Origin of the sequence: Kitasatospora sp. NPDC097605, assembly GCF_040302725.1 — a bacterium.
Classification (GTDB): Bacteria; Actinomycetota; Actinomycetes; order Streptomycetales; family Streptomycetaceae; genus Kitasatospora.
This window is the reverse complement of sequence record NZ_JBEOSF010000030.1, coordinates 1-57671: the sequence shown is the minus strand read 5'-3', so window position 1 is coordinate 57671 and position 57671 is coordinate 1. Positions and strand designations below refer to the sequence as shown.

Below are 57671 nucleotides of genomic sequence, written 5' to 3'. Positions count from 1 at the left end.
CTCCCGGGCCCTCGACCGGGCCGGCTTCAAGATCGTGGCGAGCGGCATGCGCCAGTGCATGGCGGGCGCCGACGCCGACGCGCCGCCGATGACCGAGGCCGAGCTGGAGAAGCTCTTCCTGGCCTTGGCCTGACCTCCGCGCCGGCCCTGGCCTGACCTCCGCGACACCCCCGGCGGGGGCGCGCACCATCGTGGTGCGCGCCCCCGCCGTTCGCGCGCCACACCCCGTGCCACCCGCGTCCCTGCCAGGCTGGTCCTCCCATGACTCTCGCCATCGCCCTGCTCACCCAGGACCTCCGCCTGCACGACAACCCCGCGCTGCACGCGGCCTGCGCCGCGGCGGACCAGGTCGTCCCGCTCTTCGTGCCGGACCCCGACATCGCGGCCGCCGGTTTCGCCGCGCCCAATCGCGCCGCCTTCCTCGCCGACTGCCTCACCGACCTGGACGCCGCCCTGCGCCCCCTCGGCGGCCGGCTGGTGCTGCGCCGCGGACCCGCCGCAACCGCCACGGCCCGGCTGGCCGCCGAGCTGGACGCCGCCTCGGTGCACGTCGCCGCCGGCGTGAGCGCCTTCGCCCAGCGCCGCGAACAGGCGCTGCGCGCCGCCCTCGGCGACCGCCTGCACGTCCACGACGGCTCGCTCACCGTCCTCGTCCCCGGCGCGGTGACCCCTGCGGGCAAGGACCACTACGCCGTCTTCACCCCGTACTTCCGCGCCTGGTCGCAGGCACCCCGCCGGACCGTCCACCGCCCGCCGAAGGCGCTGCGCACACCGGAGGACATCGCGAGCGAGCCCGTCCCCACCGCGCGGCCGGAGTCGCCCGCCCTCCCGCCGGGCGGCGAACGGGCCGGCCGGCGGCTCTGGCGCCGCTACGAGCTGGACCGCTACGCCGAGCTGCACGACGACCTCGCGGCCGACGGCACCTCGCGCCTCTCGCCGTACCTGCACTTCGGCTGCCTCTCAGCCGCCGAACTCGCGGCCGAGGCGCTCCGGCACGGCGGCGACGGCGCCGAAGCGTTCGTCCGGCAGCTGGTCTGGCGCGACTTCCACCACCAGGTGCTCGCCGCCCGCCCGTCGGCCGCGCACCACGCCTACCGCGACCGGGGCGACCACTGGCTGCCGGAGGACGACGAGGAGTGCGCGGCCTGGCGCGCCGGGCGCACCGGGTTCCCGCTGGTCGACGCGGGCATGCGCCAACTCGCCCACGAGGGCTGGATGCACAACCGGGCCCGGCTGGTCACCGCCTCCTTCCTCGCCAAGACCCTCTACCGGGACTGGCGGATCGGCGCGCGCCACTTCCTGCGGCTGCTGGTGGACGGGGACCTCGCGAACAACCAGCTCAACTGGCAGTGGGTGGCGGGCACCGGCACGGACACCCGGCCCAACCGGGTGCTCAACCCGCTGGCGCAGGCCGACCGGCTGGACCCGGACGGCGCCTACGTCCGGCGCTGGGTCCCGGAGCTGGCGCACGTCCCCGGGCGGGCGGTGCACCGCCCGTGGCTGCTGGCCGAACGCCCCGCCGGCTACCCCGACCCGCTCGTCGACCCGGCCGCCCTCTCCGACCGCCTGCGCACCGCCCGCGGCCTGGACTGATCCCCGCAACATCCGGCAAACTCCCGCAGATCCCCGCGAATCCCCTCCGATCCGCTCCGGTCCGACAGTTCCCGAACCGCCCGACGTTGCGTCACGTTGCGTTCACGCGCCGGTCGCCGTCCTTCGGATGAATGGGCCCGGCCCCGCAGTTGTACAGCCAACTGCTGATGGGGCCGCCCTTCCCAGCCTCCGTCAGCAGCCGTGGACGGCCCCGGTCCGGTACCCCCCGACGGCCCGGCGCCCGAGCGGCGGACAGGACATCCGTGGCCACCGGCAGCACCCTGACCCCCAGCGCGTCCCACGCCCCCTTCGAGGGCGACCGGCTCACCTTCCACTGGACCACCGACGCCCCCGACCCGAAGAACTGGGTCGGCGTCTACGACGGCGACCGGCAGCCCGGCAACGGCGGCTCGCTGCTCTGGAAGTACACGCCGGGCACGGCGGGCGACGTCCAGCTCGACACCTCCGCGCTCACCGGCGGCCCCTACACGGCGTACCTGCTGGCCAAGGACGGCTACGGCATCCTCGCCAGGACCGAGCCCTTCACCTTCCGCCCCAAGCCCGCCGTGGTCCGCCCGCACGCCGCCGTGGACGCCTTCACCGCCACCCCGGTCGCCCCCGGCGAGGCCGTCACCGTCAAGCTCGGCGGCCTCTGGTCCCGCCCGGAGGGGAACCCGGCCGGCAGCGCCGCCTTCCGCAAGGTCTCCGGCCCGGCCTGGCTCGCGGTCGCCGCCGACGGCACCGTCACCGGCACCGCGCCGGCCGGCAAGGCGCCGCGCACCCCGGAGGTGCTGGTCGTCGGGGTCAAGGACAGCGCCGGCGCCACCGACACCGTCACCGTGCTGCTCCCGGTCGCCGACCCGGCCGCCGCGCCGCGCCTCAAGGTGGCGAGCTGGAACCTCGCCGACGCGGGCGCCGCCTTCACCGACGCCCTGGAGAAGCAGTTGCGCGTCGTCCTGGCCCAGGGCCTGGACGTGCTGGCGCTCCAGGAGACGGCCGGCAAGGCGGCCCGGAACCTGGCCGACGCGCTGGGCTGGTACGCCCACCAGAGCGCCGGCAGCGTCGGCATCCTCAGCCGGTACCCGCTGACCGCCGTCACCGCGCCGACCGCCGCCCTGCCCGCCGCCGCGGCGACCGTCCAGCTGCCCGGCGGTCGCGCCGTCCGCGTCTGGAGCGCGCACCTGGACGAGGCGGACTACGGCCCCTACGCCGCCCAGGACGGGCGGAGCGCCGCGCAGATCACGGCGGCGGAGGCCGCCTCCACCCGCTTCCAGCAGGCCAAGGCGCTGGCCGCCGCGGTCCAGGCCGAGCCCGTCGGCGTCCCGGTGGTGCTCGCCGGCGCGCTGTCCTCGCCGTCCCACCTGGACTGGACGGCCGCCACCGCCACCGCGCACGGCGGCGTCGGAGCGCTCGCCTGGCCCGTCACCACCGCGCTCCAGGCCGCCGGTCTCACCGACACCTTCCGCGAGGAGAACCGGGACCCGGTCAAGGCTCCGGGCATCACCTGGTCGCCGACCCGCAAGCAGCGCGCCACCGGCAAGGCCGAACCGCAGGACCGGATCGACTACGTGCTGTACCGCGGCCGGCTGAAGCTGGTCGAGGCGCACACCCTGGTCGCCGACTGGCCGGCCACCGGCGCCGACCCGGCCGCCCTCGCCGCCAACCAGTGGCCGTCCGACACCGCCGCCGCGGTCGCCACCTTCCAGCTCTGAAAGGCCAGTTCGCGATGTCCGACCTCTCCCGCCGCACCTTCGTCGGCGCCACCGCGGCCGCCGGCGCCGCCGCCCTGACCGGCCTGCCCGGCTCCCCGGCGCAGGCCGCCCCCGCACCGGGCCGGCTCACCGGCACCATCAAGGACGTCAAGCACGTCGTGGTGCTGATGCAGGAGAACCGCAGCTTCGACCACTACTTCGGCACCCTCAACGGCGTGCGCGGCTTCGGCGACAAGCAGGCGCTGCAATTCCCGGACGGCACCGACGTGTTCCGCCAGCCCGACCCGCGCCGCAGCGACGGCGACGTCATGCTGCCCTACCGGATGGACACCTCGAAGTACAACGCCCAGAACGCCGGCGGCCTGCCGCACGACTGGGCGACCGGTCACCAGGCCATCAACAACGGCGCGATGAACAAGTGGATCGCCGCCAAGGGCGAGCGCACCATGGGCTACTTCACCCGTGAGGACATCCCCTACCAGTACGCGCTCGCGGACGCGTTCACCCTCTGCGACGCCTACTTCACCTCGCTGGCCGGCCCGACCGACCCCAACCGGCTCTACCTGTGGACCGGCACCGCCGGCCCCGGCCGGGACGGCACCACCGGCCCGTGGATCGACAACACCCCGGTGACGGACAACCCGGTCGCCGACTGGACGACGTACGCCGAGCGCCTCCAGCAGGCCGGGGTGAGCTGGCGGGTCTACCACAACCCCAGCAAGGACGACCGCACCGGCGACTACGACGACAACGCGCTCTCCTACTTCAAGCAGTTCCACAACTTCCCCAAGGACGACCCGCGTTACATCAACGCGATGACCAAGTTCGACCCGGCGGCCTTCGACGCGCACTGCAAGGACGGCACCCTGCCGACCGTCTCCTGGCTGGTCGCCCCCTACCTGTTCTCCGAGCACCCGGAGGCCGGCCCGGCGTACGGCGCGCACTGGGTGAACCAGGCCCTGCAGTCGCTGATGTCCAACCCGGACGTGTGGCGGCACACCGTCTTCCTGGTGATGTACGACGAGAACGACGGCTACTTCGACCACCTGATCCCGCCGACCCCCGAGCCGGGCACACCGGAGGAGTTCACCCAGGGCCGCGCCATCGGCCTCGGCAACCGCGTCCCGCTCTGGGTCATCTCGCCCTGGTCGCGTGGCGGCTGGGTCAACTCCCAGGTCTTCGACCACACCTCCGTGCTGCGCTTCATGGAGCAGGTCACCGGTGTCGCCGAGCCCAACATCTCCGCCTGGCGCCGCGCCGTCTGCGGCGACCTCACCAGCTGCTTCGACTTCGCGGCGCCGGACCACTCGATCCCGCGACTCCCGGACACCACCGCCCTGATGGCCGAGGCCGACGCCGGGACCAAGCTGCCCGGCGTGCAACTGCCCGCCGTCGGCGCCCAGTCGATGCCGGTCCAGGAGCGCGGCGACCGCCCGCACCGCCAACTGCCCTACCAGCCCTGGGCGGAGGCCGAGGTGGACCGGCGCACCGGCCGGGTCACCTGCACGCTGAGCAACGACGGCGGCGTCTCCTTCCCGTACACCGTCTACCCCAACATCGCGCAGCCGTTCGCCGGCACGCCGTTCACGGTGGCTCCGGGCGCCACGGCGACGTACGTCTGGGAGGCCGCGGCGACCAACGGCCGCTACGACTTCACCGTGCACGGCCCGGACGGCTTCGTCCGCCGCTTCGCCGGCACCGTGGTCCGCGAGGGCGCCGGCGGCGCCGACGTCCCGGCGGGGCAGGACGACATCGGCATCCCGATCGTCACCGCCGACCTCTCCAAGTCCGGCCGGCTCACCCTCCAGCTGGTCAACGACGGCATGACCGACGTCTGCTTCTCGGTCGCGCCGAACGACTTCGCGGGCACCGCGCAGACCGTCTGGGTGCGGCCCGGCAAGCAGACCAACCTCGCCTGGCCGCTGGACAAGCAGGGCCGCTACGACGTGGTGGTCACCGCCGCCACCGGCCAGCGCTTCACCCGGCGCTACGCGGGCTGGGTGCACTGACCCGGGAGCCGCGGCGGCCGCGGCCGGGGGCGCCGAACCGGTGACCCCCGGCCGTGGCGCGGCCGCCCGGCCGGGGCCCGCCGCTACCGTCGGCTCCATGCAGCAGATCACCCCATGCCTCTGGTACGACGACCAGGCCGAGGAGGCCGCCCGCTACTACACCTCGGTGTTCCCGAACTCGCGGATCACCGAGGTCACCCACTACACCGAGGCGGGCCCCGGCACGCCCGGCGCCGTGCTGACCGTCGCCTTCGAACTCGACGGCCGCCCGTTCGTCGCCCTCAACGGCGGCCCGATCTTCCCGTTCACCGAGGCCGTCTCGCTCCAGGTGCAGTGCGACGACCAGGCGGAGGTGGACCGGCTCTGGGCGGCGCTGCTGGAGGGCGGCGGCCAGGAGAGCCAGTGCGGCTGGCTCAAGGACCGCTGGGGCCTGTCCTGGCAGGTCACCCCCCGGATCCTGATCGACCTGGTCTCCGGCCCGGACCGTGACAAGGCCGCCCGGGTGACCCGGGCCATGCTGTCCATGCGCAGGATCGACGTCCAACAGCTGCTCGACGCGGCCGAGGGGTGAGCGCATGGCCGTCCCCGCCTACCGCCACATCTCCTACCTGCACGCCGCCCCGCAGCGGGTCTGGCACGCGCTGACCAACCCCGACGAGTCCGGCCTCTACTGGGGCCACCGCAATGTGTCCACCTGGCAGCCGGGCGCCCGCTGGGAGCACCAGCGCGCGGACGGCTCCGGCGTCGCCGACGCGTTCGGCACGGTGGAGACGGCCGAGCGGCCGAACCTCCTGGTCACCACCTGGTCCGGCCCCGGCGAGCAGCGCCCCGCCGGTCCGTCCCGGGTGACCTTCGAGCTGCACTCCCACCGCGACCTCACCCGGCTGACCGTGACCCACGACAACCTGGCCGACGAGGCCGAGCGGGCGGACGCCGAGGCGGGCTGGTCGGCCGTGCTGTCCAATCTGAAGACCTACCTGGAGACCGGCCACCCGCTGCCGCAGGACCCCTGGACGATGCCCTGAGCCCGTGGCCCCGCCGGGTCCGGGTCAGCGCCGCCCGGCGCGCCTGCGCCGGCGGCGCACCCGGGCGAACCCCGGACGGTCGCCGCGCACCCACCGGCGCACCCGGCCGAGCCGGGAGAACCGCTCCCGGCTCGCCACCGACGCCCGGTCCAGCTCCTCCATCAGCCGCCGGGAGCGGTGCTCCAGGTCCAGCTCGTCGAGGATCCGGTCGACCTCGGTCAGCAGCGAGCCGAGCAGGTGCCAGGCCTCCGGGTCCGCCCGCACCTGCTCCAGCAGCAGCCGGGCGACGTTCTCGCGGCTCGCCCAGGCGGCCGCCAGTTCGGCGTTCAGCCGCTCCTCGGCCTCCTCGGCGTTCAGGCTGACCTGGGTGGTCACCAGCACGGCGAAGCTCACCAGCGCGCCGCCGACGTGCGCCAGCAGCTCCTCCATCGCCACCGCCAGGGCCGGGGCGACCAGCGGCTCGCCGGGCCGGCGCCGTTTGGCGAGGTCGGTCAGCGAGCGCGAGATGACCCGGATCACCACCACGCAGATCTCCAGGGTGTCCAGCCCGGTGCGCAGCACAAGCCGGGAGAGCAGCCCCTCGCTGATCCGCGGATTGAAGCGCAGGCTGTCCTCGGCCTGGCGCAGTGCGGCGTCGACGTCGGCGATCGCCTGGTCGAGCCGGCGGGCCTCGTGCAGGCGCTCGGCGGCGTCCGCGACCGGGGTGGGCCGGCCGAGCTGGTCGGAGAGGTCGACGAGCAGGTGCCGGGCCCGGCGGGCGAGGTCCTCGATGGACTGGCCCGCGGTGTCCACCCAGACGGGTGGCGCGAACACCAGGTTGAACAGCAGGCCGACGGTCGCGCCGATCAGCGTCTCCAGCACCCGGTCCCAGGCCCGGGAGGTCACCTGGGTGACGCCGAGGATCAGCATCGCGCTGATCGCGACCTCCTGGACGAACTCGTCCACCCGGACGAACCGGCCGATCACCAGCGAGGCCAGGATGATCAGTCCGAGGCTCCACCAGGAGAGCCCGACCACCGTGCTGAAGCCGATCGCGATCAGCACGCCGACCACCACCGAGTTCACCCGGCGGATGCTGGTGGTGAGCGTCGAGTAGACGGTGACCTGGACGACCAGCAGCGCGGTGAGCGGCGCGGTCAGCGGGGCGGGCTCGCTGCTGAGCCAGGTCGCCACCACGTAGGAGAGCGTGGCGGCGACGGTCGCCCGGGCGGTCTGCACGGCGAAGGGTTCACGGGCGGCGCGCCGCACCAGTGCGGCGGCCCGCTCGGGCGCCAGGGCCACGCGGGACCTCCTTCGCTACGGCTTCTCGCGGCGCCCCTCGCGCAGCAGCTTCCACGGCGCGAGCGCCGATTCCACCTGCACGCCGAGGCTCATCTTCGACGCGCCCTCGACCCGCTCCTCGAAGCGGATCGGCACCTCCTTGACGGTGAGCCCGCGCCGCACCACCCGGTGGTTCAGCTCGACCTGGAAGGAGTACCCGTTGCTGTGCACCGACGGCAGGTCGATCGCCCGCAGGGTCTCCGCGCGCCAGGCCTTGTAGCCGGCGGTGGCGTCCCGCACGCCCAGGCCGAGGATGGTGTTCACATAGAGGTTGGCCCAGGCGGAGAGCGCCTTGCGGTGCCACGGCCACTCCTCGGCGGTCGACCCGCCCGGCACGTACCGGGAGCCGATCACCACCGCCGTGTCGTCGGCCAGCAGCGTCGTCACCATCAGCGGCAGGACGGAGGCCGGGTGGGACAGGTCGGCGTCCATCTGCACGACCACGTCCGCGCCGTCCTCCAGCGCCCGGGTCATCCCGGCGACGTACGCCCGGCCGAGGCCGTCCTTCTCGGTGCGGTGCAGCACCCGGATCCGGTCGTCGGACTCCACGGCCAGCTTGTCGGCGATCTCGCCGGTGCCGTCGGGGGAGTTGTCGTCGACCACCAGCAGGTGCAGGTTCGGCAGATCGAGGCCGGCCAGCAGTCCGGCGAGGACCGGAAGGTTCTCCCGCTCGTTGTAGGTGGGCACGACCACAACGACCTTGGGGGAGGCCTCGACCATCTTCTGTTCCCTCGCGAGTTCGGCGCCCGTGGGCCGGCGCGGTCATCGGCGGCCGCGGCGGGTCGGACGGTCGTCCAGTGCTCCGGCCGTCGTCGGTACCACGGCCGGTCCGCCGGTCCGTGGGACGGCACGTACGGCCGTGCGAGTCTAGCCGCGCCGTCGCGGACGCCGCCGCGCCCGACCGTCATCTGGTCCGTCGGGAGCTCCAGGCGGGGGCGACGACGGCGACCAGGGCGATGGCGAAGCCGAGCTGGAGCAGATGGCGGATCCAGTCGATCCCGGAGGTGTTCCGGACGCCGATCCAGCCGGAGACCGCGTTGCCCAGCCAGGCCCCGGCCGCGCCGAGCAGCATGGTCAGCCACCAGGGGATCGACTGCGGGCCGCGCAGGACCAGCTTGGCGATCACGCCGAGCACGAAACCGATGAGCAGAATCCACAGGAGCTGGAACATCGCATTCCACCTTTCGAGGCGCGTTCCCCCATGATCGCCCGAACCGCCCGGTACGGCACGTCCAGCGGGGGAGCGGGGGTCGTACGCGCCCCCGCCTGCCCGTTTCCCCGGATCCCAACCCTCGTCCGCTAGCTCCCGCCGCTGAGCGCCGCCCCGGTGGCCGGGTCGAAGACGTGCAACCGCTCGGTGTCGATCCACAGGTCCAGCGGCGCGCCCTCGGCCGCCCGGGTGGCGGTGCCGATCCGGGCCACCACCTCCCGGCCGGGCGCCCCTGCGCCCGCCTCCTGCTGCCGCGCGCCCAGCTCCTCCAGACCGCCGCCGGAGACCGCGTCGCCCTCCACGGTGAAGTGCGCGAACACGTCGGAGCCCACCGACTCGAGCACCTCGACCCCGACCGTCACCGTCGCGCCGCCGCTCGGGTGCTCCAGCAGCGCGGCGTCCTCGAAATGCTCGGGGCGGATGCCGACCACCACCTCGCGCGGCGCGTCCGCCGCCGTGAGCCGCCGGTGCAGCCGGTCGCCCAGCGGCAGGTCGCCGAGCGCGGTGCGCAGGGCCCCCTCCTCCAGCCGGCCGTGCAGCAGGTTCATCCCGGGCGAGCCGATGAACCCGGCGACGAACAGGTTGGCCGGCTCGTCGTAGAGCCGCTGCGGCGGTCCGACCTGCTGGACCAGGCCCGCGCGGAGCACCACCACCCGGTCGCCCAGCGTCATCGCCTCGACCTGGTCGTGGGTGACGTAGACGGTGGTGGTGCCCAGACGCCGCTGCAGCCGGGAGATCTGGGTGCGCATCTGCACCCGCAGCTTGGCGTCCAGGTTGGACAGCGGCTCGTCCATCAGGAACGCCTTGGGGTCGCGGACGATCGCCCGGCCCATCGCGACCCGCTGGCGCTGCCCGCCGGAGAGGTTGGCGGGGCGGCGGTCGAGGTGCTCGGTGAGGTCGAGGATCCGGGCGGCCTCCTCCACCTTGGCGGCGATCACCGCCTTGTCGGCCTTGGCCAGCCGCAGGGCGAAGCCCATGTTCTGACGTACAGTCATATGCGGGTAGAGCGCGTAGCTCTGGAACACCATCGCGATGTCCCGGTCCTTGGGCGCCCGGTCGTTGACCACCTGCCCGCCGATCCTCAGGGTGCCGCCGGTGATGTCCTCCAGGCCCGCGATCATGTTCAGGGTGGTGGACTTCCCGCAGCCCGAGGGGCCGACCAGGATCACGAACTCGCCGTCGGCGACGGTCAGATCGAGGTCGTGGACGGCCACCGAGCCGTCGGGGTAGCGCTTGCTGATGCCGTCGAGGACGATCTCCGCCATCGGTCCGCGTCATCCCTTCACTGCGCCGGCGGTCAGGCCGGCCACGATGCGGCGTTGGAAGAACAGCACGAACAGCACGATCGGCACCGTGATCACCACCGCCGCGGCGGCGATCGAGCCGGTCGGCTGCTGGAACTGGGAGCTGCCGGTGAAGAACGCGATCGCGGCCGGCACGGTGCGCGCGGCGTCCGTGGAGGTCAGCGAGATCGCGAACAGGAAGTCGTTCCAGCAGAAGATGAAGACCAGGATGGCGGTGGTGAACACGCCCGGGGCCGCCAGCGGGGCGATCACCAGCCGGAACGCCTGCGCGGGGGTGGCGCCGTCCACCTTGGCGGCCTTCTCCAGCTCCCACGGGATCTCCCGGAAGAACGCCGACAGGGTGTAGATCGCCAGCGGCAGCGAGAAGGTCATGTAGGGGATGATCAGCCCCGCCCAGGTGTCGAAGATCCCCAGCGCCCGCTCGATCTCGAACAGCGGCGAGACCAGCGAGATCGGCGGGAACATCGCGATCAGCAGCGACATCCCGATCAGCAGCCGCTTGCCGGGGAAGCGCAGCCGGGCCACCGCGTACGCCGCCATGGTGGCGAGCACCACCGCGATGGTGGTGGCGATCACCGCGATGCCGATCGAGTTGACCAGCGCCCGGGTGAACTCCGTGGTGCGGAAGATGCCGCGGTAGTTCTCCAGCGTCCAGCTGCGCGGCACGAAGTCGCCGTCGGTCAGGGTGGCCGGGTCCTTGAAGGAGAGCGCGGCGATCCACCAGACCGGGAACAGCGCGTACAGCACCACCACCAGGTTGACCACGCCCCAGCCCGCCCCGGAGCGGGCCTGCCGGGCGGTCACCGCTGCTCCGCCGAACCGCCGGGCGTGGCCGCGCCGAAGACCTTCACGAAGACCACCGCGATCGCCGCCACGCAGAGGAACACCAGCACCGAGATCGCCGAGCCGATGCCCAGGTTGAGCGCGGTGAACAGGTTGTCGTAGCCGAGGATCGACACCGAGCCGGTGTCATTGGCGCCGCCGGTCAGCACATAGATGTTGTCGAAGATCCGGAACGCGTCGAGGGTCCGGAACAGCAGCGCCACCAGGATGGCCGGCTTCATCAGCGGCAGGATCACCAGCCGCAGCCGCTGTCCGAACCCGGCGCCGTCGACCATCGCGGCCCGCACCGTCTCGGCCGGGACCAGCGCCAGGCCGGCCAGCAGGAGCAGCGCCATGAACGGCGTGGTCTTCCACACCTCGGCCAGCACGATCAGGGCGATCGCCGGCCAGTGCTCGGTGAGCGGCGCGCTGCCCTCCGGCAGCAGCGCCGCCAGGTACCCGGTACCGGGCGTCCAGGCGTACTGCCAGGAGTAGGCCGCCACCACGGTGACGATGCCGTACGGCACCAGCACCGCCGTGCGCACCAGGCCCCGGCCGATCACCGCCCGGTGCATCACCAGCGCCAGCGCCAGGCCCAGCACCAGCTCCACCGTCACCGAGACGACGGTGATCAGCACCGTCACCCAGAGCGCCTGCCACCAGTACGAGGAGGACAGCACGGCGCCGTAGTTGGCGAGGCCGACGAACGCCGAGCGGTCCGGGAAGCGCAGGTCGTAGCGCTGGAAGGAGAGGTAGACGGCGTAGCCGACCGGATAGGCCGTCACCAGGAGCATCACCAGCACGGCGGGGGCGCACAGCAGCCAGGCGAGCCGGCGTTCCTGCCGGGAGCCCTCGGAGAGCCGGCCGGAGGCTCCGGTTCTCATTCTGGTCGCGGTCACGGAATCAACCCCTTCGAGCCGAGCGCGTCCCTGATCTGCCCGGCGAGGTCGGCCACCGTGCGCTCCGGGTCCACCTCCGAGGGCGGGGAGAGGGCGTGCGCGACGGCGATCGAGACGTTCTGGTACGCGGGTGTCTGCGGCCGCACCGAGGCGGAGTCGAGGGCCTTCAGCACGTCCGCCGCGAACGGGTAGCTCGCGGTCAGCTCGGCGGCGGCGTACAGGCCGCGCAGCGACGGCGGCAGGCCGCCCTTGAGCGCGTTGGTCAGCTGGTTCTCGCGGTTGCGCAGGCACAGGACGGCCTCCTGGGCCGCCTCCGGGTGCCGGGAGTAGGCGCCGACGGCGAGGTCGATGCCGCCGATGGTCACCGTCGCGGGCCGCCCGGGGACCACCGAGGGGTAGGGCGCCCAGCGGAAGTGGGGGAACAGCTCGGGCTTGTTCTCCTTCATCGACGGATAGACGAAGGGGTAGTTGAGCTCGAAGGCGGCGGTGCCGGACTCCATCGCGAGCCGGTTCTCGTCCTCCATCTGGTTGGAGAGCGACGGGTCGGCGGCGGGGGAGCGGGCGAGGTCGCGGATCACCCGGGCGGCGGTCACGGCCGGCTCGCCCAGCGAGGGCGCCGTCGCGTCGGGCGTGAGGATCGAGCCGCCCGCGCTGGTGACCAGGGTGTTGAACCAGACCGTCAGGCCTTCGTACTGCGCGCCCTGCACCTCGATGAAGTGCGGCTTGTCCTGCTCGGCGAGGCGCCGCGCCATGTCCAGCATCTCGTCCCAGGTGGCGGGCGCGGTGGGCACCAGGTCGTCGCGGTACCAGAGCAGCTGGGTGTTGGAGTTGTACGGGACGGCGTACAGCCGGTCCTTCCAGGTGGCCGTCCGCAGCGCCGCCGTCAGGGTGTCCTCGCTCGCCCGCTCGCGCAGCGCGCCGGTCCACTCGCGCACCCAGCCGGCCTCGGCGAACTCCGGCGTCCAGGTGACGTCCAGCCCCATGATGTCCACGCCGGTGTCGTGCGCCGCCAACCGGCGCACCAGTTGCTGGCGCTGGCCGTCGGCGGTGCGCGGCAGCTTGTTGTAGCGGATGGAGTAGCGACCGCCGGAGTCGCGCCCGCAGTTGTCCGCGGCCTGCTGGAGCGCGCCCGAGTCGTCCGGGAAGTTGTACCAGTCGAGGACCACTGCCCCGCCGTCCCCGGAACCCCCGCCACCGCCGCACCCCGCCACCGTCCAGGCGAGCAGCAGCACCAGGGCGGCGGCGACCCGCTGCTTCGGTCTGGGCATCGCGGCTCCCTCCGGTCGACCGGCCCGCGGCTGGCCCACGGTAGGCCGCCCGCCCGGCTCCCGCTCCCGACCCGGCGGCCCGACACCCCGGGGACCGCCCGGGCGGCCTAAGGAGGCATCAGGGCACCGGGGGAGCGGCGGGGCATCAGGGCATCAGGTCCGCGACCGCCCGGGCGCAGTCCGTCCCCCGGAGTCGCGGACGGCGGCGCCGGCGGAACCCGCCTGTCGGAGTGATCACCTACGCTGTAGCGCCATGGGACTCTCGATATCGGTGGGAATGCTCCACGACCAGGCACGCAACGACCCGGAGGGCCTCGAGTACCACCGGCGCGCCTTCGACCGGCTCGGCGCGGCGCTCGCGGCGGAGGGGATCGACTGGCACGAGCCGCCGCTCGACGTGGCGGCTGTGCGGGACCCCGCCTTCTCCGGCGGCTTCCCGTACGGCTACCTGACCCGGCTGCGCCGCGTGCTGGCGCTCACCGGCTGCGGCGAGCCGGTCACGCCCGCCGAGGAGGACGGGGCCGGCTGGGAGCGCGACTGCGACCTGATCCGGGACGAGGCGTCGAGGTTCGCCTCGCACCTGATCTGCCACGCCGACAACGCCGGCTACTACGTCCCGGTGGACTTCGCCGACCCGCTGTTCCTGCCCGCCGACGCGGGCGTCGCGGGCGCCGGGATGGTCGGCTCGACCCAGCGCCTGCTGCACGAACTCACCACCATCGCCCCGGCCCTGGGCATCACCCCGGCCGAGCCCGCGCCCGCTCCCGACGGGCCGTTCGAACCCGAGCAGTACGCCTGGCGCCAGCTCCACCGCGCCTGCCTGGCCAGTCTTGCCGACGGCCACGCGATCGTCTTCCACTGACCGCGCACCGCGCGGAGCGTTTCGACGCGCTGAAGGCTGCTGTCCGTCACGGGAAATTCACAGGCTCGGGTCTACCCGCATAGACAACGGTGGGTCATGCTGATGCGGTGCCGGCGCTCCGGGCCCCTCCCTCGTTCCCTGGGGCCCGCGGGCGGCGGCGCCGGACGGACCGTCCGGCCCTCGTGCCGGAGCACTGCCGTGTCACAGCACTGCGTACGACCCCCGCGCCCGGGCCGGTTCGGCAGGCCCGGCGCCGGACTTGCCGCCCTCCCGCCTTCCCGTCGAGGCGGGGCGGGAGCAGGGGTCGAGTCGGAAGCACACCGTTCTCACCGGGAGATGCAGATGAAGCCACGCACCGCAGCCACCGTCGTCGCCCTGGCCTTGGCCGGCCTCGCCCTCTCGGCGCCCACCGCGGGCGCCAGTGGCACCAAGCTGTCCCAGGCGACGGCAGCGAGCCAGTTCCGCAACGCCGGCATCACCTGGAGCTCCAGCGGGGGCTGCACCACCAGGTCCAACTCCACCTGTACCTCGTTCGAGCAGATCAACTCGGGCACCGTGAGCACCATCATCACCCTCAAGCAGTCCAGCGGCTGCGCCATCAACATCACCGGCGGGACCGAGGTGGGCCACGCCTCCGGCACCTACAGCCACTACAACGGCTACAAGGTCGACATCTCCCGCAACTCCTGCATCGACGGCTACATCCAGAACAGCTTCACCTACATCGGCCTCCGGGGCGACGGCTACCCGCAGTGGAAGGCCGCGTCGGGCAACCTGTACTGCAACGAGGGCAGCCACTGGGACATCCTCGTCTACTGACGCCGGCCCCCGGGTGCCGGCTCGCCACGGGGCACCGGCACCCGGGACGTCTCTTGCCGATCAGGAGCCGGCCTCCACGGGGAAGAGGGCGTCGAGCCGGGGTGTCCCGGCCCTCACCGCGGCCTCGACGGTGTCGGTCTCTCCCTCGGGTTCCGCCCATGCCTCCTGGACGGCGTCCAGCGATTCGTGGAACTCCTCCTCGCTGTCGTCCCCGTCGTCCCCCTGGCCCGTCAGCTCGGCGAAAGCCTCCTGGGCCACGTAGTCGAGCTCCTCCCATTCCGGCCACTCGTCGTCGTGCCACTCCCGCAGGTGCCGTCCCGACAGGGCTCGTACCTCGGCGACGTCGGCGAGGGCGTCCGGGTCGGAGAGCACCGCCTGGTAGGTCCGCCGTCCCTGGGCCACCAGCCAGAGCGCGAAGTAGTCGAAGCCGTCGTCGGAGCACAGGCCGCCCTCGATCCGGCGCACCGCCCGCCACAGGGGGTCCGTGGCAACCGCGGCGCACGCGGCCTCCAGACGTGCCTGGAACTCCACCGCCTCCGCGGCCGTCCCGTCCCGCAGCTTCCCGCGCAGCCACTCCAGCCGTTCGTGCCGGCCACCGGGGCGACTGCTCAGCTCATCCATGAGCGCCCAGAAGTTCTCGTCGTCCATGCCCACAGGATCGCAACCGGCACTGACACACCGGGGAGTCCCGGCGAGAAGCGGTCATTCGGGGTGCGAGTCCGGTTCTTTTCGCCCTCTCCGGCAGTGGAGCCGCAGGTCATCGGCCTGCGGCTCCACCGGTCCCGCCGACCCGGTCAGGGGTGCGACCGGAGGATCACCTGCTGGAGTTCGGCGGTGCACATCATGTAGCCGTCCGGGGTCGGCAGGCGGTCCAGGTAGTGGGTGAAGTCCGCGCCCAGCGAGAACACCCGTACCGGGGTGCCCGCCGTGCGCGCGGACTCCACGACCGTCCGCACGCCGTCGATGACGGCCGGGTGCCGGGTCTGGTAGGAGTCGGCCACCAGGTGGTTGGTCCGGTCCGCAGCGAGGTAGAACTGCACGAGGTCCTTCGTGCCGACGAACAGTTCGCTGGCGCCCGCGGCGCAGATCGCCGGAGTGGCGTGCACCGCCGCGGGCGTCTCGATGAACGCGGCCACCGGCACGTCGGCCGGGAGCTCCAGATGCGCTCGGAGCTGGGTGTACTCCTTCGCGTCGTTGAGGAACGGAATCGAGAGGTGCACGCGGCCCGCGTCGTCACCGAGCCGCTCGCGCAGGGATCCGAGCACGGCGTGCAGGGCGTCCCGGTAGGCGGCCGAACCGAGCAGCCAGCGTGCGCCGTGCAGGCCCAGCTCGGGGTTCGGTTCGACCGCGACCGGGGCCAGTTCGGTGACGCCGGCGGCGTGGTCGGAGCGGAGGTCGAGCAGCCTCAGGACCAGCCGCTGGTCGGGCAGGAGCGCCTCGACGAAGGTGCACAGCCGGTCCGCGACGGCCTTCCCGTAGTCCGCGATGTCGGCCGGGCCGCCGTGCAGGGCGTCGAGCGGGCGCAGGCCCGCCGCCAGGCAGAGGAACTCCTCCCGGATGAAGAAGGACTCGACCCGCTTCGCGTCCGGCCCGCACGCGTTGATCGTCCGGATGTCCTGCAGGTCCGCGATCACCGCGCACGCCGAGCCGAGTTCGTCCAGCAACGAACTCTCGCCCCCCGGCCCCTGGGCCCCGGAGCCCGTGTCGGCCCCGAGGACGACGGTCTGGCTCGCCAGGTGCAACGTCACCTCGCCGACCAGGTCGTCGAGATCCTCCTGATCGACGCGGAGCACGGGAATGCCCCTGCCGCGGCAGAGGGACTGCATGTGGCCGGTCGCTCCGCCCGTCCCGCAAATGACCGCACGCGCCGCCACGATCGCTTCGTAGAGACCCGCGTCGAGGGAAGGGGCGACGAGAATGGATCCGTCGAGTGGACCTCTGGTGCGGTTACAGGTGCCTCGCAAAACACTCTGTGTGCCACCGGTCAGTAGGAATCCCTGAATCCGTCGCCCGTTCAACTAGCCCTCCAGAATCTCGGCGTCCGCTATCCCCAGTTGTCGACGCAACTGCCGCGGCGTCACGGTGACGTCGGTGAGTCGTTCAACGGCTGCCCGGTTGACGAGCGTCCTCATCAGGCGCTCTGGCCGGGAAGCAGCGATGGGGAGGGGTGGAAGTCCGCCCATGGACCGGATGCGGTCGTCCAACCGGGAATCGAGCAGTTCCCGCTCGCTCCGAGCCCGTGTGGCCAACCTCCTCACCTCCAGGACTACAGCGTCCTCGAATCCGCCCGGGGTCGCTTCCTCTGAATTGCTGATGTCGTGAGCCGGATCGGCGGCCAATCCGCCTTCCCGCAGTTCCAGTTGCTCGATCGCCCGGGCGGCGACCGTGATGGAATGGTTCTTGATGGCGGCGAGATTGAAGGCGAACGCACCGGTCCGGCCGCGCCGCACGATCTCGTCGCCCTCGCGCAGCACGCCGACCGCGGAGAACGGGCCGGCCGGCTCCCCGCCGGGGCTCAGCAGCGTTCCGTGCTCGTCGACCTCCAGGCCGCGCCCGGTGCGTTCATGGGGCACCGCGATCCCCCTGCGCAGGAGATTGCGCCAGAGCGGCTGGCCGACCCTGCGGTAGTCCGGCTCCTTGCCGAAGTTGGACACCACCAGGTCGGCCTCGATGGTGTGCTCCCCGTCCGGGGCCGCGACCGAGACGACCAGCCGCCCCGACTCCGCCGGCGTGATCCCCCGCACGTTGCCGACGACCAGCCGCACCGCCCCGTCCACCGGGTGCATCGCGCGCTCGATGACGGCCATCGTGTAGTCCACGGCGCCGACGCGGAGTGCGGCGATCGCGGTGCCGAACTCATCCAGCAGGCCACGCAGTTCCGTGGAGGGGATCCGCTCGATGGCCTCCGGAAGATGCGGCTCCCACGCCTTGGCCACCCGCTCCGCGATCACCGCCGGGTCGACCTCGGGGTGCTCCCGGAGGACCGTCGAGCACGCCGTCTCCCACTCGGCCCGAACCCGGGCGAGGAACTCCTCGCGGTCCCGGTACGGCTCCAGCAGGGTCTTCGGGCAGGGGAGTCGTAACACCCCGTGCTCGTGACCGCCGGGGTACGTGCGGAACACCGTGCCGGTCTTGGAGATCAGATGGATCCTCCCGGTGTGCCCCTGGCGCAGCAGCAGGCCCGCCGAGTCGTATGCGCTCAGCACGGACCCGACGATCGCGACGGTCGCCTCGGGCGGGAGCGTCACGAGCTTGTGGACGCCGGCCGCGGAGAACGGGTTCCGCACGAAGCACGGGTGCCCGAGGACGTCGGCGGCGAAGGGCGGATCCCTGAGTTCGAGGCCGGTCGCGAGCACGATGTGGTCGGCGAACAGCGCGGTCGTCTCCGCGCCGCCCGGCCCGGCTTCGCGGCCGTCCACGGCGAGGTGTCGTACGGTCACCTCCACCCCGGTGGCGCGCACTTCCATGTCGACCGCCTCGCCGTCCGCCTCGACGAGCACGACGCCGGGACAGGCTTCCCGCCGGGCCTCGGCCAGCCGGTCGGTCAGGTAGTCCTGGAAGATCCGCCGGGGCGCCGGTCCCTGCTCGACGAACTCGAACTCGTCCCACGGCGCGGGCCAGTTCCGCCGGTCCGCCTCGACGTTGGCCCAGCGGACGAAGTCGAGGACGTCCTCCCGGAACACCGACATCCGGCCCGCCTGGATGTTGAACACATGATCCCAGGGGTTACCGTCCCGGTGGTAGGCGACCCCGGCGGACCGGTAGTCGGAGCGCCGTTCGAGCAGGACGACTTCGAGCGGCTCGCGCGCGAAGCGGAGCAGCCGGATCGCCGTGGCGGTGCCGGCCAGGCCCGCCCCGACGACGAGGACGCGTGGACATCTGTCTGTTCGGCTCACGGTGAAGCCTTCCCTTCGAGCGACGGGGACCCGGCTCTGCTGTCTCGCACCGGGCGCGGATGCGGGGGCTGCTGAGGGCGTGTGACGTCATGCTCCGGCCGGTTGTCCTGAGCAGACCGTGTCGGGGATCGGTTCATGAGCCCAGAATGGCGTGAGAACAGTTCGCCTGTCGGGCTTTTGGCGGCGCCTCCCGGCTCTGGTGCTCGCCGACGGCCGGCTATGCGGGGCGCTGCGGGTCTCCTCTACGCTGCACCACATGATCGCCAAGCCCGCCGCCTGTTCATGCTGTGGATCCCCGGTGCCCGACGCGCAGCGGATCGATGCCCGGCTCACGCTGCCCGACGCCGCGCTGGACCTCCCGGAGGTGGCCCGGCACGAGGTCGGGGTCGGCGCCCTGCTGCGGGTCGACGGCGCGGGAAGCTTCATCCGCTGCCTGCTGCCGGTCCGGCTCACCGGCGGGACCGAGCTCGTCTTCGGCACCTGGCTGCGGATCGGCGACGACGACCTGGAGCGCGCCCACCGGGTCTGGGAAGCCCCGGAGTACCGTGACCTCGAACTCCGGGGCACCATGGCCAACGCCATCAAGCCCTGGGGCGCGGCCCTCCTCGGCGCCCCGGCCACCGTCGTCGTGCGCGACCCCGACGAGATCCCCTACGTCGACGACGGCGACGACGAGGTGCTGCGCCGGATCCTCGGCGCGACGTGGGACCGTGACGACGTCCTCCGCCGGCTGGCGCACCCGCTGCCGGTTCCCGTCCGCACCCCGCTGGACGAGCGCTGGTCCGTCGAGCGTGGCAGCGGGTTCTCCGCCGGTGTCGCCGGTGGCGCGCACCGCTTCCTGGCGCCCGGCCGCACTGTGCACGCCGACCTGTTCGCCGATCCGCTCCGCCGCAGCCCCGCCGAGTTCCTCGCGGCCCTGGTGAACGGCGCACCGGCCGTACCGCCGGAGCAGCAGGTCACCGAGGACATCGCGGGGGAGGGCGTCCGGCACGCCTTCTGGACCGTCGCCGCGCCGGACGGCCGTACCCGGTACGAACTGTACGGCTTCACCGTTGACCGCGACGGCACCGCGGTCGGGACCGTGTGCATGTGGGACGAGCCGGACGACCTCGCCTGGGCACTGCACGTCTGGCGGTCGGTCCGCAGGGACGACTCGGCGGCCGGCGCGGCATCACGGCCCGGTTGACCTGCGGACGGACCGGGCTAGCGGGTGACCCACAGCGCCAGGCCGCCGAACACGACGAGCGACACGAGGAGTTGCGCGAGCATGGCGGGCGGAGCCGCCTCGTCCTCCGGCTCGCCCTTCTCGTTCGCCTCCGTCAACCGCCGCGCCAGCTCCCTGCGGTGGCCGATCATGCCCGCCGGGAAGGACACCACCGCGAACGAGTACATGGCGAGTACCGTGGCCGCTTCCATGTGCTTCGCGTAGTAGCTGCCAACCCCGAAGAGCGCCATGGCGAGCGGCGTCAGGGCGGCGCTGATCCGGTGCGTGCGGGTGGGCATTCCCGGCACGAGGAGCACCCAGAACGTCGCGGTCACCAGGATCGCGAGCCACCACCACGACACCACACCGAGCCCGAGCGGATACACCCCACACCTCCATGTCCCCGCTGTGGGGCCCGCGTCGGACTCGGGCCCCACAGCGCGGTTCCGTCACGGCCGATCGATCACGGTCGATCGTTCACAGCCTAACGGCGACCCGCTGTCCGGCCGGGCGCCGGGAGCGGATCGGGCGTCGCTCAGACCACCGCCCCGTTGTGGTCGCGTGTCCGCGCCGCGGCGGCCACCGCGTGCGGCGCCCGGGGCTCACGGGGCTCACGGGGCCGGTCCGGGGACCGGTCCTGGAGCAGGACGACCACCGGCATCGCGGTGAACACCGTCGACGCCGTGCCCACCAGGACACCGGCCAGCAGGGCCACCGAGAAGTCGGCGAGCGAGTCGCCGCCGAGGACCGCCAGGGCGATCAGGACGAACAGCGCCCCCATGCCGGTGTTCACCGTCCGGGGGAGGGTCTGCGCCACGGCGCGGTCCGCGAGGTCCGCCCAGCTCGCCTTCGTCCCGGTCCGGCGCAGCTCGCGCAGCCGGTCCAGGACCACCACCGTGTCGTTGACCGAGTACCCGACGATGGTGAGCAGCGCGGCGAGGAAGACGCTGTCCACCGGCTTGCCCAGCCAGGCGAAGAGGCCGAGGACGAGCAGCAGGTCCTGTGCCATCGCGATCACCGCGGCGGTCGCGAAGGTCCACCGGAAGCGGATGGTGAGGTAGAGCAGCTGGGCGGCGACCGCGAGCCCGAGCGCGGCCAGCGCGTAGCCGCGCAGCTCGCTGCCGAGGCTCGGCCCGATCAGCTCGTCGCGCTCCACGGACAGCTCGCCGGTGACGCCGGTGAGCGCCTCCCGGATGCGCTGCTGCTGGTCGTCGCCGGTCTCCTTGGTACGGACGGACACGCCGGTGTCGCCGGTGGTCTGCACCACGGCCTGCGGGAAGCCGGCGCCGACCACCGCCGCGCGGGCGGCGTCCGCGTCGACCCGCTGCGCGGCGGTGTACTGCGCCACCCGGCCGCCGGTGAACTCGACGCCGAAGTCCAGCCCGCGCCCGCCGATCCCGGCGAGGGCGAGCAGCAGCAGGCCGGCGCAGGCGCCCAGCCAGCGGCGCCGGTGGCGCATCAGCCGGGGCGGCCGCCGGTTCAGCCGGGTCCGGAGCCGGCCGACGGTGGCCATGCCGGTCAGGTGGGGCCGCCGGGCGACGGCCGGCCGTCGCACCGCCCACTCGGCGAGCAGACGGGTGATCAGCATGGCCGAGAGCATCGAGGCCAGCACACCGATCGAGAGCGTCACCCCGAAGCCCTTGACCGGGCCGGTGGCGAACACGAAGAGCAGCCCGGCGGCGAGCAGCGTCGTCACGTTGGAGTCGGCCACCGCGCTCCACGCCTTCGCGAACCCGGCGCGCAGCGGGCGCCGCAGGTCGCGTTCCTTGCCCCGGCCGGCCGCCCGGGGCGCGGTGTACTCCTCCCTGGCCCGTTCGAAGACCAGCACGTTGGCGTCCACCGCCATGCCGATGGCGAGCACGAAGCCGGCCAGCCCGGGCAGGGTGAGCGTCGCGCCGAGCGCGACCACGGCGGCGTACGAGATCAGTCCGTAGAGGGTGAGCGCGACGGTCGCCAGCACCCCGAGCAGGCGGTACACCGCGATGATGAACGCGCCGGTGCAGAGCAGGCCGATGACCGCGGCCAGGGCGCTGGCCCGGATGGCCTCGGCGCCGAGGGTGGGGCCGACGGTGCTCTGCTCGATCACCGTCACCGGGACGGGCAGCGCGCCGCCCTTCACCAGGGCCGCGAGGTCGCGGGCCTCGTCGGCCGAGAACCCGCCGGTGATCTGCGTCGAACCGCCGGTGATCCCCCGTCCGCAGGGCACGCTGTCCTGCACTCCGGGGGCGGACAGGACGCGGTCGTCGAGCACGATGGCGACCCGCCGGGCGGGGTCGCCCGGCGCGGCGCACGCCGCCTCCCCGGTCAGCCGGGCCCAGGCGTCGCCGGCCGAGCCGCGGAAGGAGAGGTCGATGCTCCAGCCGAGGCCCGTCCGGGTGTCGAGGACGGCCGAGGCGTCCTTGACGCCGTCACCGGTCAGCGCCGGCGGGCCCAGCCGCAGGTGGGCGCCGGGGAGGCCGGGGTCGGCGAGGACCCGGGAGCCGTCCGCCGCGGGGGGTCCGGCCGGGCCGTCGGCGATCGCGGTGACGGGGTGGAAGGTGAGCTGGGCGGTGCGGCCGATGACCCCGGCGGCCTCGCGGGGGTCCTGGACGCCGGGGAGTTCGACGACGATGCGTCGCTCCCCGACGCGGGCCAGCGAGGGTTCGGCGACGCCGAGGCCGTCGACCCGCCGGCGCAGCACCTCCAGCGCCCGGTCGGTGGCGCCCGCGTCGGCGCGGACGGTGGGCGAGTCCTGGGTCTCCAGGACGATCCGGGTGCCGCCGCGCAGGTCGAGGCCGAGGCGGGGCGGGGTGGTCAGGGCGACGTAGAGCGAGACACCGACGACGGCGAGCGCGACGAGCGCGCGCCAGAACGTGGCACGGCGAGTAGGCATGGGTACTCCACGGGCGGTCCGCGGGAGCCGGGCGTCCACGGGGGACGCCGCACCCGGGACGGGCGGACGCGAGGGGACGCGCGCCGCCGGAACGCTCCGGGCCGCGGGCAGGCCGCGGCACCCGGGTCGGCGGGCGCGGTGGAACGTCAGCTGGACCGGGTGGAGGGGGGACCGCGGGTGTGGCGGGGGTCGTAGTGGTCGGACGGCGGCGCGCGCTCCTGGCGCGGCCCCGCGGCGTACAGCCCGGGGCGGGGCCCGGGGGCGTCCGTCCGGGCGGCCGGGAGCGCGGCCGGCGGGAACGCGGGCAGCCGGACACCGGGCTCGGCGGCGGCCGCCCGCCGCTGGACGACGTCGGAGCCGGGGCGGTGGTCCGCGGTGCGCCGCACCTCCGCGCCCGCCGGGCCGAGCCGTACGGCGGCGGGAGCCGCGGGGGCGGCCGGGGCGGCGACGGCGGGCGGCGCGCCGAGCGCCGGCTGCGCCGCGCCCGTCGCCGTGCCGAGCAGGACCTGGCAGACGGCCCAGGCCACGAGGAACGCGCAGGACAGCGCGGCCGCCGCGGCCCGACGTACGCGTCGCTCCACTCCGGCCCCCTCCCCGCTCGTGCCGTCACCGGTCCCGTCCACAAGAAGCTCTCACTCTAGGCGACGGCGCCCCCACCCGGGGAGCCCGGCCGGCGGAGCGGCCCGGCCGGCCCGGGGCCACGGTCCTGCGCAGGTCGAGCTCGTGGCCCGGGAAGTGGGGCCGCAGTACGGGCGAGTCCGTATGGCAGGATGCGGCCGTGATCAAGGTGGAACGTCACGGGGCCTTCAACGTCAACTCTGTCGGGATGGAGCGTCTGCCGTTCCCGATGAGTTTCAGCGTCCGTGAGGCTGACGGCTCGTGGATGATCGGCGGGGCGGCCGCCCAGGCCGGGGAGCTGATCGACGTGCTCACCCGCACGGCGAACGACACGGTCGTCGTCGTGAACCTGGAGACGAACAGTTTCCTGCACGAGGACGACCAGCAGTGGCGGCCGTCCCTGATCGCAGCGGAGCAAGGGGTTCACTGCACCGTCCACCCGGTCGGGGCATTGGCGTCCGACTCCATCGAGATCGGCGAGGAGTTCCTGCTGATGGATCGGGACAGCCTGCCCCGATTCCTGAGCGGCTTGGCGCCCTACGATCTGTCGCTGGTCGACGTGCCGGCGGGAGTGCCCCCGAGCAGCTCGATGAGCTTGCTCAGGTCATCGGCACGGCCGCCGGTGACGAGCCGGTCCTTCCTCGCCTCGACGGCTCGCGTTTCCGGTTCTCCGGACACGACGACTGCTACCTGGCTGTGGAATCGACGGATCCGGCCATGCCGGCGTCGCTCCTCGGCCGGTTGCTGGCCCTGCTGGCCGGGTCCGCGCTGATCAATGCCGGTGGAGTCTCGTCCGTGGAAGTCCCGGAACCGGACGGCGCGTTGCCGGAGCAGCTGATTGCCGAGAGCCGCCACTGGACCGGAGTCGTCGGGGCCGCTTCCGGGACCATGGTGACCCTCAAGTTGTCGGCTCTGCCGCAGCGGTGGCGCCTCGGCCAGACACTGCCGGAGCGGGCCGACTACGCGGCGACGCTCGACCTCGCCCACGGCGTGTGGCACCTCGCATCCGCCGGGGCATAGGGACGGCCTTCGGCCTCGCCGGTGTTGAGAGAGCGGACGGGGATCGGTCCGTCCGGGTTGTCGACCGCCGTGGCCTGCGCCGGCCGGACGGCCTGAGGCTCGTCCCGAGGAGATCGGGTTCGACGCCGGCCGTGACCCCGGTGGGGCGTAGGCTCTCCATCGACCTCCGCGCACCTGCCCTACGACGCCTTCAGGGGATCCGATGCCCACCGTCAACGTCCATGAGATCGCCTTGGGCGTCGAGTCGTTCGGCGGCGACGACGCCCCGCTCGTCCTGCTGGTGGGCGGGACGACGATGCTCTCCTGGCCCGACGCGCTGTGCGAGCGCCTCGCCGCCGGCGGGCGGCGGGTGGTGCGCTACGACCTCCGCGACAGCGGGGAGTCGACGGTGACGGACCCGGAGGCGCCCGCCTACACCCTGCGCGACCTCGCCGCCGACGCCGCGGCCCTCGCCGAAGTGCTCGGCGGGGGACCGGCGCACCTCGCGGGGATCGGCGTCGGCGGGATGGTCGCCCAGGTCGCCGCGCTCGACCACCCGGGCGCGTTCTCGGCGCTCACCCTGGTCGGCACCCGCGCGGTCGCCCCCGGGCCGGCCGACGCCGACCTGCCCGAGCACGACCCGGCGACCATGGGCCGGCTGTTCGCCCGTCCGATGCCCGACTGGGCCGACCGCGAGGCGGTGGCGGAGTTCGCCGCCGCCGGCGCGGAGATCCTCGGCGACGACCCCGCCGCCGCGCGCGCCCTCGCCGCACGCATCTGGGACCGCACGCCCGGCACCGCCCCCGCGGTCCAGTTGGCCAACCAGCTGGGCACGGTGTTCTCCAGGCTCGACTGCGCACCCCGCTGGCGCGAGCGCCTGCCCGAGATCTCGCTCCCCACGCTCGTCGTCCACGGCGGCAGGAACCGGTTCTTTCCCGTCGGCAACGGCGAGGCACTCGCGCGAGCGATCCCCGGGGCGCGGCTGCTCGTCCTTGAGGACGCGGCCACCGCGATCCCGGCCGCGGCGGTCGGCGAGGTCGCCGAGGCGATGCTCACCCTCGGCCAGGTGCGGTGACCGGGCGGGTTCACCGTGATCGGAAGGCGTCTCGGGGGATGAGCGCACGCGAAGCGGCTGGTATGACTGAGGCATGCAGGAAGAGACCGCACGTTCCGCGATCGACACGTTCATCTCCGCCTTCAACGCCTCGGACGACAGCTATGTGACCGCCCTGCTCCCGCAGGCCCTGACCTCGGACGTGGTCTTCTGGGGGCCGTTGGGTCGCAGCGAGGGAATCGGGGCGGTCGAGCGGTTCGTGCTGGACCTCCGACGCCACCCGGCGGGAACCGGCACGATGGTGCGCTGCTCGGCGGTGGACATGCCTGACGAATGGGCCCGGTACCAGTGGGTGTTCACCACGCCTGACGGCGGCCCCCGCCTGGCGGGAACGGATGTCGTCCATCTGCGACGGAACCTCATCGACCAGATCATCGTCTTCGCGGGTGAGATCGAGCCGTTCGCCTCCTGAGTGCGTCAGAACACCAGCGGCGGCCGTCCCCCGGGCCGGCCGCGCTCGGCACGGGACCTGCCGGGTGCGGGTCGCGGACCGCGCGGCTGTCGGGCAATGGTGCGGGCCTCGAACCGCTACCGCCGGGCGCTGCGGCGGTGCATCGGCGCGGACGGCTCTGGCGGGGGGCGGCGCCGAGCCGCTACGGTCTGGACCAGCCACTCCGTCCTGGCCTCTTCCGGGAGTCGACATCAGCACCCGAACCACCGTCAGCGCCGTTCCCGCCAGCGCCGTTTCGGCGCCCGACGCCGCGCAGGCGCTCACTCTGCCCGATCTGCTCGACGACCGGGCGCAGCGGCATCCCGACCGGCCCGCGCTGTTCGTCCCCGGGCGTCCCGCGCTCGACTACCGGACCTGGCGCGAGCGGGCGGTGCGCGCCGCCCACGGGCTCGTCCGGGCGGGGGTGCGGCCGGGGGAGCGGGTGCTGCTGCTCTTTCCCAACCGGGCCTGGGACGCGTACGCGGTGGCCTTCCTGGCCGCGCACTATGCGGGCGCGGTGGGCGTCGTGGTCCGCGAGGACCTGAGCGTCGAGGACACCGCGCGGCTGGCGGGCGACAGCGGGGCGGCCCTCGCCGTCGCCTGGTCGGCCGAGGACGAGGACGGGGCCGAGGACGAGCGTGCGTCCGCCGCCGGCCTGCGCACCCTGCGGCTCGCCGGGCTGGAGGCGGACGGCACCGAGGGCGGCGACGAACCGCCGCACCGCCCCGGCCCCGGCGACCTCGCCCAGGTCATCGGCACCTCCGGCACCACCGGCGCGCCCAAGGGCGTGCACGCCGCCCACGCCAGCCTCACCGCCGGCCAGCGGCTCAACCCGCGCCCGCGCCCCTACGCCCACTCCGCGTACGCGCTGCACGCCTTCCCGATCGGCACCAACGCCGCCCAGGTGGTCCTGGTCAACGCGCTGGTCGCCGCGCCCGCCACGATCTGCCTGCCGCGCTTCGACGCCGAGGAGTTCGGCCGGACCGTCGCCGAGCACCGCGTCGGCACCGTCTTCCTGGTGCCGTCGATGGCCGTCGAACTGCTCAACTCCGGCGCCGCGACACGGCACGACCTCAGCAGCGTCCTGCTGATCAGCTGCTCCGCCGCCGCCCTGCCCGCCCCCGTCGCCACCGCGCTGCGCGAGGCCCTGCCGACCGCGACCCTGGTCAACACCTACACCTCCGCCGAGGCGTCGCCCGCCCAGATATCCGCCGTCGTCGACGCCCGCCGCCCCGGCTCCGTCGGCCGCCCCGCCAACCCCGCCGACCTGCGGCTGCTCGGCGAGGACGGCCGGCCCGTCGAACCGGGCGACGTCGGCGAGGTCTGGCTGCGCCAGCCCGGCCCGCCGCGCGGCTACACCGCCGGCGCCGACGCCTCGGCCGCCGTCTTCCGCGACGGCTGGGTGCGGATGGGCGACCTCGGCCGGCTCGACGCCGACGGCTACCTGCACCTGGTCGACCGGGAGAGCGACGTCATCAAGTCCGGTGCCCTCAAGGTCTCCACGCTGCGCATCGAGGACGTCCTGCACGCCCACCCGCGGGTCGCCGACGCGGCCGCGCTCGGCCTGCCGCACCCCGTCATGGGCGCCGTCCCGGTGGCCGCCGTCGTCCCCGCCGCCGACGGGCTGGACCTCGACGAACTGCGGCTCTTCCTCGCCGAACGGCTCGGACGGGCCGAACTGCCGGTCCGCATCCTGGTCACCGACCGGCTGCCCCGCAACCCCAGCGGCAAGGTCGTCAAGCACGAACTGCGCGCCCGCTTCGACGCCCCCTCCGCCGGCACCGCGGCCGGAACCCCGCCCGCCACCGAGCACGAACACGCGCTCGCCGCCCTGTGGCGCAGGATCCTCGGCCGGCCCGTCGCCGCCGTCGAGGACGAGTTCTTCGCCCTCGGCGGTGACTCCTTCCGCGCCGTCCAGCTCGCCGCCGCCGTCTCCGCCGAGTTCGGCGTCACCGCCGGCACCGCCCTGGTCTTCGAACGCCCCTCGCTGCGCGCCCAGGCCGCCTGGCTCGCCGCCGCCCCGAAGGCGGCCGACGGCCTCGGCGCCCTGGCCGACTCCGAGCTGTCCCCCTTCCTCCGTGACCTGCGCGCCCAGCCGCACGACATCCCGCTCACCTCCCAGCAGGAGAACTTCCTGCGCTGGATGGCCGAGGCCGAGGGCCGCAACGTCGGCTCGGTCGCCGTCATGTTCCGCGTCACCGAGGCGCTCCGCCCCGACCTGCTGACCGAGGCCCTGTACGAGGCGGTGCGCCGCCACCCGGCGCTGCGCACCCGCTTCGTGCCGGTGCCCGGCGCCGTACCGGGGATCCGGCGCGCCGTGGTCGATCCCGAGCCGGAGGTCGAGGCCATCCTGGTCGACGCGCCGGGCGAGAGCGACGACGAGGTGTCGGCCCGGCTGATCGCCGTCCGCGACCGGCTCACCGACGTCGGCCAGGGCCCGATGACCGGCCTCGCCGTGGTCAGCCGGGGCGCCGAGGACCACGCCGTGCTGCTCGCCGTCCACCACATCGTCGGTGACGGCTGGTCGGTGGGCGTGCTGCTGCGCGACCTCGGCGTCATCTACTCGGCGCTGCGCCGCGGCCGGCCCGCGCCGCCGCCCCGGCCGATGCCGACGCTCGGCGAGCTGGTCGCCCGGGCCAACGCCCACTGGCCGGTCTCCCGCGCCCACTTCGCCCGCACCCTGGCCGGCGCGCCCGAGGCCGTGCATCCCTTCCCCGGCCGCGCCGACACCGAGACGGTCCTCAGCGCCGCCCACCGCCTCACCGTCCCGGCCGCCCGGGCCGCCGCCCTGCGCGAACGGGCCGCCGAGGCCGGCGCGACCCCCTTCCAGGCCCTCGCCACCGTCTGGCTCGGCCTGCTGGCGGAGCGCAGCGGCCAGGACGACCTCGTCCTGATGACGCCCGTCCCCGGCCGTACGAGCCCCGAGGCCGAACAGGCCGTCGGCTGCTTCGTGCAGTCCCTGCTGCTGCGGGTCGACGCCTCCGGCGCGCCGGGCTTCGCCGAGCTCCTCGCCCGCGTCCGCGACACCGCCACCGCGGCGCTGGACCACCAGCTCTACCCCTTCGCCGAGTTCAGCCCGCTGGTGCCGTTCGCCGCCTGGCTGCGCTACGAGAGCTGGAACGCCCCCGCCCAACTCCCCGGCCTCACCTGCACGGCCTGGGAGGTCCCGCGCAGCGCCACCGTCCCCTACCCCCTGCCCGGCGGCGACCGCCACGTCCCCGAACTCGCCGCCACCGAACAGCCGGACGGCTCCCTGGTCTGCTGGCTCCGCTACAACGAGCACGCCTTCACCCCGGCCGCCGTCGAGTCCCTGGCCGCCGCCCTGGAGGCCCGCGTCGCGGCGGCCGCCGGGGGCTGACGGCCCGACTGTCAGTGGCCGGTGCGAGGATCCCCGTGAACGAATCGAGCTAGGAGATCACTGTGGGTACCTGGGACATCGGCCACTTCGACAACGACACCGCCGCGGACTTCTCCGGCACGCTGGACGAGACGCCCGCGGCCGAGCGGGAGGCCCTGGTCCGCCGCGTCCTGGCGCTCGCGGCCGACACCGGGGCCGAGGACTACCTGGACTGCTACGAGGCCGCGCAGGCCGTGGCCGCCGCCGCCCTCGTCGCCTCCCAGTGCCCCGACGGCGAGCCCGTCACCACCAGCTACGGCCCCGACGAGCCCCTCCCCGCCTTCCCCGCCGACCTCCGCCCGCTCGCCGCCGCGGCCCTCGACCGCATAGTCGCCGACGAGTCCGAACTCGCCGAACTCTGGGACGAGACCGAGGAGAGCGCGGACTGGCGCCGCACCGTCAAGACCCTCCGCGCCGTCCTGGCACCCGAGCCGGCGCCGGCCGAGGAGCCGCTGTTCGACGTGTAGACCACGGTGGCCGAGGCCGACGCGGCGAGGAGACTGCCGTCCACCTGCGAGCGGGCTCACGAGGTGGACGGCCGCACCCCGCTACGACAAGCGCGGCCCGGTCCACCTCGGCATCATCACCGTTGCCGCAGCCGCCAGGACCGATCAAGCTGCGGCCAGCCAGTTCTCTTCGAGGCCGTCGAGCACGAATCCGTTCTCGAAGCGCACCTTGTACCTGGTCGGCGTGCCGATGCCGGTGGCGAACGCTCCCCGTTGGATGAACTGCTGACGGAGGTCGTCGACCAGGGCGGCCGAGAAGCCCGGGAGGTGGCTGTCGCGGATCTGCTGGTCGAAGCTCGCCAGCATGTCCTCGGCCGTGCCGCCGCCGCCCTTCGTGACGCCCGTGACGACGCCCGCCAACCCCTCGGCCAGGTACAGCGCCCCGGGGAAGCCGCCGGTGGTCACCGCGCCGACCGCGGTGACCGGCACGTCCCTGGTCAACTTCACCCTTGCGCCGGTGTCGTACGGCACGGTCGTACCCCCTCGTTCGATTCCGCCCCTGATCATGGCGAGCGTAGCCGAGATGTCCCGGCAGGATGGGCTGTCCGCCGGATCGGGACGAGTGGCTACTCGGTGCCGAGCGCCTTGCCGTAGACGGCGGAGCTGCGGCGGACCGTCATGCCCACCCGCTGGTAGAGGGAGAGCGCGCCGGTCTCCGAGTGGGTCCACAGCGTGCACGTGCGGCGGCCTTGGCGGTAGAAGGCCCGGAACGACGTCCGCAGCAGCAGGCGGGCGATCCCCCGGTTGCGGTGGTCCTTCCGGACGGCGACCCGCTCGACGTATCCCTCGCCGGTGTCCGGGACGTTCAGCGACAGCACCGCGCCGACCATCAGGTCACCGGCGAACGCCACCGATGAGAGCGCCGGGGCGAACGTGTCGCGCTCGACGGTGTGCCGGGCCCACTCCTCGTAGGGCTTCCGCCGCTTCTGCCACTCGTCGAAGGCGTCCTCGGTGAGCTGGTAGGCGGCCTGCTCGTCACCGGGTTGGAAGCAACGCACGGTGATGCCGGGCGGCGGGCCGGGCACCACCGGTTCGGCGGGCATCTCGATCTCCAGCTGCCACTGGGTGACGAACGGCTCGTACCCCCGTGATCGCACCAGCTCCACCGCCGCCCGATCGCTGTCCCAGACCGTCTGGCTGAGCCGTTCACCACCCGCCTGCCGTGCCCGCGCCTCGGCCCAGTCGAGCAGCGCGCCGCCCAACCCTCGTCCCCGGTGCCCGGGGTGGACGTCGACCGCACTGCGCCGACCGCCGTGCACCCAGGCCCACCCCGCGAGACACCCGGCCGCGTCGTGTACGAGGAGCGTGTCGACAGCCGGGTCGAGACCGGGCAGCGTGAGGTCCGCGGCGATGCGGTCGGGCTCGGTGTCGGGACGGCCCAGGAGTTCGCGCTCGCAGGCGGAGACCAACGCGTACACCGCGCGGGCATCGCCGACGGTCGCCGCGCGCCGCTGGTAGGAAGCCGGGAACGACGAGGAGGAGAGATCAGCCATGACGTGACTCTGTGCCAACCGGTCCCGTCCTGTCTCCCGAGTTACCCAACCGCTACAGCCTCCGTGGCCATCAGGTGGCGCGGGTGCCCGGTCGGACGGACGGTGCGGGGCCGGGCGGTCAGGGGAGCAGGGCGGTGAGTTCGGCTTCGAAGAGGGTTTCGGGGGCGAACCGCATGCCGGTGAAGTGGCCGGCGAGTTCGAGGGAGAGGACGCCGTGGAGGCGGGTCCAGAGGGTGAGGAAGAGGGCGAGGGCCTCGGGTGGGGCGGGGTGGGTGGCGGCCCAGGTGCGGTGGGCGGCGAGGTGGGTGCTGAGGGGGGTGGCGGGGGTGTTCGGGGGGAGGGCGGCGGCGCAGGCGTCGAGGAGGGTGCCGGCGATCTCCCGGGAGATGGCGGTGGTGTCCTCGGGGGCCCGGTAGCCGGGGATCGGGGTGCCGTAGACCAGCAGGTAGCGCTGGGGGTCGGCGAGGGCCCAGGTGCGCAGGGTGCGGGCGAGGGCGGCCAGGCCGGCACCGTCGGCGGCGGCCGCGGCGAGGGTGTCGGCGAGACTGCGGTAGGCCTCGCGGACGAGTTCGGTGATCAGCTCGTCGCGGTTGGCGAAGTAGCGGTAGAGGGCGGGGCCGCTCATGCCCATCTGCTTGGCGATCGCGTTGAGGGAGAGCGCGGAGGCACCGGCGGTGGCGATCTGCTCCCAGGCGCGTTCCATGACCTCGGCGCGGACCTGGGTGCGGTAGCGCTCGCGGGGGGTGGTGGGGTCGCTCTTCGCCATGGTTAGAACCTATCACGGAAGCTATTGACTATTGAGGCGATGGAGTTAGAGCATATAACGAACGTGATGAGCGCTAGGGAAGGGAATGCCATGTGGGGTATTCGAGTCGCCGTCGTTCCGCTGGTGGTCGGCATCCTCGGCGGGGCCGCCGCGCCCGCCGGGGCGGCGCCGGTCGCGCCGGTCGGGGGGCTGACCTGCCGGGGCGCGGGCGTCGACCCCGGGGCGCAGGTCCGGTACCGGACGGAGGCGGTGATCGACGCGCCGCTGGACGTGATCTGGAAGCTGCAGACGGAGGTGGACCGCTGGCCGTCCTGGCAGGGGCCGGTGACGAGCGCGGAGCGGCTGGACCACGGGCGTTTCCGCGCCGGGTCGGCGTTCCACTGGACGACGCCGGTGCCGCCCGGGACCGGGATCCCGGCGACCAGCCTGGACATCACCTCGACCGTCCGGCAGGTCCGGGACGGCTCCTGCATCCGCTGGACCGGCCCGGCCGTCGGCGAGGGGGCGCACATCGACGGGGTGCACGTCTGGAACTTCGCCAGGGTCAAGGGTGGGGTGAAGGTGAGCACCGAGGAGACCCACACCGGGCCGCAGGTCGACGCCGACGTGCCGAGGGCGACCGCGATCCTCGGGGCGGGCCTGGAGGGCTGGCTGACCGACCTGAAGGCCGCCGCCGAGGCGCGGGCGCGATGAGAGACGGGGGCAGGCGCGCAGCCTGCCCCCGTCACGGTCAGCCGGTCATCCGGTCAGTCGGAAAGGCGATCGGCGGCCTCGTCCTCACTCAGGGCCTCGATCTCCGCGATGAGCAGTTCCTCCACGCGCGCCGCGAGGGCGGCCGCCGTGGAGAGCTCGAAGGCGTCGCGGATCGGCACGTCCAGGCCCACACCCGCGCGGATCCGGGCGACCACCCGGGTGACCAGCAGCGAGTCCCCCCCGAGGTCGAAGAAGTCGTCGAGGACGCCGACCCGGTCGAGCCCGAGGACCTCCTGCCAGAGCTGGGTGACCAGCTGCTCGGCGTCGGTGCGCGGGGCCACGTACCGGCCGGTGGCGGCCGGGGCCGGTTCGGGGAGGGCGGCGGTGTCGAGCTTGCCGTTGAGGGTCAGCGGCAGGGTGTCGAGGAGGACGACCGTGTCGGGGACCAGGTAGGCGGGAAGCCGGACGGCCAGGTGCTCACGCAGCGCGGCGGGCGCGGGCGCGGGCTCGGCACCGGGCGCCGGGACGGCGTAGGCGACCAGGCGCCGGCCGCCGAGCACGACGGCGGCGGCGCGCAGGACGTCCGGGTGCCCGGTCAGGGCCGCCTCGATCTCGGCCGGTTCGATCCGGTAGCCGCGCAGCTTGATCTGCTCGTCGGTGCGCCCGAGGTAGTCGAGGGACCCGTCGGTGCGCCAGCGGGCGCGGTCGCCGGTGCGGTACATCCGCCCGCCCGCGAACGGGTCCTCGACGAACGCGGCGGCGGTCAGGTCGGGACGGCCCAGGTAGCCGCGGGCCAGGCCGGTGCCGCCGATGGACAGCTCGCCCTCCGAGCCGCGCGGCAGCAGGGCGCCGCGCTCGTCGAGCACGTACAGCCGTACGCCGGGCAGCGGGCGGCCGAGCGGTGGGCGGCGGCCGGCGTCCGGGGCGCGGAGGTCGGCGGCGGTGACGATGACGGTGGCCTCGGTCGGGCCGTAGGTGTTGACCAGCCGGACGGTGTCGCCGTGCCGCTCCCGCCAGCGGGCGACGGCGTCGGCGCGGGCCTCGGAGCCGCCGAGCACCACCAGCCGCAGGGCGGCCGGCCAGGGGGTGCGGTCGTCGTGCGAGACCAGCTCCTCCCAGTAGGCGGTCGGCAGGTCGAGCACGGTGACCGCCGGGCCGTGCGGGCCGCGCAGCAGCTCGGGCAGGGTCCGGCCGCCGCCGGGGAGCAGCACGACGCACGCGCCGGTGGCCAGGGCGGGCCACAGCTCCTCGGCGTGGGTGTCGAAGCCGATCGAGGCGAACTGGACGATCCGGTCCCCGGGCGTGAGGCGGTAGCCGTCGGGGCCGGCCATCCAGTCGACCCGGGCGGCCAGCGCGGCGTGGTCGACGGCGACGGCCTTGGGGGTGCCGGTGGAGCCGGAGGTGTAGAGGACGTAGGCGAGGTCCGCCCGCTCCCCGGACCCGGCCGGATCGCCGCCGGGCAGGACGCGCAGGCCCGCGCCGCCCTCGTCGGTCAGCAGCCGGACGGCGCCGGACTCGCGCACCATCAGCCGGCGCCGCTCCTCCGGGTGGGCCGGGTCGAGCGGCAGATAGCCGGCGCCGGCCTTCCAGATCGCCAGCAGGGCGGTGACCAGCTCGAAGGAGGGGGCCAGCCGGACGGCCACCAGCTGTCCGGCGACCGGGCCGAGCCGTTCGGCCAGTTCGCCGGCGCGGCGGTCGAGTTCGGCATAGGTCAGGACGCGGCCGTCGCACTCCAGGGCGGGGGCGTCCGGGGCGGCGGCGACCCGTTCGGCGAAGCGGGCGAGCACGGGGCGGGCGTCGGACGGGGCCACCGGGCCCGCGCCGAGGGCGAGCAGCTCGGCGCGCTCCTGCGCCCCGATCAGCCAGTCGCCGTGCAGCGGCACCGTGGCGTCCTCGACGGCGGCGGCCAGCAGCGACCGGCAACGGGTGCCGAGCGCGGCCACCGTCGCCGGGTCGAGGACCTCCCGGTCGAAGCAGAAGGAGAGCGTCAGACCGCCGTCCGGGGTGCGCCAGCTGTCCAGCAGCAGGTCGGTCTTGGCGCGCTCGAAGCCGGAGTCCATGGAGGCCGTGCGCACCCCGGCGGGCAGCGGGACGCCGCCGTCCTCGCCGGCCAGGTCGTACTGGCTCTGGTGGACGAACACCGCCTGGTAGAGCGGCGCCGCGCCGGCCTCGGCGGGCAGGTCCAGGTGGGCGGCGAGCCGTTCCAGCGGGACGTCCTGGTGGCTGAGCGCGCCCAGGGTGGCCGTGCGGACGCGGTGCAGCACGGCGCGGAAGTCGGGCTCGCCGGTGAGGTCGGCGCGCAGCACGCCGGTGCGGGCGAAATAGCCGACCAGCGCCTCCTGGGCCGCCTCGGTGCGGCCGGCGAGCGGGGTGCCGACCACGAAGTCGGTGCTGCCGGTCCAGCGGGCCAGCACGCACTGGTAGGCGGCCAGCAGCACCATGAACGGGGTGCAGCGCTCGCGCCGGGCGAGCGCGTCCAGGGCCGCCGTCAACTCCGGGTCCAGCGCGACCGCGGCGAAGCCCGCCGGGTGCTGCGGCTCGGCCGGGCGGGGGTGGTCCAGCGGCAGCCGCAGCCGGCCGGTGCCGGCCAGCTTCTCCGCCCAGTAGCGGAACGCCGCCTCGGCGCCGCCGGCCGCCGCGCGCTCCTGCTCGGCGCGCGCGACGTCGCCGTACCGCAGGGCGAGCGGCGCGAGGTCGGCCGCGGCCTCGCCGAGCGCCTCCCGGTACAGCGCGAGCAGTTCGCGCCAGAGGATCTTGAACGACCAGCCGTCCGAGACGATGTGGTGGACGACCAGCATCAGCGCGTGCTCGCCCGGGCCGGAGGAGACCAGGACGGCGCGCAGCGGCGGGCGTGCGGCGAGGTCGAAGGGCGTGTTGACGGTGGGCCGGCAGGCCTCGGTGAAGTCCTGTTCGCCCGCGCCGGGGGCGAGCGCGACCAGGTCGAGCGGGACGGGCGCGGGCGCCTCGACCAGCTGGACGGGCGCCTCGCCGTCCAGGGCGAAGCGGGTGCGCAGCGGCTCGTGCCGGGCTGTCACCCGGTCGAGCGCGGTGCGCAGCGCGGCGACGTCCAGCGGGCCGCTCCAGCGGCGGCTCAGGTACATGTTGAAGCCGGGGTCGGCGGGGTGGAGCTGCTGCAGGAACCAGAGCCGGCGCTGTTCCTCGGTGAGCGGGTGGACGGCCTCGGTGGTGCCGAGGGCCCGGTCGGTGGTGGTCATCGGACGGCGGCCTCGGTTCCGGTACGGCGCGCGGGTGCGGCGGAGGGATCGGCGGAGGGTGCGGCGGGGAGGGGGTCGGACGGGGCCGCGGCCTCGGCGCGGGCCGAGAGGGTGGCCAGGCCGACCAGGTCGTCGGGCTCGGCGTCGGGGACGTCGCGGTCGAAGTGGCGCAGCGCCGGGACCGCCAGGCAGACGGCCACCAGCAGCGCCATGGCGAGGCCGAACAGCAGGTAGAGCAGGCCGATGCCGCGGCCCTCGCCGGTGCCGATCAGCCGGCCGACGGTGTCGGCCAGCGCGCCGTTCTCGTCGACCCACGGCTGGACCAGGCGCGGCCCGAGCGGGGCGACGACGGCGAAACCGATCGGGAGGGTGGACCAGGCCACCATGGTGTTGACGGCGATCACCCGGCCGTGGAAGCGCAGCGGCACCTTGGTCTGCACGATCGTCGCGTAGACGCCGTTGACCAGACCCAGCGCGTACGCCATGCCGAACGCGCCGAGCGCCACCGGCCAGACGCTCGGGCGCAGGCCGGTCACCAGGCAGGCGGCGGCCAGGCCGAGGGTCGAGAACAGGACGCCGCGCAGCCGCAGCCGGCGCGGCCCGCCCCAGACCAGCAGGGTCAGGCCGCCGAGCACGGCGCCGAGCCCGGCCGCGACCGAGACCCAGCCGGCGGACGCGAGCGGGGCGAAGGAGAGCACCAGCGGGGTGGTGAGCAGGAACAGTGGGGACAGGAAGATGTTGAGCACCGCGAAGAACAGCAGCATGGCGCGGAAGTGCCGGCTGCCGAGCGCGCGCCGGAACCCGGCCCGGATCTCGGCGGTGACGCTCTCGCGGCGCCGCGCGGCCATCACGTCGGGGAAGCGCACGGCCAGGGTGACGCCGGTGGCGACCACGTAGCTGGCGACGTCCATCACGAGGATGCCGCCGAGGCCGAGCGCCGACAGCAGACCGACGGCGAACAGCGGGACCAGGAACTGGGCGAGGCCGAAGGCCATTTGCACGACGCCGTTGGCGCGGCCGAGGAAGCGCTTCGGGACGAGCTGGGGCACGGCCGAGTTCCAGGCCAGCCGTTGGAAGGTGAGCGCCGTCGACAGCAGCGCGATCAGCACGTACGCGTGCCAGACCTGGAGGGAGTCGGTGAGGTACAGCAGCAGCATCACCGCCTGGGTCAGGCCCGCCGCGACATCGCCGTACAGCATGATCCGGCGCCGGTCGCCGCGGTCCACCAGGGCGCCGGCGAGCGGCGCGGTGAGGATGCCGGGGACGAGGCCGCAGGCGGCCAGCAGGCCGAACTGGGCGAGCGAGCCGGTGGTGAGGTAGATCCACACCGGCAGGGCGAACTCGGTGAGCGCCGAGCCGATCATCGAGATCTGCTGGCCGGCGGCGACGCCGAGGAAGCGGCGCATGGTCGGGCGGACCGCGGTGGACGCGGCGGCGGGGGCCTGTGCGGCGTCGCGGGACAGCCCGGCCAGCCACCAGGTGGCGCCCTCGGTGCGCCGGTGCCGGTCCTCCTCGCCGTCGGCCACCGAGCGGTGCACGGTGGTGACGATCTCGGCGAGTTCGGCGGCCCGGTACTTGAGGTAGAAGTGGCCCGCCTCGTCGAGCACCACCACGCCGGTGGTGTCACTGAGCCGGTGCCATTCGCGGTACCGCTCCTCGTAGAACTCGGTGGCCGGGTCCCGGTCGCCGCAGACCGCGTAGACCGGGGCGTTGATCCGGCCGTCCTCGCTCTCGAACAGCCGGGTGAAGTACTGCTCGGCCTCCCGGGTGCCGGTGCGCCGGTTGGCCACCATCAGGCGCAGCTGCTCGGTGCCGACCTCGTCGGTCTCCAGGCCGGCCGCCGCCAGCGCGTTGATCATGCCCTGGTCGCTGCGCAGCCGGTCGGCGGTGCGGGCCCACCACTCGCCGACGGCGGCGCCGCGGCCGCGCGGGCGGGCGAACGGGAAGATGCCGCCGAGGTGGACGGCGTCGATCTCGCGGCCCGCCGCCTCCACCCGCCGGGCGATCTCCACGGCCAGCCGGACGCCGACGCCGCAGTGGCCGTACAGGACGATGCGGCCCTCGACGTTGTCCAGGATCTCCTGGGCGCAGCCGGCTGCGACCTCGTCGACGTCCATCGCCTCCTCGCCCAGCTCGTGGCCGGGGACGGCGAGCGAGTGCAGGGCCCAGTCGGCGGGCAGGGCGTCGGCGAGCGGCTTGTAGATGAGCGCGCTGCCGCCGCCGTACGGCGCGCAGACCAGGCTGGCGGTGGTCCTGCGGCCGGCCGGGGTGAGCAGGTGCAGCAGGCTGCGCGGACCGCGGTCGGCGTGCGGGTCGCTGACCAGGGCGGCCAGCCGGCGCACGGTGGGGTACTTGAAGAGGTCCATCACCCCGACGGGGGTGGGCAGTTCGGGGTAGGCGCGGCGCAGCTTGGCGACCACCTGGGTGGCCAGCAGGGAGTGCCCGCCGAGTTCGAAGAAGTCGTCCAGCGCGCCGACCCGGGGCACGCCCAGCAGCTCCGCCCACATGCCGGCGATGAACTCCTCGGCCTCGCCCTCGGGTTCGACGAACTCGCCGCTCGCGGCGGGCTCCTCGGGCTCGGGCAGGTTGCGCCGGTCGACCTTGCCGTGGGACAGCAGCGGCAGCCGCTCCAGCACCACGAAGCGGGCCGGGACCATGTAGTCGGGCAGCACCTCGGCGAGGGTGTCGCGCAGGTCGGCGGCCACCGGGGCGGGGCCGTCGCCCGGGTGCTCCAGATAGGCGACCAGCATCTGCCGCAGCCCCTCGCCGCGGGCCAGCACGACGGCCTGGGTGATGCCGGGCAGCGCGGTGAGGGCGGCCTCGACCTCGCCGGGCTCGACCCGGTAGCCGCGCACCTTGATCTGGTCGTCGGCCCGGCCCAGGTAGTCGAGCGTGCCGTCGGCGCGCCAGCGCGCCAGGTCGCCGGTGCGGTAGAGGCGGTCGCCGGGGGCGCCGAACGGGTCGTCGACGAAGCGCTCGGCGGTCAGGTCCGGGCGGCCCAGGTAGCCGCGGGCGAGCCGGTCGCCGCCCAGGTGGAGCTCGCCGGTGACGCCCGGCGGCAGCGGCTGCATCGCCTCGTCCAGGACGTGGCAGCGGGCGCCGGCCAGCGGGGTGCCGATCGGGGTGCTGCCGGGTCCGGCGGCCTCCGCGGTGACCTCGTGGACGGTCACGCCGACGGTGGCCTCGGTCGGGCCGTAGTGGTTGAAGACCGCGCACCGGCCGAGGGCGGCGAGTTCGGCGGCCCACGGCCAGGCCGAGGCCTCGCCGCCGAGTACCAGCGCCCGGCGCGGCAGCAGTCGCTCCATCGGGGCGTCGGCGCCCAGCGCGGCCAGGTGGGAGGGCGTCATCTTGAGGTAGTCGAGCTGCAACTCCTCGATGCGCGCGGCGAGTTCGGCACCGGCGATGCGGCGCGGCAGCAGGTGGACCCGGCCGCCGGTGCTCAGCGCGAGGTAGAGCATGGTGATGCTGAAGTCGAAGGAGAGCGACTGCAGCAGCCCGTAGCCGGCGCCCGGTTCGATCCGCAGCCGTTCCCGCACCCCGGCCAGGTAGTTGAGGATCTGCCGGTGCTGGACGGCGACGCCCTTGGGGGTGCCGGTGGAGCCGGAGGTGTAGATCACATAGGCCAGCCGGTCCGGTCCGGAGACCTCCTCCAGCGGTAGCGGGTCGCGCTCCGCCGGCTCGCCGTCCAGCAGCAGCGCGGCGCCCTCGTAGCCGGGGAAGCGCTCGCGCAGCGCCGTGTCGGTGAGCAGGACGCGCACCCCGGCGTCGGCGACCAGGTGGGCGAGCCGGGCGGGCGGCTGCTCCGGGTCCAGCGGCAGGTAGGCGCCGCCCGCCTTCAGCACGCCGACCAGTGCGACCGCCAGCTCGGGCGACTGCTCCAGGCAGACCGCGACCCGGTCGTCCGGCCCGACGCCGAGCGCCCGCAGCCGCCGGGCGAGGCCGTTGGCGCGCTCGTCCAGCTCCCGGTAGTCGACGGTGCGGCCCTCGGACTCCAGGGCCGGGCGGTCCGGGTGGGCGCGCGCGGTCGCGGCGAGCAGGGCGGTGAGCGTGCCCGGGCCGTCGGCCGGATCGGGCAGCGCGGGCCCCGCGGACCAGCGCTCCAGGACGTCCCGCCGCTCGCCGGGGGTGAGCAGCGGCAGCCGGGAGACCGGCCGCTCCGGGTCGGCCACCGCCGCCGTGACCAGCAGTTCGAAGCGCTCGACCAACCGCCGCACGGTGGCGGCGTCGAACAGGTCGGTGCGGTAGGTGAGCAGCCCGTACAGGCCGCCGTCGGACTTCTCGCGCAGGTAGAAGGCGAGGTCGGTGCGGGTGGTGGCGGCCTCGTGCCCGAAGCTCTCGGAGGCGGGCGCGCCGGGGGAGTCGGGGGAGGCGGCGGCGCTGCGGTCGCCGTAGTTCTGGAAGGCGAAGCTGACCTGGAAGACGGCGGAGCGGCTGACGTCGCGCTCGATGTCCAGGTCGGCCACCATCTGCTCGAACGGCACCTCCTGGTGGGTGTACGCGTCGAGCGTCGTGCCGCGCACCCGGCGGAGCAGTTCGGTGAAGGTGGGATCGCCCTCCAGCCGGGCCCGGATCGGCAGCATGTTGACGAACAGGCCGACCACGCCCTCCAGTTCGCGGTGGAGGCGGCCGGCGACGGCTGATCCGATCGCGAAGTCCCGCTGCCCGGCGTGCCGTCCGAGCAGGGTCTGCAGCGCGGCCATCAGCACCATGTACCCGGAGGCGTTCGAGGCGCGCGCCAGGGCGGCGACGCCCCGGCCGAGTTCGGGGCTCCAGTGGAACTCGGTGGCGGCCCCCTCGAAGGCGACCACCGGCGGCCGGGGCCGGTCGGTGGGCAGCTCCAGGGCCGGGACGTCGCGCAGTTCCTCGCGCCAGTGCGCGCGGGAGGCGGCCAGCGCCTCGCCCGCCAGCCGCTCGCGCTGCCAGCGCGCGTAGTCGCCGAACTGCACCGGCAGCTCCGGCAGCCGGTCGGGCGTGCCGTGCGCGTGCCGGGCGTACAGCGCGTCGAGTTCGCGGTGCAGCAGGTCGAGCGACCAGCCGTCGCTGACGATGTGGTGCATGACCAGGGCGAGCACGTGCTCGTCCGGGGCGGTGCGCACCAGCAGGGCGCGCAGCAGCGGGCCGGCGGCCAGGTCGAACGGCTCGGCCACCCGCTCGCCGAGCTCCCGGGCGGCGCGGGCGGCCGGGTCCGGGTCGTCGGAGGCGTCGACGAACTCGGCCGCGCACGGCCCGGGTTCGGCGATCACGACCTGGGCGGTGCCCTCGGGGGTGGCGGGGAAGGCCATCCGCAGCGCCTCGTGGCGGGCGAGCAGATCGGTGAGGGCGGCGTCGAGGGCGGTGCGGTCGAGCGGGCCGCGCAGCCGGCGGGCCGGGGCGAGGGTCCAGGCGGTGGAGCCGGGGGCGAACTGGTCCATGAACCAGAGCCGTTCCTGGCCGCTGGAGAGCGGTACCCCGGCGCCGGGGGGCCGGACGGGGACGGTGTTCGCGGGGGCGGGAGCGGTGGCGTCGGCCGGGACGGCCGCGGCGGCGCGCAGCCGCTGGGCGAGCAGGGCGCGCTTGGTCGCGGACAACCCGGCGGCGGGGTCCTGGAGGTCGGTCATCGAGTGTTCCATTTCGGCGCACGTCGGGGCGGTGGGCGTCGGGCCGTCGGGCGGGGTCGCCGCGCGGCCGGGCCGCCGCCGGGGAGAGGAGGCGCGGGGAGCGGTGCGGGCGGCGCGGAGGTGTCCGCGCCGCCCGAGGTCAGCGCAGGTCGCGGACGGCCGCGGCGATGCCGAGCGGGGTCGGGGTGGCGAAGAAGACGTCGAAGTCCAGCTCGACGCCGAGCAGGTCGCGGATCCTGGCGGTGATCTGAATGATCGTCAGGGAATGCCCGCCGAGCTCGAAGAGGTCCTCCTCGGGCCCGAGGTCGGGCAGCCGCAGCACCTCGGACCAGACTCCGAGCACGGCGGTGAGCACCTCGTCGTGCTCCGGCCCGCCGTCGGGCTCGGCGCCACTCGCCTCGACCGGCACCGGTGGGACGGGCAGCGCGCGCCGGTCCAGCTTGCCGTTGGGCGTCAGCGGCAGCCGGTCGAGCACCAGGAAGCGCTGCGGGACGGCGGCGCCGGGCAGCGACCGCTGGAGGAAGGCGCGCAGGTCGGCCGGGGCGGGCGCGGCGCTCCCGGCGGCCGGGACGAGGTACCCGGCGACGAACGGCTCCTCGCCGTCCTCCTCCCGGTGCACCGCGGCGGCGGCCTCGGCGACGTCCGGGTGGCCGAGCAGCGCGGACTCGATCTCGCCCAGCTCGATCCGGTGGCCGCGGATCTTGACCTGGTCGTCGAGCCGGCCGAGGAACTCCAGTTCGCCGTCCGCGGTCCAGGCGACCAGGTCGCCGGTGCGGTAGAGCCGGTCGCCGGGAGCGCCGAACGGATCGTCGACGAAGCGCTCGGCGGTCAGCTCGGGCCGTCCCAGGTACCCCTCGGCGAGCCCGTCGCCGCCCAGGTACAGCTCCCCGGGCACGCCGATCGGCAGCGGCCGGCGCCGCCGGTCCAGCACATGGGCACGGGTGTTGGCGATCGGCCGGCCGATCCGGACGGCCTCCGGCGGGTCCGCGATCTCGGCGCAGGTGGACCAGATGGTGGTCTCGGTCGGCCCGTAGACGTTGAGCAGCCGCTTGGTGCGGGCCCGCAGCTGCCGGGCCAGCGGCAGCGGCAGGGCCTCGCCGCCGACCAGGCCGGTCAGCCCGGAGGGCAGCGGGCCCGCGCCGAGCAGGACCCGCCAGCCCGAGGGGGTGGCCTGGACGTGGGTGACGCCCTCGCGCTCGACCAGGGCGCGCAGGCCCGGGCCGTCCACGGCCAGGCCGTCGGGGGCGAGCACCAGCCGGCCGCCGGTGGTCAGCGGCAGCAGCAGTTCGAGGGCGGAGATGTCGAAGGACAGCGAGGTGAGGCCGAGCCAGACGTCCCCGGGGCCGGAGCCCAGCTCCCCGGCGAAGGCCGCGAGCAGGTTGACCAGCGCCCGGTGGCCGATCTCCACGCCCTTGGGGCGGCCGGTGGAACCGGAGGTGTAGAGCACATAGGCGAGCCGGCCGGGGGCGGTCTCCGCCGGTGCGGGGGCGTCCCCGGCCTCGGCGAGGCGGAGCACCGCCGGCGCGGCGGCGGCCACCTCGGGCGCCGGCTCGCGGTCGGCCAGCAGCAGGGCGGCGCCGGAGTCGGCGAGCACGAAGGCCAGCCGCTCGGCCGGGTAGCCGGGGTCCAGCGGCAGATAGCCGGCGCCGACGGCGTGCACGGCGAGCAGCGCGGCCGGCAGCTCGGCGGTGCGGGCGAGGTGCAGGCCGACCAGGTCGTCGCGTCCGATGCCGGCCGCGGTGAGCGCGCCGGCCAGCCGCTCGGCGCGGCGCAGCAGTTCGCGGTAGGTCAGCCGCTGCTCGCCGGCCACCACGGCGACGGCGTCCGGCGCGGCGGCGGCCTGCTCCCGGACCAGGTCGAGCACGGTCCGCTCGCCCGGGTAGGGGCGGGCGGTGGCGTTCCAGGCGGTGGTGACCAGGTGCTGCTCGGCCGCGTCGAGCAGCGGCAGCTCGCCGAGCGCCGTGCCGGGCCCGGCCGCGGCGGCGGCGAGCAGGGTGGCGAAGTGGCCGGCGATCCGCCGGGCGGCGGGCGGGGCGAGGACGGCCGGGTCGTACTGGAGGGAGAACTCGATCGCCTCCGGGTCCGCCACGGCCTGGAGGTGCAGGGTGTTGCGGGCCGCGTGGTGGAAGACGGTCCAGTCGACCCGGGTGGTGCTGCCGGGGAAGACCGGCTCGGCGGTGGTGCGCCGGCGGTAGCCGAAGGAGACCGGGGCGAGTCCGGCACGGGGGGTGAGTCCGGGCACGGCGGTGCCGAACGGGACGGCGCGGTGCTCGGAGACCAGCCGGACCTCGGCGCGCACGGCCTGCGCGTACCGCGCGAACGGAGTGTCCTCGTCGACGCCGGCCGGGGCGTGCACGGGCAGCTCGTTGACGAACAGGCCGATGGCGTCGCGCTGCCCGGGGCGGCGGGTGGAGAAGGGGACGGCGACCGGGACGGCCTCGCCGCCGTAGCGGCGCAGCAGGCCGTGCAACGCGGAGAGCAGGAACTCGAAGACGGTGACCCCGCTCTGCCGGGCGGCGGCGTCGAGGGCGGCGCGGCCGGGGCCGTCGAGCCGCCAGGTGATTGCCTCGCCGGGGCCGGCGTCGGTGGTGGCCCGCGCGCCGCCGGGCAGCACCGGGTCGGTGGCGGCGGCCCAGCGCGGGCCGTGGAACGCGGCGGCCGCCTCGGTGCGGGAGGGGTCGACGGGTTCGGCGGTTTCCAGGACGGCGGTCTCGGCGGGCGCCTCACCCGCCCCACCCGCCCCACCCGCGAGCGCGGCGGCGTACCCGGCGGCCAGGTCGGCGGCGAGCACGTCCTTCGACGTGCCGTCGAACACCGCGTGGTGGGCGACCACCAGCAGCTCGGCGCCGCCGTCCGGCCGCTGGTGCAGGGTGAACCGGGAGAGCGGCCCGGCGGCCAGGTCGAAGGGGAGGGCGAGCTCCTCGGCGAGCCGCTTGGCGAGCGCCTCGCCGCTGTCGGCGGCGGTGTCGAGGAGGGTGAGCACGGGGGCCCGCCGGGCGGGGACCTGGTGGATGACGCCGTCCCGCTCCACCAGGGCCGCCCCGAGCGCGGGGTGCCGGGCGGCGGTCGCGGCGACGGCCCGGGCCAGGGCGTCGGTGTCGATCCGGTCGAAGACCAGGCGCAGCGCGAGGTGGAAGACCTCGGGGACGTGGGTGAGTCTGCCGGTCAGCCAGATCCCGTGCTGGGCGGGGGAGGCGGGCCCGGTGGCGTCCGTCGCTCTCGCGGGTTCCCCGGCGGCGGAGTCCGGGTCGGGCCGGTTGGGGGAGTCGGACATGCTGTGCTCGATTCGGGAGTCGGAGACGGAGCTGCGGGGCACCCGTCCGAGCGGTGGCCGTGGTGGCGAGGACGCGGCACGGCGCGGTCGGACGGCGCGGCTGCCGAAGGGTGGCCGGCCCGCCCCGCGGACCGGTCGGCAGGCGCCGAGGCACGGCCGGGCCCGACTCCCAGGATTCCCCCCTGATGCGTCGGACGATCCCGATCCTCTCCCCCGTTCGAAGATCATTGGCCTGGACCTGCCGTGAGATTTCCACAGACCACATGCCTCGTCAAGGGTTGTCCACGACCTGGCCGAAGGCTGCCGACGGTTCGTCAACTACCTTCCGTTCCCTGCCACCTGGGAAGTCTTGAGGGGCCTCCGTCAAGGGCGTGGCGGGCGGTCGGCGCGGCGGGTGCCGCGTGGGGGTAAGTTGTCTGTACAGCTCGGGGTTCACTGTCCGTCATCGGCGCGCCATCGAACCCCCCGTTCCCGTCCATCTGGGGCCCGTACACATAACGGGTCTGGACCAAAGCGTCCGACCACCCCCGCTGTGTACAAGGAGTCACCCCCGATGAGTCCGAAGCCCGAACTGTCGCGCCGCACCCTGCTCGGTGGCGCGGCGGCGGCCGCCGTGCTGTCCGCCCTCCCGCTCAGCGTCCGCGAGGCGCTCGCCGCACCGGCCCGCCCCGGACGGCTGGCGGACATCCAGCACGTCGTGGTGTTCATGCAGGAGAACCGCGCCTTCGACCACTACTTCGGCACCCTCGCCGGCGTCCGCGGCTTCGGCGACCGCACGGCGGTGCGCGGCGTCAACGGCCGCTCGGTCTTCCACCAGCCCGACCCGGGCCGCAAGGAGGGCTACCTGTTGCCCTTCCCGATGAACGCCGCCCACACCAACGCCTACCAGCAGGGCGCCCCGGCGTTCGGCTTCGTCGACTCGATGAAGGCCTGGAACGACGGCCTCGCCGACGGCTCGGTCACCCGCCGCTCCAGCGGCTGGCTCGGCCAGGGCTACTACGAGAGCGCCGACATGCCCTTCTACCACGCGCTCGCCTCGGTGTTCACCGCCTGTGACGCCTACTACGCGTCGGTGCAGTGCAACACCAACACCAACCGCGACCACCTCATGACGGGCACCAGCGGCGGCACCGTCCGGGACACCCCGGTCACCGACAACACTGAGATCCCCGGCGGCTACGAGTGGACCACCTACGCCGAGCGCCTGGAGCGGGCCGGCGTCAGCTGGAGGACCTACCAGGCGCTGGACAACTTCGACGACAACGCGCTCGCCTGGTTCGCCCCCTTCGTCAAGGCCAAGCCCGGTGAGCCGCTCCACGAGCGCGGCATGCGCGCCGTCGGCGACCCGGCGAAGAAGAACGACCCCTTCGCGATGGGCGACGCCCTGGTCGAGGCCTTCGCCGCCGACGTCCAGGCCGACACCCTCCCGCAGGTCTCCTGGATCGTCGCCCCCGCCGCGCTCTCCGAGCACGCCAACTACGCTCCGCCGAACGGCGAGCACCTCACCGCACGGCTGCTGGCCGCCCTCGCGGCCAAGCCCGAGGTGTGGCAGAAGACCGTCTTCATCCTCAACTACGACGAGCACGGCGGCTTCTTCGACCACCACCTGCCGCCCGTCCCGCCGCTGGCCACCGGGCGCGGCAAGTCCACCGTGCCGGTCGACGGCGAGGTGGTCGTGCGGGTGAGCAAGGGCGGCTCCACCTACCACCGCGTGGTGAGCCAGGACGGCAAGTACCGGGTCAAGGCCGCCGACGGCTCGCTCACCTGGTCCGACACCCTGCCGGCCGGCGAGAGCGTGGTCTCCGGCCCCTACCCGATGGGCCTGGGCGTGCGGGTGCCGATGATCGTCGTCTCGCCGTGGACCCGCGGCGGCGTCATCGACTCCACCGTCTACGACCACACCTCGGTGCTGCGCTTCCTGGAGCAGCGCTTCGGCGTCCAGGAGCCCAACATCAGCCCCTGGCGGCGCTCGGTCTGCGGCGACCTCACCAACGTCTTCGACTTCTCCGGCCGAGACCCGCGCTGGCCCGAGCTGCCGGACACCAGCGGCAACCGGCAGAAGGTGGTCGACACCGGCAAGCTGCCCGCGCCCACCGTGCCCAACCCGCAGGTCTTCCCGCAGCAGGAGCGCGGCACCCGCGCCGCCCGCCCGGCCCCCTACAACCTGATCGTCAAGCCGCGCCTCAAGGGCGACCAGCTGACCGTCGACTTCATCAACCAGGGCAAGCAGGGCGCCGTCCTCGCGGTCTACCCCGAGCCCGGCACCCCGCCACGGCACTACACCGTCGGCGCCAAGTCCCGCCTCTCCGACGTCTGGACGGTCGGCCCGAACGGCTACGACCTGCGGGTGCACGGCCCCAACGGCGCGCTCTGGCACCTGCGCGGCACCGTCGAGGCGCCCTACGAGATCTCGCTCTCCGAGGAGCACGACGGCAAGGTGCTGGAGGTGGACGTGATCAACCGCTCGCGCACCGCCCAGACCTTCCTGGTCGGCGACCTCGCCTACGGCGACGGCCTGCGCGAGGTCCGGGTCGCGGCCGGCGACGACAAGACCGTCAACGTCAAGGTCGGCCCGGAGGGCTGGTACGACGTCGCCGTCGGCGTCCGCGGCGACCTGGGCTTCCGCCGCCGGATCGCCGGCCGCTTCCCCTGGGACGGCGAGCACCTGCTCACCGACCCGGCGATGGGCCTGGCCGACCCGCTGGCCGTGGACGTCGCGCTGAAGGCCGCCTCGACCACCATCGACGAGGCGATCCTGCTGCCCGGCCGCCCGGCCCGGGTCACCGCCCGCTTCACCGCCGGCACCGCGCTGACCGCGCTGGAGGCGCAGCCGGTCGTCCCGGCCGGCTGGACGGTCACCGCCGTCACCGCGCCGCCCGCCGCGCTCGCCGCCGGCGCCACCGCCACCGCCGAGTGGGACGTCACCCCGCCCGCCCAGCTGCCCGACGGCGCCACCCACCGCGTCCTGGTCACCGCCCGGGCGCTGGCCGGCGACCGCTTCGCCGTCGCCGACGGCGAACTCGCCGCCCGCACCGCCCCGGTGATGGCCGGACACCTGCTCGGCGAGGACTTCGAGTCGCTGGCCGGCGCGCTCCAGCCGGTCGGCGGGGTGCTCGGCTGGACGGCGCAGGCGCCGCAGGGCTGGTCGGTGGTCAACGCCCCGGGCATGCCGCAGGGCACCACCCGCCTGCAGGGGTGGACCTTCCACACCAAGCGCGAGTGGTCGAGCCCGGCCGGCCAGGACCGCGGCAACTTCACCCGGGGCCTGGGCGTCGTGGCCGTCGCCGACCCGGACGACTGGGACGACACCGGCTCGCCGTCCAAGAAGGGCGTCTTCGACTCGACCCTGGTCTCGCCCGCCGTGCCCGTCCCGGCCGGCGCCACCACCCTCTACCTGGGCTTCGACTCGCACTACCGGCAGGAGGCCCCGCAGAAGGCCGCGGTCACCGCGGTCTTCGACAACGGCACCGAGACCCGGCTGGTCTTCTACAGCTCCGACACCACCGGCAACGACAACGCCGGCAAGGACGTCCAGAACGCCTTCGTCGCCAAGCAGTTCGCCGTCCCGGCGGGCGCCCGCAGCGTGACGCTCAAGTTCCGGATGTACGACGCCGGGAACAACTGGTTCTGGGCCGTCGACCACATCCGCCTGGACGTCAAGCCGATCACCGGCTGACGCCCCGCCGCACCGCCCGGCCCGCCCGTGCCCCCGGATCCCGGGGCGCGGGCGGGCCTTCGGTTGCCGCCAACGCGACGCGTGCCCCGGCGGCCGGACCGGAAAGTCACTGTCCGTGCCGAGGGGTGCGCCGGTAGGAATGGGTGGCCGGCGCGGAACGCCCGCGCCGTGGAGAGGAGCCGCTCCGTGTCCCGTCTTCGTGCCGCCGCCCTGGCCGTCGGCTGCGCCGCCGCCGCGCTGACCCTGACCGCCACCACCGCGCACGCCGCCCCTGGCGACACCCAGACCGTGTGCGGCAGCCAGCTCACGCCCTCCGGCTGGGTCGACATCCAGTGGTGGAACGACTTCAGCTGCGGGTCGACCTTCAGCCCCAACACGAAGAAGATCGAGCAGGTCGCCGGCCTGCCGGTCGGCACCACGCTCAACGTCTGCGCTTCGGCGCTGCCGCCGGCCGGCTGGGTGCAACTGTCCGAGTTCTACAGCAGCAGCTGCCGGTACTCGGTCAGCCCGAGCTTCAACAACAACTCCTGGCAGATCAAGCGCGTCTCCTGACACCCCCCGGGCAGCGTGCCGACGGCCCACCGGTTCCACCACGGATGGGCCGTCGGCGTGTCCAGGCCTGGCCGGGGGTGCCGACGGGAGCGTGCATATGCCGGAAACAAGTGCGCCGGCGCACTGTCAAGACACGCGAACACGACGCGCGCACCGGTGCACCGGACCGGAAAGCCACTGTCCGTGTCATGTTCCCGCCGGTAGGAATGGGTGGCCGGCGCGGACCGCCCGCGTCGTGGAGAGGAGCCGCTCCGTGTCCCGTCTTCGTGCCGCCGCCCTGGCCGTCGGCTGCGCCGCCGCCGCGCTGACCCTGACCGCCACCACCGCGCACGCCGCCCCCGGCGACACCCAGAACGTCTGCAGCAGCCAGCTCACCCCCACCGGCTGGGTCGACGTGCAGTGGTGGAACGACATCAGCTGCTCGTCGACCTTCAGCCCGAACAAGAAGCAGATCAAGGACATCGCCGGCCTGCCGATCGGCACCACGCTCACCGTCTGCTCGTCGACCTACCAGCCGGCCGGTTGGGTGCAGCTCTCCTCCTTCTACAACAGCAGCTGCCGCTACTCGGCCGTGCCGAGCCTCAACAACAACGCGTGGCAGATCAAGCGCGTCTCCTGACGCCCCCGCGGGCACCGTGCCGACGGCCCACCGGCCCACCACCGGTGGGCCGTCGGCATGTCCCGCGCCGGGTGTCGGCAGACTGGTCGCACCCTGTCCGCCCCGCGCCCGGGAGACCACCGCCATGCACCAGCGCCTGCTGCGCCTCACCGGCGCCGCCACCGCCGTCTACGGACTCGCCGTCGCCCGCCGGCCCGCCCTGCTCGCCCGCCCCTCCGGCCTCACCGCGCCGGACGGCTCGGTGCCCGCCGAGGTCGCCGCCTGCCTGCGCCCGCTCGCCCTGCGCGACGCCGCCTGCGGCCTCGCCATGGCACTCGCCCCGAACGACGCCGCGCTGCGCACCGCCACCGCCGTCCGGATCGCCTCCGACCTCGGCGACGCCGCCCTGCTCGCCACCGCCCTCCCGGCCCGGCGGCACCGGGTGATGGCGGTCGCCGTCTCGGTCGGCTGGGGCGCTCTCTCGGTCGCCGGCCTCCTGGCGCGGCCGCGCGACCTCTCCACCGTCAAGTCTCTTGATGATCGAGAGATATGATCCGGGCTGTCCGCCACCCCGCCCCAGCCCGGAGGGCGCCCCGCCATGCCCGCTGACCGTCCCGCCCCCGCCACCGCCCCGGCCGCACCCCCCGCCCGGCCGCGCCGCGCCCGGCTGCTCGTCCCGCTCGCCCTGCTGGTCGTCTGGCTCGGCCTGGGCGGCGCCTTCGGCTCCTACGCGGGCCGGCTCGGCGAGGTCGCCACCAACGACCGGGCCGCCTTCCTGCCCCGCAGCGCCGAGTCCACCGAGGCCGCCCGGCTCGGCGCGGACTTCCGGGCCGGGGACGCCCTGCCGGTCATCGTCGTCTGGGAGAGCACCACCGGCCCGCTCGACGACACCCGGCGCGCCGCCGCCGAACAGGCCCTGCACGAGGCCGCCGCGCTGCCCGGTGCCACCGGCCGCGTCTCGCCCGCCCTGCCCGCCGCCGACGGCCGCGCCGTCCAGGGCGTCGTCCAGCTGCGCGCCGACCTCGGCCGGGAGACCGGCGACACCGTGCGCGCCGTCCGCGCCCTCGCCGAACGCGTGCCCGGCACCACCGTCGGGGTGACCGGACCCGCCGCCCTCCTCGCCGACCTCGGCGGCGCCTTCGCCGGCATCGACGGCCTGCTGCTCGGCGTGGCGCTCGGCGTCGTGCTGCTGATCCTGCTCGCCGTCTACCGCGCCGTACTGCTGCCCCTGCTGGTCATCCTCGGCGCGGTCTTCGCCCTCGGCATCGCCTGCGCCCTGGTCTACCTGCTCGCCGACCACGGCCTGGTCACCGTCGACGGCCAGGTCCAGGGCCTGCTGTCGATCCTGGTCATCGGCGCCGCCACCGACTACGGCCTGCTGCTCTCCGCCCGCTTCCGCGAGGAACTGCACCTGCACGGGGACCGGTTCGCCGCGATGCGCACCGCCTGGCGGCAGTCCGTCGAGCCGATCACCGCCTCCGGGGCCACCGTGGCGCTCGGCCTGCTGGTGCTGCTGCTCTCCGACCTCACCAACAACCGGGCGCTCGGCCCGGTCGGCGCCATCGGCATCGGCTGCGCCGTGCTCTCCGCGCTCACCTTCCTGCCCGCCGCCCTGCTGCTGGCCGGCCGCGCCGCCTACTGGCCGGCCCGGCCCGCCGCCGACGGCCGGGCCCCGGTGCACGCCGTCTGGGCCCGGGTCGCGGCGCTGGTCGCCCGCCGCCCGCGCGCCCTGTGGGCGGCGAGCCTGGCCGTGCTGGCGGCGCTGGCCGCCCTCGCCCCCGCCCTGGACGCCGGCGGCGTGCCGCAGAGCGAGCTGTTCGTCAAGGCCCAGCCCTCGGTGGCCGGCCAGCGGCTGCTCTCCGCGCACTTCCCCGGCGGCAGCGGCAACCCCGCGGTGGTGATCGCCGCCGCCGACCGCGCCGAGGCCGTCACCGCGGCGGCCGCCGCAGTCCCCGGCGTGGCCGGCGTGCGCGCCACCACCGCCGGGGCGCCGGGCGGCGCGCCGCTGGTCGTCGACGGCCGGGTCCGGCTGGAGGCCACGCTCACCGACCCGGCCGACAGCGACGAGGCGATCGCCACCGTCCACCGGCTGCGGCGGGCCGTGCACGCCGTCCCGGGCGCGGACGCGCTGGTCGGCGGCTACACCGCGCAGCAGGAGGACACCCGCACCACTGCCGCGCGCGACCGCACCCTCATCACACCGGTGGTGCTGCTGTGCGTGCTCGCCGTCCTCGTCCTGCTGCTGCGCTCGCTGGTCGCGCCGCTGCTGCTGGCCGCCACCGTCGCGCTCTCCTACCTGGCGACGCTCGGCGTGAGCGCGGTGGTCTTCCCGCACGTGTTCGGGTTCTCCGCCGTGGACCCCTCGGTGCCGCTGTACGGCTATGTGTTCCTGGTCGCGCTCGGGGTTGACTACAACATCTTCCTGATGACCCGGGTCCGCGAGGAGGCGCTGCGCTCCGGCACCCGGGAGGGGGTGCTGCGCGGGCTCACCGCCACCGGCGGGGTGATCACCTCGGCGGGCGTGGTGCTGGCCGCGACCTTCGCCGCGCTCGGCGTGATCCCGCTGGCCTTCCTCGCCCAGATCGCCTTCATCGTGGCCTTCGGCGTGCTGCTGGACACCCTGCTGGTGCGCTCGCTGCTGGTGCCCGCCCTGGTCCGGGACCTCGGCGACCGGGTCTGGTGGCCGGCCCGCACCGGCCGCGCGGCGACCCCGACCCCGGCCCCGGCCCCGGCTCCGGGCTCGGTTCCGGGCTCGGCTCCGGGCTCGGCTCCGGGCTCGGCTCCGGAGGGTGAACGCGTCGGCCCGGGCGTGTGAGCGCCGGCGGCACCGTTAGGCTGAACGGATTAGCCCGACGTCGTACGCAACCGGAGAACACGCCTTGGCGCAGCAGGGGGAACAGCAGGGGCCACCCGGCACGCCCGAACTCGGCCGGCTGCTCCAGGACCTCGCCTCCGAGATGAACCTGCTCGGCCACGGCTTCGCCGCCGCCGGCGGCCTGCACACCACCGACGTCCAGGCCCTGCTCGCGATCATGCGCGCCGGGGACGCCACCACCGCGTCCCCGGGCATCACCCCCGGTCGCCTCGGCGAGGAGCTCAACCTCTCCTCGGGCGCCGTCACCGCCGTCCTGGACCGCCTGGAGCGGGCCGGCCACATCCGCCGCACCCGGGACGCGGCCGACCGCCGGCTGGTCCTGGTGCACTACCTCCCCGGCGCCGGCCGGATGGCCGCCGAGTGGTTCGCCCCGGTCGCCCGCCGCACCGAGACGGTCCGCGCCGAGTTCACCCCCGCCGAACTCGCCGCCGTGGCCCGCTTCCTCACCCGGATGACCGGCGAACTGGAGGACCTCCGCCACTCACGCTGACCCGCCCGGCGGACCGTCCCGGGGTTCGCGGGCGGCCTGCTCGGTGATCCGCCGTGCCATCCCGCCGAAGACCGCGGCGTGGAACGGCGCCACCGCCCACCAGTACGCGTGCCCGGCCAGCCCGCGCGGGTGGAACAGCGCCCGCTGCCGGTAGCGGCTCCCGCCCGCGCCGTCCGGCCGGACCGTGAGCTCCAGCCAGGCCGGCCCGGGCAGCCGCATCTCCGCGCGCAGCCGCAGCAGCCGCCCCGGCTCGATCTCCTCCACCCGCCAGAAGTCGAGCGACTCCCCGACCCGCAGCCGCGCCGGGTCCCGCCGCCCCCGGCGCAGCCCCACACCGCCGGCCAGCCGGTCGATCCAGCCGCGCACGGCCCAGCCGAGCGGGAAGGAGTACCAGCCGTTCTCCCCGCCGATCCCCTCCACGACCCGCCACAGCGCCGCCGGATCGGCGTCCACCCGCAGCTCCCGGACGTCCTGGTAGAGGCTTCCGCCGGCCCAGTCCGGGTCGGTCGGCAGCGGGTCGCTCGGGGCGCCGGGCAGCGAGGCGGAGGACCACCGGGTGGCGACGTCCGCGTCCCGGATCCTGCGCAGCGCGAGCCCGACCGCCGCGTCGAAGCCGATGGCGCCGCCCGGGGGAGGCGGCAGGTAGCGGTCCAGGTCGTGCTCGGCGCGGACCACCTCGTGGCGCAGCGACTCCACCAGCGGCCGGGCGATCGACCCCGGCACCGGCGTCACCAGGCCGACCCAGAGGCTGGAGAGCCGGGGGGTGAGGACGGGGACGGCGAGGATCAGCCGCCGCGGCAGCCCGGCCACCGCCGCGTAGCGCTCCATCATGTGCCGGTACGTCAGCACCTCCGGTCCGCCGATGTCGAAGGCGCGGTTCACCTCGGGCGGCAGGCCGGCGGCCCCGACCAGCAGCCGCAGCACGTCCCGGACGGCGATCGGCTGGATCCGGGTCTCCACCCAGCGCGGGGTCACCATCACCGGCAGGCGCTCGGTGAGGTACCGGAGCATCTCGAAGGAGGCCGACCCCGAGCCGATGATCACCGCGGCCCGCAGTTCGGCGGTCGGCACGCCGCTCTCGCGCAGCACCCGTCCGACCTCGACCCGGGAGCGCAGGTGCGGGGAGAGCCGCCCGGCCGGAACCCCGGCGGGGGCGAGCCCGCCCAGGTACACGATCCGCCGCACCCCGGCCCGGGCGGCCGCCCGTCCGAAGGCCGCCGCGGCGGCCCGGTCGGTGGCCTCGAACCCGGGGCCGGTGCCGAGGGCGTGCACCAGGTAGTAGGCGACGTCGATCCCGTCGAAGGCCCCGTCCAGGCTCTCCGGCCGGGTGACGTCCCCGGCGACGGCCTCGACCCGCCCGCGCCAGGGCTGGTCCCGCAGCCGGTCCGGATCGCGCACCAGGCACCGGACGGCGTGCCCGGTCTCCAGCAGCTCCGGCACCAGCCGGCCGCCGATGTACCCGGTGGCCCCGGTGACCAGACAGCGCGGCGGACGGGCGGACGGGGGACGGGCGGACGGGGGGTGGGCGGCATCGGTCACGGCGGCTCCCGGAAGGCGGTCGGCCATCGCCACGATGGTCTCCGCAACGGCCCGCACCCGCACCCGCAGCGGCGCGACCTGCCGTGCGGATGGCGACGAGGAGGGGCGGCCGTCCGGTCATCGGGGACGACACGACGGCGTGACCCGTGACGCCGCCGAGGTCGCCGCCCTTCAGGAGGAGGACGGCACGAGCCGCGTCCACAGCACCCACCCCCAGCCGCCGGGGTGCGACGAACCGGCCCCGTCGCGCTACGCGCTGAAGGCCGGCGACATCGCCGTCACGGTGACGCGTGCCGCCGCTTCGACCGCGCCCCCGAGGAATCGGTCCGCGTCCGGATCCGCCTCCTGCGGGAGCCGGTGACCGGCCGAGCCCCGCCCGGGCGGGTGTGCCGGGTGCCGCTGGGCGGCCGGTGGCGTCGAGGCTCAGGCCCCGAAGTGGGTGAACGCTCCCCACAGCGTTGGACGCGCTCCGTCGGCGGCTGCCCGGGCCACGGCCCGGCCGAACGCCACGGACGGGGAGAGCCCTTCGACGAGGCCCTCGTGGAAGCCGCCCATCAGCGCGACGGCCTCCTCGGAGTCGGGGACGGCCCACAGCGCCGCAACGACCGAGCTCGCCCCCATGGCGAGCAGCGCGGCGGGAAAGCCGAGCTGCTCGCCGGGCATCCGCGGGCCGATGCCGCCCAGGTGGCAGGCCGAGAGCACCACGGTCGACCCGCGTCGCAGATCGTGGCCCAGGAGTTCGGACAGCGGAACGGGTGCACCCAGCAGGACGGCGGAGTCGAGGGGGCGGATCGGTTCGAGGACACCGTGGCCGCTCAGGTGGATGACGTTGGCCGAGGCCATGAGGCCGGCCAGTTCCAGTGGTCGGGCTCCGCCCTCCAGCGGTGCCGACGGGCTCGCGGAACCGCTGGTGGTGGGCAATCGTCCCTCGCCGGTGGCGCCCGCGTCCCGGCGGACGAGCAGCGGTTCCACCCCGTACGCCGCGGCCACCCGGCGGGCCTCCGGCACGGTGAACGGGATCGAGCCGAACCCCCTGCCGCCGTCGAACCAGGGGTCGGCCACCACCAAGGGCTCCAGCCCGGACGGGCGGGGCCAAGCGCTCGCGAACATCAGGGCGTTGCCGGACGGTGTGACGGTGAGGTCCATCAGCCCGCAGGCCGGAACACCGCTGTCGTCCACCGGCGCGGTGTAGAGCGGCAGTCGTGAGCTCTCGCCGAGCGGGGCCAGGGCCACCTCGGCCCCCATGAGGTCCGGCCAGGCACCGAGCAGCGGCTTCCACACGGTCTCGCCCACCATGGCGTGCACGCTTCGGACCGCCCGGTCGCGCACCCCTCGGGCGGGTACGGCCAGCGCCGCCCCCAGCGTGTCCAGCCGGTCCCGGACCGCGGTGGCCCGCAGATCCGGCAGGGCGACACTCTCGCACAGGTCGCGGCCCGTCCCCGGTGCGTTCAACCGGATCGCCGCGCCGGCCACCGCTCCCGGCGCCAGGTAGACGACGGAGCGCCCCGTCCGCACCGCCGCCAGCACGGCGGACGCCGTGCTGGAGCCGGCGATGAGGTGTCCCTTCGAGAGCCTGTCGAGGGCCGTGTCCACGTCGTCTGCCACCAGGCCGTCGACCGCGGCCCGCAAGGTCTCGACGCTGTCGATGCGGGGGTCCTTCGGAGTGCTCAGCGCCTGTCGGCGGATCTCGCGATTGTGACGCCGGAACTCGCGCAGCCGCTCGGCGGCGTCCGGTTCCCCGAGGAGGCCGGCCAGCTCGCGGGCGGCGGTGCGGGTTCCCATCCGCAGGCCGGTGAGGGCTTCCGCGACGATGTAGCCCGCGACGGGCACACCGGCCCGGTGGGCGACGTCCAGGACCATCTCCGCCATCATCTGCATGTCGGCGTAGAGCTCGTCGGGGAACGTCGCACCCCGCTTGCCGAACTCCGACTCCAGGGTACGGACCGCCACGCTGTACCAGAGGCCGCTGGTGGCCGCTGTGAACCAGCGGCCCAGCTCGGCATGCATGCCGAAGGAGACCCGTGCGGTGTCGAGGACCATCGGGGCGTACCACGCCTTGCCGCGCCCCAACTTGTCGGTGCAGCGGCGCATGAGCCTCCAGGCATCGTCCACGGCCGCCGCCGCTCCCTCGCGATGGCGCCGCAGCTGCAGCGCCCGGAGGTCCTCGGCGACCTTCTCGTACTCCGCCGCACGACGGGAGGCGAGGAAGCCCATCAATCGGCCGTGGGCGACCCGGCGTCCCGGGCCGGCGCCGGAGGGGCCGCGTCGATGGCGGCCACCAGGCCGTCGACGAGGGCGGCCGAGTCCAGGACCGGTGCGCCGTCCGGGCCGGGCGTCGATCGGATCTCGATGCGGACCCCGTCCCCCGGGCCCGTCGTCGTGAGCGTGAGAACGAGCGACGCCGTGTCGGCCACCGGGGCTTCGGCATCGGTCCCGGAGGACGGCCGACGGCGGAACCAGGACGCGGTACGACGGCCGAAGTCGGCTATCTGTTCCCGGGCGAGGTAGATGCCCACCAGGCCGGCCGACACGTCGAGTCCGTCACGGCCGACGGACAGCACAACCCGGGCCACGGACTCCCACTGTTCCGCGGAGCGGGTGTTCGCCTCGACCTCGTCGAAGTCCGCGGCCTTCAGCAACTCGCCCAGCTCCGAAGGGACATGCACAAACATGAAGTCGTCCATGACCCGAGGCTAGTGGTCCAGCCCCACCGGTGACAGGCTTTCAGTCGCTCATGCCCTTTCCCTTACCGGTGGGTGTTCCTGACGGTGGGCTGGGTCCTCTGGTTGTAGATCTCCTTGCCGTCCGCGTTGTAGGCGTGGACGTAGGGGACTGGAGGGTTGGGGCCGGTGGAGATGGCCGCCGTGTGGACGAACGCGCCGCCCGCCATGACGGCCGGGTACTGCGTCGGGTCGTCGCCGTAGCTGATGGTGACCTTGGCGACCTCGGGCGTGTAGTGACCCGCTCCCAGCGAGAGGTACTGCCCGGCACCGGCCGGCGTGCTGAAGCTGTCGAAGAACTCGA

General features: G+C 74.5%; 44 protein-coding genes and 1 pseudogene (1 of these 45 running past the window's edge). 22 read left to right on the top strand and 23 right to left on the bottom strand.

Annotation, left to right across the window (positions count from 1 at the left end):
- The 6 genes from ABTX81_RS27980 to ABTX81_RS27955 form a co-directional block, all read left to right on the top strand.
- On the top strand, nt 1-133 hold the 3' portion of the coding sequence (locus tag ABTX81_RS27980) for a metal-sensitive transcriptional regulator (RefSeq protein WP_350550913.1). Its footprint begins 134 nt before the window's first position; only the last 133 of its 267 coding nucleotides appear in the window; the start codon falls outside the window, past its left edge; it ends in the stop codon at nt 131-133.
- Nucleotides 134-261: 128 nt separating this feature from the next.
- Nucleotides 262-1593 (top strand): cryptochrome/photolyase family protein, encoded by a 1332-nt coding sequence (locus ABTX81_RS27975; protein ID WP_350550910.1) that lies wholly within the window; start codon nt 262-264, stop codon nt 1591-1593.
- A gap of 263 nt (nt 1594-1856) precedes the next feature.
- The gene (locus ABTX81_RS27970) at nt 1857-3305 is read left to right on the top strand and encodes an endonuclease/exonuclease/phosphatase family protein (protein WP_350550907.1); all 1449 of its coding nucleotides are present in this window, start codon (nt 1857-1859) and stop codon (nt 3303-3305) included.
- A 14-nt stretch (nt 3306-3319) separates the two neighbouring features.
- On the top strand, nt 3320-5314 hold the full coding sequence (locus ABTX81_RS27965; protein WP_350550904.1) for a phosphocholine-specific phospholipase C: 1995 nt from the start codon (nt 3320-3322) through the stop codon (nt 5312-5314).
- 97 nt (nt 5315-5411) lie between these two features.
- Entirely contained in the window at nt 5412-5885 is a 474-nt protein-coding gene (locus ABTX81_RS27960; protein WP_350550901.1) for a VOC family protein, read from the top strand.
- 4 nt (nt 5886-5889) lie between these two features.
- Nucleotides 5890-6339, top strand: coding sequence for an SRPBCC domain-containing protein (locus ABTX81_RS27955; RefSeq protein WP_350550898.1), 450 nt, complete (start codon nt 5890-5892; stop codon nt 6337-6339).
- A 24-nt stretch (nt 6340-6363) separates the two neighbouring features.
- Here ABTX81_RS27955 and ABTX81_RS27950 read toward each other — a convergent pair whose 3' ends face one another.
- The 7 genes from ABTX81_RS27950 to ABTX81_RS27920 all read right to left on the bottom strand — a co-directional run bounded on the left by ABTX81_RS27950 (nt 6364) and on the right by ABTX81_RS27920 (nt 13162).
- Nucleotides 6364-7620: an FUSC family protein gene (locus tag ABTX81_RS27950; protein WP_502892875.1), complete on the bottom strand. Its 1257-nt coding sequence runs from the start codon at nt 7618-7620 to the stop codon at nt 6364-6366.
- 15 nt (nt 7621-7635) lie between these two features.
- Nucleotides 7636-8379: a polyprenol monophosphomannose synthase gene (locus ABTX81_RS27945; RefSeq protein ID WP_350550895.1), complete on the bottom strand. Its 744-nt coding sequence runs from the start codon at nt 8377-8379 to the stop codon at nt 7636-7638.
- Between the two features lie 184 nt (nt 8380-8563).
- Complete coding sequence (locus ABTX81_RS27940; RefSeq protein ID WP_350550892.1) at nt 8564-8830, bottom strand: GlsB/YeaQ/YmgE family stress response membrane protein; 267 nt, start codon at nt 8828-8830, stop codon at nt 8564-8566.
- A gap of 128 nt (nt 8831-8958) precedes the next feature.
- Nucleotides 8959-10134 (bottom strand): ABC transporter ATP-binding protein, encoded by a 1176-nt coding sequence (locus tag ABTX81_RS27935; protein ID WP_350550889.1) that lies wholly within the window; start codon nt 10132-10134, stop codon nt 8959-8961.
- 9 nt (nt 10135-10143) lie between these two features.
- Nucleotides 10144-10977, bottom strand: coding sequence for a carbohydrate ABC transporter permease (locus ABTX81_RS27930; RefSeq protein WP_350550886.1), 834 nt, complete (start codon nt 10975-10977; stop codon nt 10144-10146).
- Complete coding sequence (locus ABTX81_RS27925; protein WP_350551018.1) at nt 10974-11879, bottom strand: carbohydrate ABC transporter permease; 906 nt, start codon at nt 11877-11879, stop codon at nt 10974-10976. Before ABTX81_RS27925 ends, ABTX81_RS27930 begins: the two co-directional genes overlap by 4 nt.
- Before the next feature lie 11 nt (nt 11880-11890).
- Nucleotides 11891-13162 carry an ABC transporter substrate-binding protein gene (locus ABTX81_RS27920; protein WP_350550883.1) on the bottom strand — a complete coding sequence of 424 codons (1272 nt, stop codon included), beginning with the start codon at nt 13160-13162 and terminating at the stop codon, nt 11891-11893.
- A gap of 253 nt (nt 13163-13415) precedes the next feature.
- On the opposite strand from ABTX81_RS27920, the gene ABTX81_RS27915 reads away from it, so the two are divergent.
- A complete protein-coding gene (locus ABTX81_RS27915; protein ID WP_350550880.1) occupies nt 13416-14024 on the top strand; it encodes a putative DNA-mimic protein in 609 nt (202 codons plus the stop codon).
- 336 nt (nt 14025-14360) lie between these two features.
- Nucleotides 14361-14843, top strand: coding sequence for a hypothetical protein (locus ABTX81_RS27910; protein ID WP_502892874.1), 483 nt, complete (start codon nt 14361-14363; stop codon nt 14841-14843).
- A 60-nt stretch (nt 14844-14903) separates the two neighbouring features.
- Here ABTX81_RS27910 and ABTX81_RS27905 read toward each other — a convergent pair whose 3' ends face one another.
- The 3 genes from ABTX81_RS27905 to ABTX81_RS27895 form a co-directional block, all read right to left on the bottom strand.
- Nucleotides 14904-15491 carry a DUF4240 domain-containing protein gene (locus ABTX81_RS27905; protein WP_350550875.1) on the bottom strand — a complete coding sequence of 196 codons (588 nt, stop codon included), beginning with the start codon at nt 15489-15491 and terminating at the stop codon, nt 14904-14906.
- Nucleotides 15492-15637: 146 nt separating this feature from the next.
- Nucleotides 15638-16861: a putative PEP-binding protein gene (locus ABTX81_RS27900; protein WP_350550872.1), complete on the bottom strand. Its 1224-nt coding sequence runs from the start codon at nt 16859-16861 to the stop codon at nt 15638-15640.
- On the bottom strand, nt 16862-18739 hold the full coding sequence (locus ABTX81_RS27895) for an FAD/NAD(P)-binding protein (protein WP_350550870.1): 1878 nt from the start codon (nt 18737-18739) through the stop codon (nt 16862-16864). It abuts the gene before it with no gap.
- Nucleotides 18740-18995: 256 nt separating this feature from the next.
- On the opposite strand from ABTX81_RS27895, the gene ABTX81_RS27890 reads away from it, so the two are divergent.
- Nucleotides 18996-19925, top strand: a complete 930-nt coding sequence (locus ABTX81_RS27890; RefSeq protein WP_350550867.1) for a DUF2199 domain-containing protein — start codon at nt 18996-18998, stop codon at nt 19923-19925.
- Between the two features lie 17 nt (nt 19926-19942).
- On the opposite strand, the gene ABTX81_RS27885 is transcribed toward ABTX81_RS27890, so the two are convergent.
- The 3 genes from ABTX81_RS27885 to ABTX81_RS27875 form a co-directional block, all read right to left on the bottom strand.
- The gene (locus ABTX81_RS27885) at nt 19943-20329 is read right to left on the bottom strand and encodes a hypothetical protein (protein WP_350550864.1); all 387 of its coding nucleotides are present in this window, start codon (nt 20327-20329) and stop codon (nt 19943-19945) included.
- A 149-nt stretch (nt 20330-20478) separates the two neighbouring features.
- Nucleotides 20479-22815 (bottom strand): protein translocase subunit SecD, encoded by a 2337-nt coding sequence (gene secD / locus ABTX81_RS27880; RefSeq protein ID WP_350550861.1) that lies wholly within the window; start codon nt 22813-22815, stop codon nt 20479-20481.
- A gap of 146 nt (nt 22816-22961) precedes the next feature.
- Nucleotides 22962-23396, bottom strand: coding sequence for a hypothetical protein (locus ABTX81_RS27875; protein ID WP_350550858.1), 435 nt, complete (start codon nt 23394-23396; stop codon nt 22962-22964).
- Between the two features lie 197 nt (nt 23397-23593).
- Between ABTX81_RS27875 and ABTX81_RS27870 the strand changes: the two genes are divergently transcribed.
- From ABTX81_RS27870 to ABTX81_RS27845, 6 genes are all read left to right on the top strand, one after another.
- Nucleotides 23594-24205, top strand: a complete 612-nt coding sequence (locus ABTX81_RS27870) for a hypothetical protein (RefSeq protein WP_350550855.1) — start codon at nt 23594-23596, stop codon at nt 24203-24205.
- Nucleotides 24175-24453, top strand: coding sequence for a hypothetical protein (locus ABTX81_RS27865; RefSeq protein ID WP_350550853.1), 279 nt, complete (start codon nt 24175-24177; stop codon nt 24451-24453). Before ABTX81_RS27870 ends, ABTX81_RS27865 begins: the two co-directional genes overlap by 31 nt.
- Nucleotides 24454-24655: 202 nt before the next feature.
- Complete coding sequence (locus ABTX81_RS27860) at nt 24656-25507, top strand: alpha/beta fold hydrolase (RefSeq protein ID WP_350550850.1); 852 nt, start codon at nt 24656-24658, stop codon at nt 25505-25507.
- Between the two features lie 73 nt (nt 25508-25580).
- Nucleotides 25581-25958, top strand: coding sequence for a nuclear transport factor 2 family protein (locus ABTX81_RS27855; RefSeq protein ID WP_350550848.1), 378 nt, complete (start codon nt 25581-25583; stop codon nt 25956-25958).
- Nucleotides 25959-26115: 157 nt separating this feature from the next.
- Nucleotides 26116-29334 carry a class I adenylate-forming enzyme family protein gene (locus tag ABTX81_RS27850; protein WP_502892876.1) on the top strand — a complete coding sequence of 1073 codons (3219 nt, stop codon included), beginning with the start codon at nt 26116-26118 and terminating at the stop codon, nt 29332-29334.
- 62 nt (nt 29335-29396) lie between these two features.
- Nucleotides 29397-29840, top strand: a complete 444-nt coding sequence (locus ABTX81_RS27845; protein ID WP_350550846.1) for a DUF4259 domain-containing protein — start codon at nt 29397-29399, stop codon at nt 29838-29840.
- Between the two features lie 144 nt (nt 29841-29984).
- On the opposite strand, the gene ABTX81_RS27840 is transcribed toward ABTX81_RS27845, so the two are convergent.
- The 3 genes from ABTX81_RS27840 to ABTX81_RS27830 form a co-directional block, all read right to left on the bottom strand.
- Nucleotides 29985-30350 carry a hypothetical protein gene (locus ABTX81_RS27840; RefSeq protein ID WP_350550844.1) on the bottom strand — a complete coding sequence of 122 codons (366 nt, stop codon included), beginning with the start codon at nt 30348-30350 and terminating at the stop codon, nt 29985-29987.
- Between the two features lie 95 nt (nt 30351-30445).
- Nucleotides 30446-31372, bottom strand: a complete 927-nt coding sequence (locus ABTX81_RS27835; protein WP_350550842.1) for a GNAT family N-acetyltransferase — start codon at nt 31370-31372, stop codon at nt 30446-30448.
- Between the two features lie 118 nt (nt 31373-31490).
- Nucleotides 31491-32138 (bottom strand): TetR/AcrR family transcriptional regulator, encoded by a 648-nt coding sequence (locus ABTX81_RS27830; protein ID WP_350550840.1) that lies wholly within the window; start codon nt 32136-32138, stop codon nt 31491-31493.
- Between the two features lie 90 nt (nt 32139-32228).
- On the opposite strand from ABTX81_RS27830, the gene ABTX81_RS27825 reads away from it, so the two are divergent.
- The gene (locus ABTX81_RS27825; RefSeq protein WP_350550838.1) at nt 32229-32831 is read left to right on the top strand and encodes an SRPBCC family protein; all 603 of its coding nucleotides are present in this window, start codon (nt 32229-32231) and stop codon (nt 32829-32831) included.
- Between the two features lie 53 nt (nt 32832-32884).
- Here the strand turns inward: ABTX81_RS27825 and ABTX81_RS27820 are convergent, their stop codons facing one another.
- The 3 genes from ABTX81_RS27820 to ABTX81_RS27810 form a co-directional block, all read right to left on the bottom strand.
- Nucleotides 32885-36046, bottom strand: coding sequence for a non-ribosomal peptide synthetase (locus ABTX81_RS27820; RefSeq protein ID WP_350550836.1), 3162 nt, complete (start codon nt 36044-36046; stop codon nt 32885-32887).
- Nucleotides 36043-41643: a non-ribosomal peptide synthetase/MFS transporter gene (locus tag ABTX81_RS27815; RefSeq protein ID WP_350550834.1), complete on the bottom strand. Its 5601-nt coding sequence runs from the start codon at nt 41641-41643 to the stop codon at nt 36043-36045. Before ABTX81_RS27815 ends, ABTX81_RS27820 begins: the two co-directional genes overlap by 4 nt.
- Before the next feature lie 139 nt (nt 41644-41782).
- Nucleotides 41783-44917: a non-ribosomal peptide synthetase gene (locus tag ABTX81_RS27810; RefSeq protein ID WP_350550831.1), complete on the bottom strand. Its 3135-nt coding sequence runs from the start codon at nt 44915-44917 to the stop codon at nt 41783-41785.
- Between the two features lie 553 nt (nt 44918-45470).
- Between ABTX81_RS27810 and ABTX81_RS27805 the strand changes: the two genes are divergently transcribed.
- The 6 genes from ABTX81_RS27805 (at nt 45471) to ABTX81_RS27780 (ending at nt 53108) form a co-directional block, all read left to right on the top strand.
- Nucleotides 45471-48593 carry a phosphocholine-specific phospholipase C gene (locus ABTX81_RS27805; protein WP_350550829.1) on the top strand — a complete coding sequence of 1041 codons (3123 nt, stop codon included), beginning with the start codon at nt 45471-45473 and terminating at the stop codon, nt 48591-48593.
- 186 nt (nt 48594-48779) lie between these two features.
- A complete protein-coding gene (locus ABTX81_RS27800) occupies nt 48780-49145 on the top strand; it encodes a hypothetical protein (RefSeq protein WP_350550827.1) in 366 nt (121 codons plus the stop codon).
- Between the two features lie 253 nt (nt 49146-49398).
- Nucleotides 49399-49764, top strand: a complete 366-nt coding sequence (locus ABTX81_RS27795) for a hypothetical protein (protein WP_350550824.1) — start codon at nt 49399-49401, stop codon at nt 49762-49764.
- A gap of 124 nt (nt 49765-49888) precedes the next feature.
- Nucleotides 49889-50296 carry a hypothetical protein gene (locus ABTX81_RS27790; protein WP_350550821.1) on the top strand — a complete coding sequence of 136 codons (408 nt, stop codon included), beginning with the start codon at nt 49889-49891 and terminating at the stop codon, nt 50294-50296.
- A gap of 45 nt (nt 50297-50341) precedes the next feature.
- Nucleotides 50342-52558, top strand: a complete 2217-nt coding sequence (locus tag ABTX81_RS27785; RefSeq protein ID WP_350550817.1) for an MMPL family transporter — start codon at nt 50342-50344, stop codon at nt 52556-52558.
- Nucleotides 52559-52622: 64 nt separating this feature from the next.
- Nucleotides 52623-53108, top strand: coding sequence for a MarR family winged helix-turn-helix transcriptional regulator (locus tag ABTX81_RS27780; RefSeq protein ID WP_350550815.1), 486 nt, complete (start codon nt 52623-52625; stop codon nt 53106-53108).
- On the opposite strand, the gene ABTX81_RS27775 is transcribed toward ABTX81_RS27780, so the two are convergent.
- From ABTX81_RS27775 to ABTX81_RS27760, 4 genes and pseudogenes are all read right to left on the bottom strand, one after another.
- Nucleotides 53100-54647 (bottom strand): SDR family oxidoreductase, encoded by a 1548-nt coding sequence (locus ABTX81_RS27775; RefSeq protein ID WP_350550813.1) that lies wholly within the window; start codon nt 54645-54647, stop codon nt 53100-53102. The genes ABTX81_RS27780 and ABTX81_RS27775 overlap by 9 nt on opposite strands.
- 423 nt (nt 54648-55070) lie before the next feature.
- The gene (locus ABTX81_RS27770; RefSeq protein ID WP_350550810.1) at nt 55071-56861 is read right to left on the bottom strand and encodes a CHAT domain-containing protein; all 1791 of its coding nucleotides are present in this window, start codon (nt 56859-56861) and stop codon (nt 55071-55073) included.
- Nucleotides 56861-57331: a hypothetical protein gene (locus ABTX81_RS27765; RefSeq protein WP_350550807.1), complete on the bottom strand. Its 471-nt coding sequence runs from the start codon at nt 57329-57331 to the stop codon at nt 56861-56863. The genes ABTX81_RS27770 and ABTX81_RS27765 overlap by 1 nt, the downstream gene beginning before the upstream one ends.
- A 62-nt stretch (nt 57332-57393) precedes the next feature.
- Nucleotides 57394-57671 (bottom strand): annotated as a pseudogene (locus ABTX81_RS27760) (hypothetical protein); the annotation flags it as partial.

Coding starts and splice junctions, on each gene's coding strand:
- ABTX81_RS27855 (WP_350550848.1), top strand. CDS start 25,581: ATGCAGGAAGAGACCGCACGTTCCGCGATCGACACGTTCATCTCCGCC.
- ABTX81_RS27805 (WP_350550829.1), top strand. CDS start 45,471: ATGAGTCCGAAGCCCGAACTGTCGCGCCGCACCCTGCTCGGTGGCGCG.
- ABTX81_RS27890 (WP_350550867.1), top strand. CDS start 18,996: ATGATCGCCAAGCCCGCCGCCTGTTCATGCTGTGGATCCCCGGTGCCC.
- ABTX81_RS27960 (WP_350550901.1), top strand. CDS start 5,412: ATGCAGCAGATCACCCCATGCCTCTGGTACGACGACCAGGCCGAGGAG.
- ABTX81_RS27825 (WP_350550838.1), top strand. CDS start 32,229: ATGTGGGGTATTCGAGTCGCCGTCGTTCCGCTGGTGGTCGGCATCCTC.
- ABTX81_RS27770 (WP_350550810.1), bottom strand. CDS start 56,861: ATGGGCTTCCTCGCCTCCCGTCGTGCGGCGGAGTACGAGAAGGTCGCC.
- ABTX81_RS27910 (WP_502892874.1), top strand. CDS start 14,361: ATGCAGATGAAGCCACGCACCGCAGCCACCGTCGTCGCCCTGGCCTTG.
- ABTX81_RS27765 (WP_350550807.1), bottom strand. CDS start 57,331: ATGGACGACTTCATGTTTGTGCATGTCCCTTCGGAGCTGGGCGAGTTG.
- ABTX81_RS27785 (WP_350550817.1), top strand. CDS start 50,342: ATGCCCGCTGACCGTCCCGCCCCCGCCACCGCCCCGGCCGCACCCCCC.
- ABTX81_RS27965 (WP_350550904.1), top strand. CDS start 3,320: ATGTCCGACCTCTCCCGCCGCACCTTCGTCGGCGCCACCGCGGCCGCC.
- ABTX81_RS27925 (WP_350551018.1), bottom strand. CDS start 11,879: ATGAGAACCGGAGCCTCCGGCCGGCTCTCCGAGGGCTCCCGGCAGGAA.
- ABTX81_RS27815 (WP_350550834.1), bottom strand. CDS start 41,643: ATGACCGACCTCCAGGACCCCGCCGCCGGGTTGTCCGCGACCAAGCGC.
- ABTX81_RS27975 (WP_350550910.1), top strand. CDS start 262: ATGACTCTCGCCATCGCCCTGCTCACCCAGGACCTCCGCCTGCACGAC.
- ABTX81_RS27830 (WP_350550840.1), bottom strand. CDS start 32,138: ATGGCGAAGAGCGACCCCACCACCCCCCGCGAGCGCTACCGCACCCAG.
- ABTX81_RS27810 (WP_350550831.1), bottom strand. CDS start 44,917: ATGTCCGACTCCCCCAACCGGCCCGACCCGGACTCCGCCGCCGGGGAA.
- ABTX81_RS27860 (WP_350550850.1), top strand. CDS start 24,656: ATGCCCACCGTCAACGTCCATGAGATCGCCTTGGGCGTCGAGTCGTTC.
- secD (WP_350550861.1), bottom strand. CDS start 22,815: ATGCCTACTCGCCGTGCCACGTTCTGGCGCGCGCTCGTCGCGCTCGCC.
- ABTX81_RS27940 (WP_350550892.1), bottom strand. CDS start 8,830: ATGTTCCAGCTCCTGTGGATTCTGCTCATCGGTTTCGTGCTCGGCGTG.
- ABTX81_RS27945 (WP_350550895.1), bottom strand. CDS start 8,379: ATGGTCGAGGCCTCCCCCAAGGTCGTTGTGGTCGTGCCCACCTACAAC.
- ABTX81_RS27820 (WP_350550836.1), bottom strand. CDS start 36,046: ATGACCACCACCGACCGGGCCCTCGGCACCACCGAGGCCGTCCACCCG.
- ABTX81_RS27835 (WP_350550842.1), bottom strand. CDS start 31,372: ATGGCTGATCTCTCCTCCTCGTCGTTCCCGGCTTCCTACCAGCGGCGC.
- ABTX81_RS27905 (WP_350550875.1), bottom strand. CDS start 15,491: ATGGACGACGAGAACTTCTGGGCGCTCATGGATGAGCTGAGCAGTCGC.
- ABTX81_RS27915 (WP_350550880.1), top strand. CDS start 13,416: ATGGGACTCTCGATATCGGTGGGAATGCTCCACGACCAGGCACGCAAC.
- ABTX81_RS27935 (WP_350550889.1), bottom strand. CDS start 10,134: ATGGCGGAGATCGTCCTCGACGGCATCAGCAAGCGCTACCCCGACGGC.
- ABTX81_RS27955 (WP_350550898.1), top strand. CDS start 5,890: ATGGCCGTCCCCGCCTACCGCCACATCTCCTACCTGCACGCCGCCCCG.
- ABTX81_RS27920 (WP_350550883.1), bottom strand. CDS start 13,162: ATGCCCAGACCGAAGCAGCGGGTCGCCGCCGCCCTGGTGCTGCTGCTC.
- ABTX81_RS27790 (WP_350550821.1), top strand. CDS start 49,889: ATGCACCAGCGCCTGCTGCGCCTCACCGGCGCCGCCACCGCCGTCTAC.